General features: G+C 57.4%; 53 protein-coding genes and 3 pseudogenes. 17 read left to right on the forward strand and 39 right to left on the reverse strand.

What is annotated here, in order from left to right:
* The 5 genes and pseudogenes from AO240_RS05345 to treP all read right to left on the reverse strand — a co-directional run.
* A pseudogene (locus tag AO240_RS05345) lies at window positions 1–180 on the reverse strand (PTS transporter subunit EIIB); the annotation flags it as partial.
* A 2-nt stretch (window positions 181–182) separates the two neighbouring features.
* The gene (ptsP, locus tag AO240_RS05350; RefSeq protein ID WP_099235452.1) at window positions 183–2,714 is read right to left on the reverse strand and encodes a phosphoenolpyruvate--protein phosphotransferase; all 2,532 of its coding nucleotides are present in this window, start codon (window positions 2,712–2,714) and stop codon (window positions 183–185) included.
* 82 nt (window positions 2,715–2,796) lie between these two features.
* Complete coding sequence (locus AO240_RS05355) at window positions 2,797–4,017, reverse strand: carbohydrate porin (protein WP_099235453.1); 1,221 nt, start codon at window positions 4,015–4,017, stop codon at window positions 2,797–2,799.
* A 72-nt stretch (window positions 4,018–4,089) separates the two neighbouring features.
* Entirely contained in the window at window positions 4,090–5,736 is a 1,647-nt protein-coding gene (gene treC, locus AO240_RS05360) for an alpha,alpha-phosphotrehalase (RefSeq protein ID WP_099235454.1), read from the reverse strand.
* Window positions 5,737–5,799: 63 nt separating this feature from the next.
* On the reverse strand, window positions 5,800–7,242 hold the full coding sequence (gene treP, locus AO240_RS05365) for a PTS system trehalose-specific EIIBC component (protein WP_099235455.1): 1,443 nt from the start codon (window positions 7,240–7,242) through the stop codon (window positions 5,800–5,802).
* Between the two features lie 251 nt (window positions 7,243–7,493).
* On the opposite strand from treP, the gene treR reads away from it, so the two are divergent.
* On the forward strand, window positions 7,494–8,198 hold the full coding sequence (gene treR, locus AO240_RS05370) for a trehalose operon repressor (RefSeq protein ID WP_099235456.1): 705 nt from the start codon (window positions 7,494–7,496) through the stop codon (window positions 8,196–8,198).
* A gap of 4 nt (window positions 8,199–8,202) precedes the next feature.
* Here the strand turns inward: treR and AO240_RS05375 are convergent, their stop codons facing one another.
* A complete protein-coding gene (locus tag AO240_RS05375) occupies window positions 8,203–8,793 on the reverse strand; it encodes a TetR family transcriptional regulator (RefSeq protein WP_099235457.1) in 591 nt (196 codons plus the stop codon).
* Between the two features lie 125 nt (window positions 8,794–8,918).
* Between AO240_RS05375 and AO240_RS05380 the strand changes: the two are divergent.
* The 5 genes and pseudogenes from AO240_RS05380 to AO240_RS05400 all read left to right on the forward strand — a co-directional run.
* Window positions 8,919–9,068: pseudogene (locus tag AO240_RS05380) on the forward strand (alkene reductase); the annotation flags it as partial.
* Window positions 9,069–9,085: 17 nt separating this feature from the next.
* Window positions 9,086–9,874, forward strand: a complete 789-nt coding sequence (locus AO240_RS05385; protein ID WP_099235458.1) for an SDR family oxidoreductase — start codon at window positions 9,086–9,088, stop codon at window positions 9,872–9,874.
* 29 nt (window positions 9,875–9,903) lie between these two features.
* A complete protein-coding gene (locus AO240_RS05390) occupies window positions 9,904–10,764 on the forward strand; it encodes an alpha/beta fold hydrolase (RefSeq protein ID WP_099235459.1) in 861 nt (286 codons plus the stop codon).
* 65 nt (window positions 10,765–10,829) lie between these two features.
* On the forward strand, window positions 10,830–11,831 hold the full coding sequence (locus tag AO240_RS05395; protein ID WP_099235460.1) for an NADP-dependent oxidoreductase: 1,002 nt from the start codon (window positions 10,830–10,832) through the stop codon (window positions 11,829–11,831).
* 268 nt (window positions 11,832–12,099) lie between these two features.
* On the forward strand, window positions 12,100–14,172 hold the full coding sequence (locus AO240_RS05400) for a TerD family protein (RefSeq protein WP_099235461.1): 2,073 nt from the start codon (window positions 12,100–12,102) through the stop codon (window positions 14,170–14,172).
* Between the two features lie 219 nt (window positions 14,173–14,391).
* Here the strand turns inward: AO240_RS05400 and AO240_RS28595 are convergent, their stop codons facing one another.
* From AO240_RS28595 to AO240_RS05415, 4 genes are all read right to left on the reverse strand, one after another.
* Window positions 14,392–14,565, reverse strand: coding sequence for a hypothetical protein (locus tag AO240_RS28595; protein WP_177445781.1), 174 nt, complete (start codon window positions 14,563–14,565; stop codon window positions 14,392–14,394).
* A 325-nt stretch (window positions 14,566–14,890) separates the two neighbouring features.
* A complete protein-coding gene (locus tag AO240_RS05405) occupies window positions 14,891–15,649 on the reverse strand; it encodes a DUF2971 domain-containing protein (RefSeq protein WP_099235462.1) in 759 nt (252 codons plus the stop codon).
* 11 nt (window positions 15,650–15,660) lie between these two features.
* Entirely contained in the window at window positions 15,661–16,101 is a 441-nt protein-coding gene (locus AO240_RS05410) for a hypothetical protein (protein WP_099235463.1), read from the reverse strand.
* 96 nt (window positions 16,102–16,197) lie between these two features.
* Window positions 16,198–16,674: a GNAT family N-acetyltransferase gene (locus AO240_RS05415; RefSeq protein WP_099235464.1), complete on the reverse strand. Its 477-nt coding sequence runs from the start codon at window positions 16,672–16,674 to the stop codon at window positions 16,198–16,200.
* Window positions 16,675–17,761: 1,087 nt separating this feature from the next.
* Here AO240_RS05415 and AO240_RS05420 point away from each other — a divergent pair.
* The 4 genes from AO240_RS05420 (at window position 17,762) to AO240_RS28285 (ending at window position 21,478) form a co-directional block, all read left to right on the forward strand.
* On the forward strand, window positions 17,762–18,961 hold the full coding sequence (locus tag AO240_RS05420) for an SIR2 family protein (protein ID WP_099235465.1): 1,200 nt from the start codon (window positions 17,762–17,764) through the stop codon (window positions 18,959–18,961).
* Window positions 18,951–20,711 (forward strand): ATP-binding protein, encoded by a 1,761-nt coding sequence (locus AO240_RS05425; RefSeq protein ID WP_099235466.1) that lies wholly within the window; start codon window positions 18,951–18,953, stop codon window positions 20,709–20,711. Before AO240_RS05420 ends, AO240_RS05425 begins: the two co-directional genes overlap by 11 nt.
* Before the next feature lie 12 nt (window positions 20,712–20,723).
* Window positions 20,724–20,936, forward strand: coding sequence for a KTSC domain-containing protein (locus AO240_RS05430; RefSeq protein WP_099235467.1), 213 nt, complete (start codon window positions 20,724–20,726; stop codon window positions 20,934–20,936).
* A gap of 80 nt (window positions 20,937–21,016) precedes the next feature.
* Window positions 21,017–21,478, forward strand: a complete 462-nt coding sequence (locus AO240_RS28285; RefSeq protein WP_143505319.1) for an SLATT domain-containing protein — start codon at window positions 21,017–21,019, stop codon at window positions 21,476–21,478.
* Between the two features lie 396 nt (window positions 21,479–21,874).
* Here the strand turns inward: AO240_RS28285 and AO240_RS05435 are convergent.
* Window positions 21,875–22,211: pseudogene (locus AO240_RS05435) on the reverse strand (CopG family transcriptional regulator).
* A gap of 692 nt (window positions 22,212–22,903) precedes the next feature.
* On the opposite strand from AO240_RS05435, the gene AO240_RS05445 reads away from it, so the two are divergent.
* The 3 genes from AO240_RS05445 (at window position 22,904) to AO240_RS29210 (ending at window position 24,064) form a co-directional block, all read left to right on the forward strand.
* Window positions 22,904–23,113 (forward strand): TraC family protein, encoded by a 210-nt coding sequence (locus AO240_RS05445; RefSeq protein WP_099235468.1) that lies wholly within the window; start codon window positions 22,904–22,906, stop codon window positions 23,111–23,113.
* A 2-nt stretch (window positions 23,114–23,115) separates the two neighbouring features.
* Window positions 23,116–23,340 (forward strand): hypothetical protein, encoded by a 225-nt coding sequence (locus AO240_RS05450; protein WP_099235469.1) that lies wholly within the window; start codon window positions 23,116–23,118, stop codon window positions 23,338–23,340.
* 424 nt (window positions 23,341–23,764) lie between these two features.
* Window positions 23,765–24,064, forward strand: coding sequence for a P-type conjugative transfer protein TrbJ (locus tag AO240_RS29210; RefSeq protein ID WP_371918594.1), 300 nt, complete (start codon window positions 23,765–23,767; stop codon window positions 24,062–24,064).
* A 319-nt stretch (window positions 24,065–24,383) separates the two neighbouring features.
* Here AO240_RS29210 and guaA read toward each other — a convergent pair whose 3' ends face one another.
* The 4 genes from guaA to AO240_RS05475 all read right to left on the reverse strand — a co-directional run bounded on the left by guaA (window position 24,384) and on the right by AO240_RS05475 (window position 29,085).
* Window positions 24,384–25,961, reverse strand: coding sequence for a glutamine-hydrolyzing GMP synthase (gene guaA, locus AO240_RS05460; protein ID WP_058414841.1), 1,578 nt, complete (start codon window positions 25,959–25,961; stop codon window positions 24,384–24,386).
* Window positions 25,962–26,087: 126 nt separating this feature from the next.
* Window positions 26,088–27,557 (reverse strand): IMP dehydrogenase, encoded by a 1,470-nt coding sequence (gene guaB / locus AO240_RS05465; RefSeq protein ID WP_099235471.1) that lies wholly within the window; start codon window positions 27,555–27,557, stop codon window positions 26,088–26,090.
* A 105-nt stretch (window positions 27,558–27,662) separates the two neighbouring features.
* On the reverse strand, window positions 27,663–28,211 hold the full coding sequence (locus tag AO240_RS05470; RefSeq protein WP_099235472.1) for a sugar ABC transporter ATPase: 549 nt from the start codon (window positions 28,209–28,211) through the stop codon (window positions 27,663–27,665).
* A gap of 106 nt (window positions 28,212–28,317) precedes the next feature.
* On the reverse strand, window positions 28,318–29,085 hold the full coding sequence (locus tag AO240_RS05475; protein ID WP_099235473.1) for a sulfite exporter TauE/SafE family protein: 768 nt from the start codon (window positions 29,083–29,085) through the stop codon (window positions 28,318–28,320).
* A gap of 127 nt (window positions 29,086–29,212) precedes the next feature.
* On the opposite strand from AO240_RS05475, the gene xseA reads away from it, so the two are divergent.
* The 3 genes from xseA (at window position 29,213) to leuA (ending at window position 33,433) form a co-directional block, all read left to right on the forward strand.
* The gene (xseA, locus tag AO240_RS05480; protein WP_099235474.1) at window positions 29,213–30,592 is read left to right on the forward strand and encodes an exodeoxyribonuclease VII large subunit; all 1,380 of its coding nucleotides are present in this window, start codon (window positions 29,213–29,215) and stop codon (window positions 30,590–30,592) included.
* 3 nt (window positions 30,593–30,595) lie between these two features.
* Window positions 30,596–31,417 carry a M23 family metallopeptidase gene (locus AO240_RS05485; protein WP_099235475.1) on the forward strand — a complete coding sequence of 274 codons (822 nt, stop codon included), beginning with the start codon at window positions 30,596–30,598 and terminating at the stop codon, window positions 31,415–31,417.
* 336 nt (window positions 31,418–31,753) lie between these two features.
* On the forward strand, window positions 31,754–33,433 hold the full coding sequence (gene leuA / locus AO240_RS05495; protein ID WP_058414847.1) for a 2-isopropylmalate synthase: 1,680 nt from the start codon (window positions 31,754–31,756) through the stop codon (window positions 33,431–33,433).
* A gap of 209 nt (window positions 33,434–33,642) precedes the next feature.
* On the opposite strand, the gene AO240_RS05500 is transcribed toward leuA, so the two are convergent.
* The 21 genes from AO240_RS05500 to trmJ all read right to left on the reverse strand — a co-directional run bounded on the left by AO240_RS05500 (window position 33,643) and on the right by trmJ (window position 52,518).
* On the reverse strand, window positions 33,643–34,434 hold the full coding sequence (locus AO240_RS05500) for an amidohydrolase (RefSeq protein WP_099235476.1): 792 nt from the start codon (window positions 34,432–34,434) through the stop codon (window positions 33,643–33,645).
* Window positions 34,422–35,570 carry a pyridoxal phosphate-dependent aminotransferase gene (locus AO240_RS05505; protein WP_099235477.1) on the reverse strand — a complete coding sequence of 383 codons (1,149 nt, stop codon included), beginning with the start codon at window positions 35,568–35,570 and terminating at the stop codon, window positions 34,422–34,424. The genes AO240_RS05500 and AO240_RS05505 overlap by 13 nt, the downstream gene beginning before the upstream one ends.
* A 180-nt stretch (window positions 35,571–35,750) precedes the next feature.
* A complete protein-coding gene (gene der, locus AO240_RS05510) occupies window positions 35,751–37,220 on the reverse strand; it encodes a ribosome biogenesis GTPase Der (RefSeq protein ID WP_099235478.1) in 1,470 nt (489 codons plus the stop codon).
* Window positions 37,221–37,355: 135 nt separating this feature from the next.
* Window positions 37,356–38,507, reverse strand: a complete 1,152-nt coding sequence (bamB, locus tag AO240_RS05515) for an outer membrane protein assembly factor BamB (protein ID WP_099235479.1) — start codon at window positions 38,505–38,507, stop codon at window positions 37,356–37,358.
* A complete protein-coding gene (locus AO240_RS05520) occupies window positions 38,500–39,141 on the reverse strand; it encodes a tetratricopeptide repeat protein (RefSeq protein ID WP_058414853.1) in 642 nt (213 codons plus the stop codon). The genes bamB and AO240_RS05520 overlap by 8 nt, the downstream gene beginning before the upstream one ends.
* A 41-nt stretch (window positions 39,142–39,182) precedes the next feature.
* Window positions 39,183–40,472 carry a histidine--tRNA ligase gene (gene hisS, locus AO240_RS05525; protein ID WP_099235480.1) on the reverse strand — a complete coding sequence of 430 codons (1,290 nt, stop codon included), beginning with the start codon at window positions 40,470–40,472 and terminating at the stop codon, window positions 39,183–39,185.
* Between the two features lie 23 nt (window positions 40,473–40,495).
* Entirely contained in the window at window positions 40,496–41,605 is a 1,110-nt protein-coding gene (gene ispG, locus AO240_RS05530) for a flavodoxin-dependent (E)-4-hydroxy-3-methylbut-2-enyl-diphosphate synthase (RefSeq protein ID WP_099235481.1), read from the reverse strand.
* A 2-nt stretch (window positions 41,606–41,607) separates the two neighbouring features.
* Window positions 41,608–42,594, reverse strand: coding sequence for a RodZ family helix-turn-helix domain-containing protein (locus AO240_RS05535; RefSeq protein WP_099235482.1), 987 nt, complete (start codon window positions 42,592–42,594; stop codon window positions 41,608–41,610).
* The gene (gene pilW / locus AO240_RS05540; RefSeq protein ID WP_099235483.1) at window positions 42,594–43,352 is read right to left on the reverse strand and encodes a type IV pilus biogenesis/stability protein PilW; all 759 of its coding nucleotides are present in this window, start codon (window positions 43,350–43,352) and stop codon (window positions 42,594–42,596) included. Before pilW ends, AO240_RS05535 begins: the two co-directional genes overlap by 1 nt.
* Before the next feature lie 12 nt (window positions 43,353–43,364).
* Window positions 43,365–44,513: a 23S rRNA (adenine(2503)-C(2))-methyltransferase RlmN gene (gene rlmN / locus AO240_RS05545; protein ID WP_058414858.1), complete on the reverse strand. Its 1,149-nt coding sequence runs from the start codon at window positions 44,511–44,513 to the stop codon at window positions 43,365–43,367.
* A gap of 29 nt (window positions 44,514–44,542) precedes the next feature.
* Entirely contained in the window at window positions 44,543–44,968 is a 426-nt protein-coding gene (ndk, locus tag AO240_RS05550) for a nucleoside-diphosphate kinase (RefSeq protein ID WP_003175956.1), read from the reverse strand.
* 92 nt (window positions 44,969–45,060) lie between these two features.
* A complete protein-coding gene (iscX, locus tag AO240_RS05555; RefSeq protein WP_032879605.1) occupies window positions 45,061–45,261 on the reverse strand; it encodes a Fe-S cluster assembly protein IscX in 201 nt (66 codons plus the stop codon).
* Between the two features lie 14 nt (window positions 45,262–45,275).
* Window positions 45,276–45,617: an ISC system 2Fe-2S type ferredoxin gene (fdx, locus tag AO240_RS05560; protein ID WP_032890689.1), complete on the reverse strand. Its 342-nt coding sequence runs from the start codon at window positions 45,615–45,617 to the stop codon at window positions 45,276–45,278.
* Window positions 45,618–45,620: 3 nt separating this feature from the next.
* The gene (gene hscA, locus AO240_RS05565; RefSeq protein WP_099235484.1) at window positions 45,621–47,483 is read right to left on the reverse strand and encodes a Fe-S protein assembly chaperone HscA; all 1,863 of its coding nucleotides are present in this window, start codon (window positions 47,481–47,483) and stop codon (window positions 45,621–45,623) included.
* A 51-nt stretch (window positions 47,484–47,534) separates the two neighbouring features.
* Window positions 47,535–48,056 carry a co-chaperone HscB gene (gene hscB, locus AO240_RS05570; RefSeq protein ID WP_058414860.1) on the reverse strand — a complete coding sequence of 174 codons (522 nt, stop codon included), beginning with the start codon at window positions 48,054–48,056 and terminating at the stop codon, window positions 47,535–47,537.
* 8 nt (window positions 48,057–48,064) lie between these two features.
* Window positions 48,065–48,388 (reverse strand): iron-sulfur cluster assembly protein IscA, encoded by a 324-nt coding sequence (iscA, locus tag AO240_RS05575; protein ID WP_099235485.1) that lies wholly within the window; start codon window positions 48,386–48,388, stop codon window positions 48,065–48,067.
* A 28-nt stretch (window positions 48,389–48,416) separates the two neighbouring features.
* Window positions 48,417–48,803, reverse strand: coding sequence for a Fe-S cluster assembly scaffold IscU (gene iscU / locus AO240_RS05580; RefSeq protein ID WP_058414861.1), 387 nt, complete (start codon window positions 48,801–48,803; stop codon window positions 48,417–48,419).
* 98 nt (window positions 48,804–48,901) lie between these two features.
* The gene (locus AO240_RS05585) at window positions 48,902–50,116 is read right to left on the reverse strand and encodes an IscS subfamily cysteine desulfurase (protein ID WP_099235486.1); all 1,215 of its coding nucleotides are present in this window, start codon (window positions 50,114–50,116) and stop codon (window positions 48,902–48,904) included.
* A 49-nt stretch (window positions 50,117–50,165) separates the two neighbouring features.
* On the reverse strand, window positions 50,166–50,657 hold the full coding sequence (gene iscR / locus AO240_RS05590) for a Fe-S cluster assembly transcriptional regulator IscR (protein WP_058414863.1): 492 nt from the start codon (window positions 50,655–50,657) through the stop codon (window positions 50,166–50,168).
* 302 nt (window positions 50,658–50,959) lie between these two features.
* Entirely contained in the window at window positions 50,960–51,745 is a 786-nt protein-coding gene (cysE, locus tag AO240_RS05595; protein ID WP_099235487.1) for a serine O-acetyltransferase, read from the reverse strand.
* A gap of 2 nt (window positions 51,746–51,747) precedes the next feature.
* Window positions 51,748–52,518: a tRNA (cytosine(32)/uridine(32)-2'-O)-methyltransferase TrmJ gene (gene trmJ, locus AO240_RS05600; protein ID WP_099235488.1), complete on the reverse strand. Its 771-nt coding sequence runs from the start codon at window positions 52,516–52,518 to the stop codon at window positions 51,748–51,750.
* 145 nt (window positions 52,519–52,663) lie between these two features.
* On the opposite strand from trmJ, the gene suhB reads away from it, so the two are divergent.
* The gene (gene suhB, locus AO240_RS05605) at window positions 52,664–53,479 is read left to right on the forward strand and encodes an inositol-phosphate phosphatase (RefSeq protein WP_003175971.1); all 816 of its coding nucleotides are present in this window, start codon (window positions 52,664–52,666) and stop codon (window positions 53,477–53,479) included.
* Window positions 53,480–53,666: 187 nt separating this feature from the next.
* Here suhB and AO240_RS05610 read toward each other — a convergent pair whose 3' ends face one another.
* From AO240_RS05610 to secD, 3 genes are all read right to left on the reverse strand, one after another.
* Window positions 53,667–54,212: a glycine zipper 2TM domain-containing protein gene (locus tag AO240_RS05610; RefSeq protein WP_058414866.1), complete on the reverse strand. Its 546-nt coding sequence runs from the start codon at window positions 54,210–54,212 to the stop codon at window positions 53,667–53,669.
* A 123-nt stretch (window positions 54,213–54,335) separates the two neighbouring features.
* Window positions 54,336–55,250, reverse strand: a complete 915-nt coding sequence (gene secF, locus AO240_RS05615) for a protein translocase subunit SecF (protein ID WP_099235489.1) — start codon at window positions 55,248–55,250, stop codon at window positions 54,336–54,338.
* A gap of 9 nt (window positions 55,251–55,259) precedes the next feature.
* Entirely contained in the window at window positions 55,260–57,128 is a 1,869-nt protein-coding gene (gene secD / locus AO240_RS05620) for a protein translocase subunit SecD (RefSeq protein WP_099235490.1), read from the reverse strand.
* Between the last annotated feature and the right edge of the window lie 29 nt (window positions 57,129–57,157).

Raw genomic sequence — 57,157 nt, forward strand, 5'->3', positions numbered from 1 at the left:
CAGCAACTGCACACGCACCCGCGTCAGGGCCACGCGCTGTTGCGACTTGAGGTTACCCGCCCCGCCCAACGCACTCAGCACATCGGCCGACAACACACCCGGTGTCGCCACCGTCACCGTCTCCGCAATCAAATCCGGCGTCAGGGCCTTCCAGAATGCCTGCTGTAATTTTTCAAACATGCTCAGCCCTCCAATGCAGGTGAAGTTTCAACGATAGCCGCGTGATAAACGCGCAACACCTCGCGCACTTGCGCGGCCTCTTCCAGGCCCAGCACTTGGCGGGCGATGCGCTGGCAGTCGGCCAAGTCCACACCGCGCACGGTAGCTTTAATGGTCGGAATCAACGGCACACTCACCGACAACTCATCCACGCCCAGCCCGACCAGTACCGGCACCGCCAGCGCTTCGGACGCGAGCGCACCGCACACACCGACCCACTTGCCATGCGCATGTGCAACCTTGACGGTGGTAGCGATCAAACGCAGCACCGCTGGGTGAAAGCTATCCGCCTGGCTGGCCAGGCGCGGGTGGTCACGGTCCATGGCCAAGGTGTATTGGGTCAGGTCATTGGTGCCGATGGAAAAGAAATCCACATGCGGCGCAAAAACATCCGCCATCAACGCAGCGGACGGCACCTCGATCATGATGCCCAGCTTCGGCAGCTCGGTGAGCCCCAGCGCCAGCGCTTCCTGCTGCAGAAGCTTGCGCGCCAGGTGCAGCTCCGAGAGCAGGCTGACCATCGGCAACATGATATGCAGCCGCGCCAAACCGGCGCTCGAAAGGATCGCGCGGAACTGCTCGCGCAACAGTTCAGGGCGCTCCAGGCACAGGCGAATACCGCGCAAACCGAGGAAAGGGTTGGTCTCGCTTGCCATCGGCACATAAGCCAACGGCTTGTCGCCACCCACATCCAGCGTACGCACCACCAGGTTGCGCTGGGTGCCCAGGGCACGCGCGATTGCGCAGTAGGTGCCAGCCTGTTCTTCCGGGCTGGGCGCGCGATTGCGGTCAAGGTAAAGAAACTCCGAACGCAGCAAACCGACGCCCTCGGCACCCAACGTCAGCGACTGTTCTACCTCGTGTAAAGAGGCAACATTGGCCGTGACCTCAACCTGATGGCCGTCGCGGGTGGTGGCCGGCAACGCAGCCTGCGCCACTTCACGCTGTCGCCTCTGCCGTTGCTGCTGGCGGGCGGCCTGCAGTTGGGCGATTTCGGCGAGGTCGGGTGCCAGGTGCAGCTCGCCTTTGTCGGCATCGAGCAGCACTTGTTTGCCGTTGGCCAATGCCAGCACGTCAACCGGCACGCCGCACAACGCCGGCAGGCCGAGCGCACGCGCGAGGATCGCCACGTGGCTGGTCGCGCCGCCGCCGACGGTGACAAAACCGAGGACCTTGCGCGTATCCAGGCTGGCGGTTTGCGACGGGGTCAGTTGCTCGGCGATCAGGATGGCTTGCTCGGGCAGGTCCCACGTGCTGTCTTGAATACCCAGGATCAGTTTCAGCACGCGCTGGCCAACATCGGTCAAATCGGCCGCACGTTCGGCGAGCAGCGCATTGCCCAGGCCCTGGAACAATGTGGCGGTTGCCAGCGTGGCGCGGCTCCAGGCAAAGGCGGCGCTTTTGCCGTTGGCCAGCAGGGCATGCGCTTGCTCAAGCAGGGTCGGGTCTTCGAGCAATTCCTGATGGGCACGGAATATCTGTGCCTGGGCGCTGCCGGCCGACGTGGCTTGCAGGGCGCGCAGCGCCTCACTCGCCGCCAGCAGGCCACGCTGCAATGCGGCACGTTCGCCAGCCTCGCCTGCGCCCTGTTCGGTGATCTTAAGTTCAGGCTCAGCCACTTGAACCACTTGGCCAAACGCCGACCCCGGTGACGCGCACACACCCAGCAGCACGGTTGCCGACGCTGCCGACGCAACCGGTTCAACCACCTTGGCCGTTGCTGCAACCGTCTCACCGCAGCCTTCGGCCAACAAAGCGGTGAGTGCCTTGATGGCCTCGTCGGCATCCTCGCCCGCCGCACTCACCTGCAAGGTGTCGCCGTGCACCGTTTGCAACGCCATGATCGCCACCAGCGATTTGGCGTTGGCACGCTGGGTGTACTTGTGCAGGTAAATACTTGCGTTGAAACCCTTCGCCGCGCGGGCAAGCACCGCCGCAGGGCGTGCGTGCAAACCGTTGGCGTTGGGCAAGGTCAGCGGCTCGGAGAACAACGCTTCGCTGCCCTCTTGATCCACGGTTTGCACTGCATCGCCCGGCGATACGCGCAGCAGCGGCTGGCCCACCTCCACCACACCGCCCCCCGGCATCAGCAGCACAAACGGCTCGCCGCTGACCACCAGCATCAGGGTCAACAGGCTGCGCGCGTTAAGTGCCACGTAGTCAGCATCGAATTCAATCAGCGGTTCGCCAACCGCGACTCGCTGGCCTTCCTGCACCAGAGCAGTGAACCCCTGACCTGCCAGGTTCACGCTATCCAGGCCGATGTGCAGCAACACCTGCACACCGTTGTCGTCGGTAACGCTGACCGCATGCCCACTGTTCTGGATATTGCTGATCACCCCGGCCAACGGCGCGCAAAGGGTCTGCGAGGTGGGATCGATGCACAGGCCGTCGCCGATCATGCGACTGGCGAACACCGGGTCGGGCACTTGATCCAGCGCCAGCAACACGCCGGACAGGGGCGCCAGCAGTTGCAAGGGTTGAGTTGTGGTCATGACTTCACCTGTTGTTGTGTACTGTAAAAATCATTGGGTGGATGCACAGATCCCACATAAAGCCCATCCACCTGAGTGCAGGTTATTTCCACCAGTATTCGACCTGCACACCCACGTTCGAGCCATGCCGTGCCGTGCCGTAGGCGCCGGTGTCGGACAACGCCGAGCCCGCCGCCAGTTCATTCGCCGCGCGTTTGGCCGCTTGGTTCCAGGTGGCGTAGGTGTAGTACAAACGCACTTCCGGCCGCGCCCAGAAATCCGCGCCGTTGGGTGACCAGGTCGGGGCGAAGGTAAACTTGCTCAGTTTGCGCGTACCGCCGGCCGCCTCGACTTGATCATGCCCAAATTCGCTGACCAGCTTGAACTGCTCGCTGATTGCATACGCCGGGCGCACACCGATGGACATCCAGTTCTGATCGCGGCGGCCTGCGCGAACGTCCTTTTGGTACACCGCCTCGATTTGCCCGCCAAAACGCGGCGTCACCTGCCAGTCAAAAAACTCCACGGCGCGGTAGCTTTTGCTGCTCTTGTCCAGAGTGGTGTCGCCGGTATAACCCAGCCCGGTGCCGGGGCCTTCGCCGTACTGCAAGGCGAATTTGTTTTTGCCGCCGAGGAACGGTTGCTGCACGTGCTGCGCCGTGAGCGCCCAGCCGCTGTTGGCGTCACGCCCACCGGCCTTGTCGATGTAGCTCAAACCCAATTCCAGCTCACCGCCGGGGTTGGTCTTGAAGCCCGCCACGTTAAAGTCGTGACGGGTGACGTATTGCTTCTGGTACAGGTTGTCCTTGCGCGAAAGCGCATAGCTGTACTTGAGGCCGCCGATCAGCACGTCCTCGACACCGCCGCCGGTGGCGCTCTGGTTCCAGTAGTAAAAATCGGAAATATGGATGTCATTACGTTTGTAGTAACGCCGGCCGGCCCACAGCGAACCGCCATTCAGGCTGGGCAGGTTGGACCATTGCGCGTACATCTGCGGCATGCGCGCTGTACCGTTGTCTTCACCCTGAAACTTCAGGGCGCGGTCGTACTGGTTGTACAGCGACGCCATGGCATCGACGCTGAGCACCGAGCCGTCATCGAAGGTCAGCAGGTCCTGACGCAATTCAAATTCGGCGTACTGCTCGCATTCGTTACCCAAACGGTATTTGGTTTGCGCCCCCGGCAATTGGAAACATTGTTGCTTGCCACTGCCGGTTGAAGTACCCGCGCCGCTGCGCAAGTAACCGGCGAATTCCAACGCCTCAGCGGCAAATGGAGCAGTGAAACAAGTCGCAAGCAGGCCCAGCTTTAGGGTGGTTTTCATAAAGCACTCCGGTATTTTTATTATGGTTTGGCGAAGCGCCCCTGCACGCTCACGCAGGGGTTGGAGCGGGTCTCAGTCCTTGAGGTGCAGCACAAACGATTCGTAAGCGCGCAACGCCACCGTTCGCGTGCGCAGCGGGCTGTCGGGGTAGTTGCTGATCAGCAGGCGTTGCTCGGTGGCCGCGTTGATCACGTGGTCGGGCAGTTGGAGTTCGCAGGGTTGGGCGTAAAAGTTATTCAGCACCAGCAAGCGCTCGCCAGCGCCTTCACGCAGGTACGCCCAAACCTGGCGGTGGTCTTGCAGCAGTGGGCGGTAAATGCCCGTCTGGATCAGCGGCTCGTGGCGGCGCAACGCAATCAGCGCGCGGTAGTGATGCAGCACCGAAGCCGGGTCATCCAACTGAGCTTCGACATTGATCTGCGCCGCGTTGGCCGCCACGCCGATCCACGGTTTGCCAAGGCTGAAACCGGCATTCGCCTCAGTGTTCCACTGCATCGGCGTGCGGCCGTTGTCGCGCGACTTTTGCATGATCGCCGCCATGCTCGAGGCCTCGGTTTCGCCGGCATCGCGCTTGAGGCGGAAGATGTTCAAGGTCTCGACATCCCGGTACTGCTCGATCGTGTCGAAACCCGGGTTGGTCATGCCTATTTCTTCGCCCTGGTACACATACGGCGTGCCCTGAAGGAAGTGCAATGCAGTGGCGAGCATCTTGGCCGAGACCACGCGGTGCTCGCCGTCGTCACCGAACCGCGAGACCACCCGCGGCTGATCATGGTTACACCAGAACAACGCGTTCCAGCCGCCACCGGCCTGCATGCCCATCTGCCAGTCGGAAAGAATTTGCTTGAGTTGCAAGAAATCAAAATCCGCCTTCACCCACTTCTGCAGGTTCGGGTAATCGACTTTCAAGTGATGAAAGTTGAAGGTCATCGACAGCTCTTTCGACGCCGGGTTTGAATAACGAATGCAGTGGTCCAGGCGGGTCGATGACATTTCGCCGACATTGATCAGGTCATGCCCTGCGAAGACTTCGCGGTGCATTTCCTGCAGGTATTCGTGCACGTTCGGGCCGTCGGTGTAGAAGCGGCGGCCGTCGCTGTTGTCTTCGGGGAAATCGGCGGGTTTGGAGATCAGGTTGATCACGTCCAGGCGGAAACCGCCCACGCCTTTGTCGCGCCAGAAGCGCATCAACTTGAATACCTCGGCGCGCACCTTGGGGTTATCCCAATTCAGGTCGGCCTGGGTGTGGTCGAACAGGTGCAGGTAGTACTGGCCGGTTTGCGCTTCATATTCCCAGGCCGAACCACCGAACTTGGATTGCCAGTTGTTCGGCTGGTCGCGCCAGATATAAAAGTCGCGGTACGGGTTGTCGAGGCTGCTGCGCGCTTGCTGAAACCACTCATGCTCGATGGAGGTGTGGTTGACCACAATGTCGAGCATCAGCTTGATGCCGCGCGTGGCCGCCGCGCTGATCAGCCGGTCGCAATCGGCCATGCTGCCGTAGCTGGGGTCGATGGCGTAGTAGTCGCTGATGTCGTAGCCGTTGTCGCGTTGCGGCGAGCGCAGGAACGGCGTGATCCACAGGTAATCCACGCCGAGCCATTTCAGGTAGTCGAGTTTGTCGACGATGCCCAGCAGGTCACCGGTGGCGTTACCCGCGTGGCTGTGGAAGCTTTTTGGGTAGATCTGGTAGATCACCGAGTGCTGCCAGTTGTGCATGGAGACTCCTTCAGCTTGGAATGCAATCAATGTGGGCGCGGGCTTGCCCGCGAAAGCGCTGGATCAGGCGACGCGATACCCAGGCCGAACAATCTTCATGCTCAACACACAGGTCAAAACGAACGGCACGACAATCGCGATGATCATGCCAACCACAAACACCGCGATGGACTGCGGCACGATCGAGATAAACCCAGGCAAGCCGCCGACGCCGATAGCCGAGGCGGTAACCTTGTTCAGCGAGAGGAAAATGCTGCCCAGCGCCGAGCCCATCAAGGCGGCATAAAACGGAAACTTGAAGCGCAGGTTCACCCCGAACATCGCCGGTTCAGTGATGCCGAAATAAGCCGAAATCGCCGAGGTCGAGGCCATGCTTTTGTCGCGCGCATTGCGGGCCATGTAAAACACCGCAAGCGCCGCGCTGCCTTGGGCCAGGTTGGACATCACGATCATCGGCCAGATAAACGTGCCGCCCTGGGTAGCAATAAGCTGCAGGTCGACGGCGAGGAACATGTGGTGCATGCCGGTGATCACCAGCGGCGCGTACAGCAGGCCGAAAATCGCCCCGCCGACCATCGGCGCCAGGTCAAACAGCGTGACCACGCCTTCGGTGATCAGGATGCCGAGGTGGCGGGTGACTGGGCCGATGATCGCCAGCGCCAGCACGCCAGTGACGACGATGGTGGTGATCGGCACAACCAACAGTTGAATCGCATTAGGCACTCGCGCCCGCAGCCACTTCTCGATCACGCTCATTACGTAGGCGGCCATCAGGATCGGCAGGATCTGGCCCTGGTAGCCGACTTTCTCGATCTGGAACACACCTAAAATGTCGAAGTAAGGCAGGCTTTGGCCGTCGAGGCCGGCCACCGCCTTGCCGTAGTTCCAGGCATTCAGCAGGTCCGGGTGCACGAGCATCAGGCCCAGCACGATGCCGAGGATCTCACTGCCGCCAAAACGCTTGGCCGCCGACCAGCCCACCAACGCTGGCAGGAACACGAACGAGGTATTGGCCATCAGGTTGATCAGGCTCCACAGGCCATCCAGGTTCGGATACGCCTCCAGCAGCGTCTGGCCCTCGATGAACATGCCTTTGGCGCCCATCAAGTTGTTCACGCCCATCAGCAGGCCGGCGATGATCAGCGCGGGCAAAATCGGCATGAACACATCGGAAAACACCCGCACCAGGCGCTGCAGGGCGTTGGTCTTGTCGGCGCCCTTTTGCTTGACGTCGGCGATGGTCGCGGCGGCGAGCCCGGTTTGCTCGCGCAACGCGGCGTAGACCTTTTCGACTTCACCGGGGCCGATCACCACCTGGAATAAACCGCCGGTGAAGAACGAACCCTGGACCAGATCGACCTGGTTCAGCGCACTGCCATTGACCAGGTTCGGGTCTTTGAGCGCGAGGCGCAGGCGGGTTACGCAGTGCGCGGCTTGTTCAAGGTTGTCGCGGCCGCCGAGGTTTTCGAGAATCTGGCGGGCAATATTCGGATAGTCGTGGCTCATGCTTGGTATCCACTTTGATTTTTTTATTTAGGGGCAGTCATTGGCAGCACGCCGTGGGCAAAAGTACTCGTCTGTACGAGTTAAAGCAATAACTCGTATAGACGAGTTACGCAAAGTATATTTTCTGAATGTGAAGTCGGACATTTCCGATAGTCCACCGGTGTGCAATGGACAAAGGCCACCTCTGCCACTAAGGTTCCTGCCTTGAACGCGCAGTCCACCTTCATCGAGTCGGGCACAGAGCCATCCCCATGAGTAAATACAACCAGATCTATACCGATCTGCTTGCCAACATCACCACTGAACGCCTGCAGCGCGGCACACGCCTTCCCTCCGAAACCGAACTGATGGACGCCTACCAAGCCAGCCGTGGGACTGTGCGCCGTGCCATCGAGCAGTTGCAGGAACGTGGCTTTGCACAAAAAATCCATGGCAAAGGCACCTTCGTGCTGTCGCCCAACCCGATTGAATTTCAACTGGGCGGCATCGTCAGCTTCCGCGAGACACACGCAGACCTCGGCGACGACGTACACACCGATGTGGTCGAATTCACTCAGTTACCGTTGGAAGGTTCGCTGCTGCACCACATCGAAGCCGAGCCCGGCACGTTGATCACGCGTATCAAACGGGTGCGACGCATCGGCGGCAAACGGGTGATCCTCGACATCAACCATTTCGTCGCCGAGCTGATCCCGGGGCTGGACAGCGTGATCGCCGAACAGTCGATCTACGCGTTTATCGAGCAAACGCTGGAACTGCAGATCAGCTACGCGCAACGCACCATCGAAGCCCTGCCCCGCAGCAAAGATGACCAGGCACACCTGGACCTCGACGGCCAAAGCCACGTGATCGTGGTGAGCAACCAGACGTTTTTGCAGGATGGGCGGCAGTTCGAGTACACCGAGTCGCGGCATACGCTGGACAAGTTTTACTTTTCGGATATTGCGCGGCGTTAAGCCTTCAGGCTTGCGCAGCAGGCTCGGCGGGCAGCAGTGCGGCGAGGATCGCGTCGCGACTGGCCGTCAGAATTTCATCGGCCAATGACGAGTCGTCGGGGCAAGCCCGCGACATCACAATCGCGCCGAGCGCCTGCGCCATAGCGGCAAGCCGCGTGGCGCGAGCCTGGGCGCCCTCTTCGCCTTCGGCCGTCACAGCGTCAGCACACAGCAACCCCAACTGTGCCTCGATACCGGCGGCAAAAGCCGCTCGAACCTCGTCCTCTTTACGCGCGGCGTCCGCGCACAGTGCAGCCATCGTACAGCCGGCCGTGCGGTTGTCACGGTGCTCGCGAGCAAGGTAAACCCGCACAAACTCAGCCGCCGACGCACCCTCCGCCAGCGCGGCAGACTGAGCCATACCGCACGTCGCCGCTTGCGCCATCAAATCCGCCTTGGAGCGGAAATGTTTGTAGAAGCCGCCCTGGGTAAAGCCCGCAGACGCCATTAAATCGGCAATGCCGACGCCATCGAAGCCGCGCTCTCGAAACAGCGCCGACGCCGTTTCAATGATGTGCGCGCGATTTGCCTGCGCCTGTTGCTTAGTGACTTTCATGCTTGACCCAAACGTTGTTCACACAAGCCGCGAGTATACATTGATGTCGATCGACATCAAACCGTTGACATTTTAGAGTTCAGTCGTAATTATTAAAGCCGTTCCCCACACCCGAAGCAGAACCCATGCCTGAGCAAGCACTGTTTGAACCCTACGCTTTGGGCAAGCTGACGCTGACCCATCGCACCCTGATGGCGCCGCTGACACGCAATCGCGCCTCGGCAGGCTTGGTCATTACCGAAGCGACACAAATTTCTGCGCAGGCGCAGGTCTATCCAAAAGGAAACTCTCAATGAACACGCTACCCACTGTGCTTGTCACCGGCGCTTCCAGCGGTATTGGCGCCCTCTATGCCCAACGATTTGCTCAGCGCGGGCATAACCTCGTGCTGGTCGCACGCGACAAAGCGCGACTGGAGGCCTTGGCGGTGCGACTGCGCGAGGAGCACGCGGTTGCTGTGGAGGTGCTGCAAGCCGACTTGACCCACCCTGATGACCTCGCGCGCATCGAAACACGCCTGCGTGACGACGCCGAGATCGGCACCTTGATCAACAATGCCGGCATCGCCCACGCGGGTGCCTTCACTCAGCAAAGCGCTGCGGCCATCACCACGCTGATCACGCTCAATGTGGTTGCGTTGACGCGACTCGCCGCCGCAGTTGCCCCGCGTTTCGCGCAGTCTGGTGCGGGCTCGATCGTCAACATCGGCTCGGTGGTCGGTTTGGCGCCTGAATTTGGCATGACGGTTTACGGCGCCAGCAAAGCCTTCGTGCTGTTCCTGTCGCAAGGCCTGAACCTGGAATTGGCGCCCCAAGGCGTCTACGTACAGGCGGTACTGCCGGCCGCAACCCGCACCGAAATCTGGGAGCGCGCAGGGTTCGACGTCAACACACTCTCCGAGGTGATGGGCGTTGAGGAATTGGTCGACGCCGCACTGGTCGGTTTCGACCGCCGCGAGTTGGTGACCATTCCGCCGCTGCACGTTGCAGACCGTTGGAATGCACTGGATGGCGCGCGCCAAGGGCTGCTGTCGGACATTCGGCAAGCGCATGTCGCCGAGCGCTACCAACCACAAGCCTGAGCGTTGCCCTTCACACCAAGGTAGTCATGATGAGTCGCTCAACCCCCGACCCGCTCGCCGCGCGGTCTTACATCAACGCACCGAACAAGCTAGCCATGGTCGCCGGTACGGCCTTCGCCTATCGCGAGTTGGGTGTGCAGAGCGGCGTACCGCTGATCCTGCTCAACCATTGGACCGCCGTGCTGGATGACTTTGATCCGCGCGTCGTCGATGGCCTTGCACGCCATCATCGGGTGATCGCTATCGACTACCGTGGAGTCGGGTTATCGAGTGGCAGCGCGCCGCTCACGGTAGACGAGATGGCCCAGGACACGCTCGAGTTGATCCGCACAATGGGCTTTGCGCAGGTCGATGTGTTGGGGTTTTCGCTGGGTGGTTTTGTCGCACAAGCGTTAGCGCTGAGGGCACCGGGTGTTGTGCGCAAGCTCATTTTGGCCGGGACTGGCCCGGCGGGCGGCCCCGGCATTGATCGCGTCGGCGCGTTGTCCTGGCCGCTGATGCTCAAGGGCGCGCTGACCTTGCGCGATGCCAAATTTTATCTGTTTTTCACCTCCACACGCAGTGGCAGACAAGCAGCACGCGCCTTTCTAAAAAGGCTAAAGGAACGCGTTGTCGACCGCGACAAAGGGCTGACACCTCGCGCTTTTTTACGCCAACTGCACGCTATAAAAGCCTGGGGGCGCCAGGCGCCGCAAGACTTGGCCCGCCTGCAAATGCCCGTGCTCATCGCCAATGGCGACAACGACATCATGGTACCGACAGCGTTGAGTCGCGATATGGCCCAACGCATCCCCCACGCGCAACTGGTGATCTACCCGGATGCGGGCCATGGCGGCGTGTTTCAGCACCACGCTGACTTTGTGCCCAGAGCGTTGGCGTTCCTGGCCTGACATCGCCTCAGGTTCACGCAGCCCATCCGGCTTTCCAAGACGCATAACATCGGAATCACAACACCATGAAAGCAGTCACCTTCAAGCGCTATGGCAAGTCGCCTGACATCGGGTTAGCGCAAGTTTCCCGCCCGACCATCAAGCCGAACGAACTGCTGGTCGAAGTTCACGCGGCCGGGTTGAACCCCATCGACAACATGATTCCTACGGGCCTCTTCAAAGCGGTGTTGAAGTTTCAACTGCCGGCTATTTTGGGCAGCGACCTGTCCGGCGTGGTACTAGAGATCGGCAGCGCTGTTACGCGGTTTAAAGTCGGTGATGCAATTTTTGCCAGCCTGTTTGACCTCGGCACCGGCTCCCTCGCCGACTACGCCGCCGTACCGGAAAGCGTCGCCACGCTGAAACCGGCGAACCTCGATTTTGTGCAAGCGGCTTCCCTGCCGATGGTAGGGCTTACGGCGTGGCAAGCGCTGAAAGAGCGCGCCAATCTGCAACCGGGCCAGAAAGTATTCATACCGGCGGGTTCTGGGGGCATAGGCACTTTTGCCATCCAACTGGCGAAACATCTGGGCGCCACAGTGGCCACAACCACCAGCACCGCGAACGTCGAATGGGTGCGCAGCTTGGGCGCAGACGAGGTGATTGATTATAAAACCCAGGAATTTGAGCAGGTGCTGCGCGGCTACGACGTGGTGCTCGGCACAACAAAAGGCGACGCTATTGAAAAATCCGTCGGCATCCTGCGGCCTGGAGGCAAGATTATTTCCCTCGTTGGGCCACTGGATAAAGCCTTTGCCCGCGCTCGGCGGTTAAATGGCTTGCTTGGGTTTGTATTCGGGCTGATGAGCCGCAAGATTATTCGGCTTTCGAAAAAGCACGGTGTTTCGTACGGGTTTCTTTTTGTGCGCCCTGACGGTGGGCAACTGAATGAAATGGGTGGGCTCGTTGATGCGGGGATTATCCGCCCGGTGATCGACAGGGTTTTTCCGATGGAACAGGCGGTGGAGGCGCTGAAGTATCTGGCGCAGGGTCGTGCCAAGGGGAAGGTTGTGGTGAAGGTTAGGTAAGCCTGGTCGCTGTACAAGCGACTTGTCGCTCATCAGCCACCAATCTTCTGGCGAAGCAGCTTGTTACCGTTGAGATACGAAGCGACCTGACAAACACCTAGCTGCTTGCGTAGGATGCCTGCGTGGCTATGGAACACCTTCCTTCTAACCTCCTATGACCTAGGGGTTTCGCTCTCCACACTGCGCCTGCTACTTGCAGGCGTTTTTACATCAGCTGCAGCACGATGCTGCAGCTCACCCACAACGGCGGCCAAGGAAAAAATCAAGCATGAATCAGCAACTGTTCCTGCGTCGCCGTAGCAAAGTTCACGTCCCGATGGGCACTGGCGGTGCCACGCGCGCTCAGGTCGCGTCGGCTGTGCGGGAAGTCGCAGCATTCCGATACGTGTTGTCAGAGCCTTTGATTGAGCAAATCGGCAGGTTGTCCGCGACAGAACTCAAGCACTGGCTGGGCGAAATTATGGGGGTCCTTCGGCGGGAAACCGGCGCTCACGTACACCACAGGCCGTTTTATCCTGACTTTCCAGAGCAGGTTCTCACGGCCTCAGAGGCGGAGTTGTACCTTAACGCCGTGATCCATTACTTCACGCTTCTGCGTTTACCACCGACTGAACACTCTCGACCTGCGATGCTTGAAGGCGACTACATATCCCGCGTTATCGAGCCGGGAAGCATCTCCGAGTTCGAGTCGTTGCTCGAGCCGCTGGTTTCATCGCGCACATCGCTCTCCGAGGCTGACACCGCCGATGTCGTCTGGTTTATTGGAACGTACAAAAGCGATGTGTTCGGCCTGCTGCCTGAGGCCATCCCATTCCGCGAGATCCGCGCACAGGTTGGCGGCGCACTTATTTTGCATGTGGCCGGCGATGCGAGGGTGGATGAATTTCTGGAGCGAAATGTCGAAACCGCAACTGACATTCTACGACTTGCGGTCGCGCTGAGTGGAGGAGACGTATCACTGACGACCGCGTCGACACGTTTCAAAGCGATGAAGCGCTCAACGCGCCGCCTGCTGTTGCGTCTGCTCGACTCCATACCCAACGCTGCAGAAGATGTGATGCGGCACGCTGAGCGATGGAAACGCCTGGCTGAAGTACTGCATCCGGGCGACTACGCCGATAAGTACTCACGAGCACTGGCCGCCATCACGGCAGCACGTCGCAACGAAGCACCAGACTCATTTGGATCACGCGTCGAAACATTGCTTGCCCAGCGTCACATTGCCACGCTCACGCCCCTGCTACAAAGCCGTCCTGGTGAGTTCGCACGACGGCTGGACGTGACCCTGCGGCGCGCGACGGAACCAGAGTCGGTTCTCGACGCGTTCGAGGCGGTTGCAACACAAGTGTCCTCACCTGTCTTGCTGCAATTGCTGGCCCACGTCCGTGCGCCGCGCCCCCTCCCCCTGCGGGCCTTCACACCGAAGGGTGCATTTGCCAAAATCTATGGCATCAAGGATCGACGCGAACCTCTCGCTCCTCACGTGTTGGCTCGTGCAGCGCGAATTTGCGAAGACGCTCTCGTAACGCGTTTTGCGTCGCTACCGCCACTAGGTCGTTGTTTCATCGATCCGGCATTACGCGACTACAAGGTGCCGCTGGCGCAACGTGCCTCATCGAAGTCGCTACGTACGCTGGTGCGAGGCAGTCAGTTGCCTATGCCTGACACACGTTTTATTCGCCTGTTCCTGTGGTGGAAAAACGGCCGTGGACGCACCGACATCGACTTGTCCGCAGCGTTTTTCGACGTCAACTTCGTGTTCAAACAAACGGTCGCGTACTACAACTTGACGGGTTTTGGCGGCTACCACAGTGGCGACATCGTCGACGCCCCCGAAGGCGCTTCGGAGTTCATCGACCTCGACCTTGATGTGCTCGTCAAGAAGGGTATCCGCTATGTCGTCACGTCTATCAACTCATTTACCGAGCAGCCGTACTGCGATCTTCCAGAATGCTTCGCTGGCTGGATGGCCCGCGCCGACACGGCGTCGGGTGAAGTATTCGAGCCACGCTCCGTGTTCGACCGTATCGACATCGCATCCGACACAGTTATCTGTCTGCCATTCGTGATGGACTTGCAGGAACGACGCGTGATCTGGGCGGATCTGGGGCTCACTTCGTCCCCATGGTGGAACAACGTGCAGAACAATCTCAGCGGGGTATCGTTGATGCTACGAGCTTTGGTGCATACACCAAGGCCGGAGTTGGAGACTTTGTTCGATTTACATGTTCGGGCACGGGGAGAACGAGTGGCTTCACCGCAGGAGGCAGAGGTGGTGTTTGCGCCTGAGCAAGGCATAACACCGTTCGAAACGGATTTGATTCGGTCACAATTTCTTTAAAGCCTACGCCAGCCTTAGCGCTTCGTTGAAAACAAAAATGCCAGTCAGCATAACTGACTGGCATTGGTGAAACCCCCTACTGCGCTACTTCGAATCCAGCGCTAGATTCCCCATCACTCCCACTCTATTATCAATTAACAAAAAAAATCATTATAAAACAGAGAATTAATAAATATGAAAATCAAAAAACCATGAAAAATACCATAACAAGTAAAACGTTCAAGAAGCCGGATTAGCCTCTGTCGTGGCAACGATTGCCGATAGCTGCCGCCCTAGGATGACTAACTCTTCCGCATCACCATCACGAACAACCTCGGCCAGCAGCTCAGCCGCGTACGCCGGATCAGCCTGGAAAAGCTCTGCCATTGCATCATCGTGACTACGGTCCTTCATCAATCGCCCCTGTTTTGTAGATGCCCTGAGCCTCAAGAATAGCCTGCTCAGGCCAAAGCAAATCCATCCGCTTCTGGCCGGCACTGCTTGTCAGGGCTGACAGAGATCGGTCATAACCGGTCACAGACACCTCTACCTGATTGGGGGCATTCAGAACGATGCGACAGATTAGAACTAGCCAATCAGTTCAGTAGCCTATTGACGCTGATGCCGAGTTGATCCAGTTGCCGAGATTTCACTGACCCAGTTTGACTCCTCGTGAATCATTATTTGTGCTGGATTTTTGCAGGTTTGGAGATGGGGCAGTCTTGCGGCGGCAATTGGGTCAATCTGGGGTCAGCGTCAATACATCGGGTACAATCTTGAAAGACTGAAATGCAAGTCTGGCTTTAAATACAACGGCGTTTGGAAAATGGCGCTCAACCTTCTGTCTTACCGAATTGATCGTCTCGTCGCATAGGGGGCCTAGGATTACTTCTCTCAGTTGAATACCTCTACGCATAGGCCAGAAATGTAGGGCACCGTCAGCATCCGCAGTTTCCAAGCTAATGAATCGACGGTACTCCTCCTCATAACGCCATCCCGCGGACTTGGTACACAATAACTGTTGTTGTAATTCCTCACTCAACTCGGCCGGTGTTTGCTTTGGGCCAAGTGCGGCCAGAATTCGGTCGTCTTGATAGCTGACCTGCTGCACCTGGCTGCGGCAGACGTCAAACCCTAGGCAAATACCTGCGTGTTTTTCCGCATAATGGCTCCACATTACCGGTTCTGACCAGTCTCCGGCGAAGCACAGTAGGCCCATCCGAGAATGGTTTTTATCCTTCCAATCCCTTACAACCTGACGCGTTTTGTGTTCTTTGAAGTTTGCGGCAAGCAGCTCGAAAGGGTCATTCAGATCCGCGAAGCGAGATACCTTGAGACGATGATTCTCGATGTTGCTGAGAGCGTGTTCGACGCTGGTGAGGTTGTATAGGCGGATCTTAGAGCTGTCCGCTGGTGGGAAGCTCGCAATTGCGCTGCCCATGTCAGATTTGTAGCCCGCTGCGATCCATTCGCGCCTGCGCATTTCGTTCGTGGGCATAGCTACATTTCCTATTTTTCTAAGTCATGAACAGGTGGGTCTTCAAGCGTTTTTACTTCAACGCCCCCATCATGGGTGCTGCGAATTATTTGGCGCTCGCCTAGATAAACCGCTGGATTCTTACTGAAGAAAATAATGTCTCCGGGCTGAAGGCTTAAGCCATTACGCCTAAGCGACTCAGACTGTTTTTTTGATAATTTTACAGGTGAGGAATCATTCAAAAGCTCTGTAGCCCATGACCGTAACTCGGGTGAGGTCTCTTTTTCGCCCTCTTTTTTAGGCAAAAGCAGTGATACCGCCAAGCTTACGTAATCACGTTTTATTTGTTGCTCTTGCAAACTGCGCTGCACCCAAAAACCTATCAATGCCAGCACTACAGGGATGGCCAAAATCGAAAAGATCTGACTGAGCACAAGTAAACGCGACAGCTTTTGGTCAACGGATGAGGTCATAGTATTCCCTCGTTCCTTCCTGGCCTCCGGCCTTTCCGGCGCCTCTACTGGCTTAGCCCGCAACTGGGCGGGCTTATTGGTATAGCGACTTTCCCCTCAACAATCTACAAGTCTGGTGAAGGCCAGAGCCGGTTCACCCGAAACGCTATCGACAATCGAGTCAGGGGTGCTAGACAGTAACCGTGTTGCAACTCCAACGGATGCCAAATTGGAAGTGCTAACTACGGCCTGAACGTAAAAGTGTGTAACCCCATGCCGTGCGAGGCCTTTGCTGAGCTCTTCCAGTCCCTGTTGCAGTATCTCTGTTGCCCAGCCTCTCCCTCGGTACGACTCGGGAACGGCATAGCCGACTTGAAAACATCCAATACCATTGATCTTCTCCATGCTCACAAACATTGCCATTGCTTTCACGCGACCATGCTCTATACGAGCATAGGTGTATCTGGCACGTCCGTTTTTTTCATCAAAAACAAGACGGACCGAAGGATATTTTTCGGTCGGATGGGTGAGCATTCCTTTGCGTATCTCAGCTTGAAGGCTAACGAGTGCTTTAAATGGGTCAGTCATAGACATACTGGGTTCCCTGCTCAGTCCAGAGAGCACGAAGGTGCTCCTCTCCTACGGGCTTATGTGACTTAATGAGTATGCAGTGGTGTGTAACTCGGAAAAAAGGGGCGCGATAGGAATCGGTAGTTACTTGCCTGCCCCGCATGTGCGAGGCTTGGTGGGTAACTAGTGCGACTTTTCAGGGGGTCATAAACAGAGACTCCGAGTAGGGATTGTCGTTGCTGACACACGGTCGTCCCCGCGAAGGCGTAACGCCCACCTCATAAAATCTTGCTCAGCAGTGTCACCGATTTCATCAGCGCATCGTTGTCCGAGTGCCACACCAGCGATTCTGCGTTCAGATGGATAGAACGGCACGCTCAGTCTCTTTCCGCTCCCGATATGCTTTTTTAGGAAAAACCGGAGAGGCGATAACTATCCTGACACAGGGGCGCCAGCACAAGCACTAGCCAACTGAGCGTCAGACGCTCTGCAGTTGTGTCGTCCCCTGCCGTAGAAAAAGCTAGGGCAATGAGTAATTATCAGATCTTCTGCTAATCTATGGCTTTCTGCCATCGCAGATTACGCGGATTACGGACGCAGCTTCACAAGGACGAATACATGAGGATGTTCGTATCTAACCCATTGATTCTGGGTAATGTCTTGTACGCAAAGGGATTTCTGCTACGTCGGAGACGCGCTTCATATAATCCGGCTACGTATTCATTGCCCAATCTAACCGCCCTTGAACCTCAATCGCGCCCATCTTTTTCAATATTAAATAGCGCCAAAGTCGCCCATCTCTCTCGTCTCCTCGGATGTGTGCACGCTTGGCGCGCTTCAAATATCCGAAGACAGCAGCCAAGAAACATCGCGAGGTGGCGCAGCGTAAATCTAGGCAAGCATGAAATTCATGTTGTCATGTACAGATATTGCATACCAACAGCAAGGCAATCACTCCGATGCTGCTTGACAATCATTACTATGAAAAATGCGAAGTACCTGAACATCCGAAGTACGATATTCAGACATCACTCGCGCACCTATAAAAAAGCACCCTCCAATAAACACTTTGAAAATCCAAGCACATCAACCCACTATTCCGAGAAATAAAATGGAAGAAATCAGTGTAACAAAAGAAATTTCGGAACTAAAAAGCCAGCTTTCGTACACTAAAAATATCGGCTTTTTTATGGGTGCTGGAACATCGTGCGCACTAGGACTACCCAATATATCTCAATTAACCGAGCAGGTAGAACTACTACTAAAACCGGAATTAATAGCGCACTTTAATATTATAAAGAATGACTTAAAGTCGAAAAACCCCGACATAACAACTAGCATTGAAGACATACTCAATCAGTTCCGTAGAATCCGGGAAATCACAGGTGAGCGTGCAGATAGCAACTTTCTTGGCGTAGATGGATTAAGTGCAAAAAATATAGATATTGAAATATGTAAGCACATTTACAACCTAATAAATGATAAAGAATCAGCCGCATCGTTAAAAACGCCAAAAAAATTCTTTGCATGGTTCAACATGCAGAACAGGGATTACTCTAAAGAAATATTCACAACCAATTACGATTTAATTATAGAAAAATCTTTAGAATCAATAAGAGCGCCGTACTTTGATGGATTCGTTGGTTCATACGAACCGTTTTTCTGGCAAGAGAGTGTAGAGCGACACATCAAAAAAAATGACCTCACTCAAAACTGGATAAGACTCTGGAAGATACACGGTTCTCTTAGCTGGTTTTGGAAAGGAAACGCAAACACGAAGTCACATAAAGTAATCAGGCTTGGAAGAGTAGAAAAAATTGAGGAAGAGAGAAATGAAATTGTCATTTATCCATCTAAAGAAAAATATGATTCATCCCGTCGCCAGCCTTTCCTAGTTTACTTTGATCGTCTTAAAGATTATTTACTGAGCGGAGAGCTACTTTTTATATTTAGCGGATACTCATTCCTCGATCAACATATAAACGAAATTATATTTAACTGTTTACGACAAAACAACAGACTGAGCGTCGTAGTTTTTTTCTATAGCGATGAGGAAGTGGAGAGATTAGAGCCACTATCTGCAGGATATTTAAATCTAACAGTGTTCGGCCCGAAAAAAGCAATTGTAAACGGCATTTTTGGCGTTTGGAAATTTGAACAATTCGAGCTGAACATGAAGGCGAGTAATAACAGATTCTGGTGTGAAACAACAAACGCACTTCTACTTGGTGATTTTAACTATCTTGTTGATTTTTTGGTTGCTAACTCCGGTCGCCAACACGAAATTGAGATCACAACAAATGAAGAGTGACTCTACTTATTTAGGTCAAGTGATTCGAGTAGACTCGAACGCAGTGGAGGTAGAGGTTTCTGCTGAAATCCCGTCTGCAGCACCAATAATTAATGGTCGACTTTATAAAATAGGCCAAATTGGCACTTTCGTCAAAATGCCCATGGGCAATATAACTATCTATGCAATCGTTTCCGCTGTAAGCGACCGCCCATTTGGCACAGATGATGACGGAGAGACAAGATCGAGCTCTAAGTTTTTGTCGATACAGCTAATTGGCGAAAAAATCGGTGACGGTGAGTTTGAAAAGGGCATTGGAACTTATCCAACTATAGGTGATGAGGTTCATCTTGTTATAGAGAAGGATCTCTTTGAAATTTATGGAGAACAAGACTCAGGATCTATAGAGCTTGGTAAGCATTCTTCGTCCGAGAACCTTAGCGTCCATGTAGACACTCACAATCTAATTCTTCGCCATTGCGGCATAATGGGATCTACCGGCAGTGGAAAATCAAATACAACAGTTACTCTCCTCAAATCGATATTAGGCAGCTACGCAGGTTCAAGAGTAATACTTATCGACCCCCACGGCGAATATGCATCAGCGTTTCCGGAAGCCAAAGTATTAAGAATTGGAGATACGCAAGCCCCCCTATATATACCTTTTTGGTTGATGACATTCGAAGAGCTTGCTTTTTTCTTAGTCGGGGCAGATCAACGTGACGAACAGAAAATGGAGTATAGACAACTTCGAGACCTAGTCACTGTAATGAAGAAAAAGAATTTCAATTTAAAGTCGGGAATAGTAAACCAAGACTTAATTACCGCCGATTCCCCCATCCCGTTTAGCGCACGAGATCTCTGGTACGAGATGAATTGGCTACTGAATGCTTCGTTTTCGACAACTCTTAAAGATGATCAAACCAAAGCTAATGCCTGTGAAATTTCAGTAGGTGCTCCCGAAAAATTAAGCCCAGCTATCTTTCGCCCTTATGCTATGGGTACCAGTGCGCCATTCAAGTCAAAACACACAGAGTATTTTTCATACGAGAAGAAAATACTATCCCGACTTAAAGATTCGCGTTATGACTTTCTCTTCAATCCAGGAGACTACAAAACAGCAGACTCCCCCAAAGACTTGCACAATCTACTTGCCGAATGGATCGGAAACTCTCAGAAGCTAACCATATTAGATTTGAGCGGAGTGCCTTTCGAGGTTCTTGATATAACTGTAGGCCTAATAACTCGCTTTGTCTACGACAGTATGTTCTGGGGAAGAAAGGAAGCATATACTGGAAAACAGCGACCTCTCCTGCTTGCCTTTGAAGAAGCCCATACTTATCTTGGAAAAAATGATAAGAGCAGTTACTCAAAAACTGCTGTAGAGCGAGTATTCAAGGAGGGAAGAAAATTTGGGATAGGTGCTCTCGTAATATCTCAACGCCCCTCCGAAATATCAGAAACTATACTGTCTCAAATCGGCACGCTAATAGCCTTAAGACTTACAAACTCCGCTGACAAATCTATAATTAAATCATCAGCCCCCGACAACATGAATAGCTTAATTGATTTATTGCCATCGCTACGAATAGGAGAGGCAATAGTCACCGGAGAAGCGATAAAAATCCCTTCTCGCATTCGATTAAAACTTAACTACCCACGCCCTACGAGTGATGACCCTAAGCTCGTTGAGTGCTGGAAAAAAGAGCATGTGCATGAAGAGGAAAACTACAAACTGGTCGTAACTAAAATACGCGAACAAAAAATCTAAAAGGAATAAAGCATGGACCGTAAAAACATATCCTCCACTATGATAAGAAGTATTGGCTATGACGTGGATACGTCAACACTAGAAATAGAATTTAACACGGGAGCTGTCTGGCAATACTATGACCTCCCTGAGTCAGACTGGCATCAATTCGATGGCTCAGCCTCGCAGGGTAAGTACTTCCACGCATCAATAAAGGGGCACTTTAGAGAAGCCCAAGTAGGTTAAACACAGTTATAACGCTTCTATGTATAGAGGATTTAGTAAATCTCTATACATAGATTCTCCATAAACCTGAGATTCCTAAAATGATTGATACTATAAACGACTGGAATAAAAGATTAACCATTGCTCAGACAGGGCATTACATCACATCCGAGAGATACATACTAATAAATAGGTTCGTTGGTATCCCCCTGGTAATATCTTCAACATTCGTAAGTGCATTTTTATTTTTCGATAGCGCTGGCCTTTCAGATAGCATTTCAATAGTTATGAAGCTACTCAGCATTTTAGTTGCACTTCTTGCATCCCTACAAACATTAATGCGCCCCACAGAAAAAGCTGAAGCCCATAGATCGTGCGCTGCACGATATGGAAATTTGAAGCGAAAGATAGAACAATTCTCAGCAGCGGGCAGTGCAATAGATGACTGGAAAAACTTTTCTAAAGAAATAACAATTGAATGGGCAGGAATTTCGGAGAATGCTCCTACCACCCCCCAAAGAATCAGAAAAAAAGCCAATTACATAATTAACAATAAGGCTTAGTAATCCAGTATAACAACTTCGAGACGGCGCGGCTCACCGAGCCCTAAGCTTCTTTAACACGTAGGCTTACTCCAAAAGCGATTCGTATCTGCCTTAACACAACAACCAGCTCTGCGGTGCTTCCGTCTCGTGCCACTGCGGTCAATAACTCTATGCAATAAGCCGGGTTTTCGCGCAAGTGCTCGGCCATTGCTTCACTATGTAGTTTATCTTTCATCGGTGCATTTTCACTTAGTGAGACAACAAGCTAAGCGTCGACTCTAGCCCGTTTTTAGCTGAAGATCCGTTGGAATGAAGGGCAAAGCTAATCGAATAAGAATTTATCTGGATCGCACAACCAAAACTTACTCTCCTCGAAATGCGTCACTTTTGATTTTTCACAATCAGCCCATCTTCTCACCCCAAATCTACTTGCAGCTTTCGAAATTCGACCACGATATTTTTAACGTCGATAGCATTAGCCTCTTCTCATGCTTTTCTGCTAGCCAGAGTTTCAATAGACCAGCCACCTGCCCGAGATCGCCATTAACCTTTGCCAAATCTGCCACGACGGTCAGATCGACGACCGACCGAATTGGCGCGCTCAAGCCAAGGGCGCGACGGTAGGCCAAGCGTGACATGCCAGCTTCTTCGGCCTTATCAATGATCACCGCCTTTCCTCGTCAGTAACCCCAACTTCGATTGGCTTGCCGCGTCGGCGAGCCTTTGTTTTCTCTTTGGTGCCGCCTGCCACGAGCGCTCCTGTTGTTGCCGTGTTTTTGCGCTTAGACGCCGCAGCGGCTGTGCGCCTCGCAGAGCAAGATCCGTTGAGCCGAAGGCGAATAAGGGGCAGTGTTGTACGGGTACGGGCTTGCCCGTACCCGTACAACACATATCTTGCCGTCTTAATCTGTGCGTGTTCGTGCGTTCGAATCGATCACTATCCATCGGAGCCCCTAAACAGAGGGCTAAACGCATAAGGACGCATTGAAGCGCATACCAGCGCACTTTGTGTGTCGCAAAAAAGCTAATAGGCGCATAGAAACGCACCCAGACGCGTAACAGCGCAGTTTTTTACTAGGGCGGATTCCATGACGGCCTACTTGCTCAATGCGCAAAACAGATACAGAGGGCGCGCATGATATGAACCAAGTAAAAGACGATGGGCACCAAAGGAAAGGCTCTGGGCAATTCACATCGCAAAGCCTCTCACCAGCCCCGACAGGAGTAGTAAGAGTACAGCCGGAGCACAGCGCCACACCGCCTCCCAAACCCGGCTCAAAACGTGCGGGATTCGACCACAACCCAAATAGTGGAAACACTCGGGACGACCTGATCTGACGCTCCACGAAACAGCGAGGCCGTGTAACCCCTTTAATTTGGGCGAGAAAATGAGGTAGAACTTTTCAGTCTGTCTAAATTTACCTCATTAAAAACGGTGAACCCATGGCTCGAAAAATTCTCGCAGAACGCCGTTCTGACGCCCTTTCAGAGCTGGAAACAGCTAAAGCAAGATTGGCGAAATTGGATAATGAGGCGGCTGAGAGAATTGGAAGAATTGCAATCAAATCAGGATTAGTTAATCTTGAAATTACAGACGATCAGATTCGGGAAGAATTCGACAATATTGTAGAAAGGATCAGAAAGGGGGATTGATCATGAAAACCGCCCACCGCATCAGCGCATTGGCCAACCAACTCAACGAACTGCAAGCCTACCTCGGTCAAGCCAGCGGGCGACCTAGTCAAGCCGTTAGAGAAGCCCAACGCATTGCGGCAGAGTTGGCTTCCTCGCTCGAAAACTGGCACTTAGAAACACTACACATCCTTGAAACGGAGCGTGGTCACTATCGCACCCAGAACCCCTATTACTCAGCCCACTAATGCGCTACGCCATTTCATCAAAAGTCCACCTCGGTGGGCTTTTTTTTTGGCCGTAAAAACACATCACGCTGGAAAGACAGACAGGTCCATGCGTAAAGAAAATGCCAGCAAAATCAGGTTGCTGCGTTTCAACCTCACCCAGGCAACGCCCGCAAGCCGTTGATTTCTATGCGGATAGATACTTATCCGCATATTTAAAACCACACCATATCAGTCAATAATCAAAGCTCGAACCATGACAAACTGAGGTGTTCGGCATGAATACGGAATTGCTGAAATCGCCGATTTCATCGGCTCGGAAATCGAGAATACGTACTGCCCTTGTTTTAGCAATGAAAAGCACAAGCTTTAGCGTGGGTCTCTACCTGACCCCTCCCCTGCATATGCCATCTACTGCTCAAACTGCTCGACGTTCTATCAACAGATGTTTGAGTACGCCGAGGCGGTCAACACGGCGCTGAACACTGCAGAGCAGCTACAGACGCAGATTCAGCAGTATCAGAACATGATCACCCAGGGCACGGGCTTGCCAAGCACCATGTTTGGCGGCATCGCGGCCGATCTTAAAAACGTGGCCAACATTTACATCCGTTCGCAGTCCCTAGGACGCCAGATCCAGAATATGGACTCTCAATTCAACACCGCTTTCCCAGGCTTCGAGTCCTACCTGAATCAAGCAGCGAACTCAGCAGGAGTTCCTGCGCGGGATCGATATCAGAAGTAGTCGGAACAAGGCAGCGACAACATAAAGACGGCACTTGAGGCGGCAAACCTCAATACCAGCACGTTCGAGTCTGAAGACGTCCAGCTTGATCGCATGGTGGCCCGTTCGCAGTCAGCCGTAGGCCGCATGCAAGCTATGTATCGAGCATCAAGCATGGCATTTGGCTCAGTCAATCCCCCGTACCATGCCACATAAACACGGTGCTTGGCGATGCACAAAGCTGCCAGCATTTGCCAGACCCAAAAAGCCAAAAGCCCGCAATTACGCGGGCTCCAGGGCATTTCTTGCTAGTTGGTGCCGGACAATGCCGGACGTCCAATCATTCCCACTCAATCGTCGCAGGCGGCTTGCTCGACACATCATAAGTAACGCGCGAAATACCTTCGATCTCATTGATGATACGCCCGCTGACCGTCTCCAGCAGTTCGTACGGCAGGTGCGCCCAGCGCGCGGTCATGAAGTCGATGGTTTCCACTGCACGCAGCGCCACGACCCAGGCGTAACGACGGCCATCGCCGACCACGCCAACCGATTTCACCGGCTGGAACACCACGAAAGCCTGGCTGACTTTGTGGTACCAGTCGGCTTTGCGCAGTTCTTCGATGAAGATGTGGTCGGCGCGACGCAGCAGGTCGGCGTATTCCTTTTTCACTTCACCGAGGATGCGCACGCCCAGGCCTGGGCCCGGGAATGGGTGGCGGTAAACCATGTCGTACGGCAGGCCGAGTTCCAGGCCGAGGCGGCGCACTTCGTCTTTGAACAGTTCGCGCAGCGGTTCTACCAGCTTGAGGTTCATTTCCTCTGGCAGGCCACCGACGTTGTGGTGGGACTTGATCACGTGGGCCTTGCCGCTTTTGGCGCCGGCCGACTCGATCACGTCAGGGTAGATGGTGCCTTGGGCCAGGTACTTGATGTTGTCCAGGCTGGTGGCTTGAGCATCGAAGACGTCGATGAAGGTGCGGCCAATAATTTTGCGCTTCTTCTCTGGGTCGGACTCGCCGGCCAGGTTGTTGAGGAACTGTTCCTCGGCGTTGGCGCGGATCACTTTGACGCCCATGTTTTCGGCGAACATGGCCATTACTTGCTCGCCTTCGTGCAGGCGCAGCAGGCCGTTGTCGACGAATACGCAGGTCAGTTGGTCGCCGATGGCTTTGTGCAGCAGCGCGGCAACTACCGAGGAGTCAACGCCGCCGGACAGGCCGAGCAGCACGTTGTCGGTGCCGACTTGGGCGCGCACGTTGGCGATGGCGTCTTCAGCGATTTTCGACGGGGTCCACAGCGCTTCGCACTGGCAGATGTCGAGGATGAAGCGCGACAGGATGCGCCCGCCTTGCTTGGTGTGGGTGACTTCCGGGTGGAACTGCACGCCGTAGTAGCCGCGCTCGTCGTTGAACATGCCGGCGATCGGGCAGCTCGGGGTGCTGGCCAGGATGTGGAAGTCTTGCGGCAGCTTGGTGACCTTGTCACCGTGGCTCATCCACACGTCGAGGCCGAACAGGCCGTCGGTGTCGACGTGGTCTTCGATGCCGTCCAGCAGGCGGCTTTTGCCGACCACGTCGACACGCGCATAACCGAATTCACGCAGCTCGGAGCCTTCAACCTTGCCGCCCAGTTGCTCGGCCATGGTTTGCATGCCGTAGCAGATACCGAACACCGGCACGCCGAGGTCAAACACCGCTTGCGGGCAGCGCGGGCTGTTGGCTTCGTGCACGGACTCGGGGCCACCGGCGAGGATGACGCCTTTAGGTGCAAATGCGCGGATCGCTTCGTCATCCATGTCGAACGGGTGCAGTTCGCAGTACACGCCGATTTCACGCACGCGGCGGGCGATCAGTTGGGTGTACTGGGAACCGAAGTCGAGGATCAGGATGCGGTGGGCGTGAATGTCGAGGGCCATGGGAGAAAACTCTAAAAGCAGTTGCACGCTTCAAGCTGCAAGCTGCAAGTAATCGGGGGCTGCGCGGAAGCTGCATCAACGCAGCCCCGCTTGCAGCTTATAACTTGTGGCTTCTGGCTGGAGGCTTTAGCCGACTCGATAGTTCGGCGCTTCCTTGGTGATCTGAACGTCGTGGACATGCGATTCAGCCATGCCGGCGCCGGTGATCCGCACGAACTCGGGCTTGGTGCGCATTTCTTCGATGTTGGCACTGCCGGTGTAGCCCATCGAGGAACGCAGGCCGCCCATCAGTTGATGGATGATCGCGCTGAGGGTGCCTTTGTACGGCACACGGCCTTCGATGCCTTCCGGTACGAGCTTTTCGGCGCCTGCCGAAGAGTCCTGGAAGTAACGGTCGGAGGAGCCTTGCGCCTGGGACATGGCGCCCAGCGAACCCATGCCACGGTAAGCCTTGTACGAACGGCCCTGGAACAGTTCGATCTCGCCCGGCGCTTCTTCAGTACCGGCAAACATCGAGCCCATCATCACGCAGGAAGCACCGGCAACGATGGCCTTGGACAGGTCACCGGAGAAACGGATGCCGCCGTCGGCAATCAACGGTACGCCGGTGCCTTCAAGGGCTGCGGCGACGTTGGCGATGGCGCTGATTTGCGGCACGCCCACACCGGCGACGATGCGCGTGGTGCAGATCGAGCCTGGGCCGATACCGACCTTGACGGCGTCGGCGCCGGCTTCGGCCAACGCCTTGGCGGCTGCGCCGGTGGCGATGTTGCCGCCGATAACTTGTACGTCAGGGAAATTCTGCTTAACCCAGCGAACGCGGTCGATCACGCCTTTGGAGTGGCCATGGGCAGTGTCGACCACCACCACGTCAACGCCGGCTGCCACCAACGCTGCAACGCGGTCGCCGGTGTCTTTACCGGTGCCGACCGCAGCGCCAACGCGCAGACGACCTTGGTCATCTTTGCTGGCCAGCGGGTAAGCCTTGGCTTTTTCGATGTCGTTGACGGTCATCATGCCTTTAAGGGCGAATTTGTCGTCGACGATCAATACGCGTTCGATGCGGTGTTTGTGCAGCAGTTCGCGAGCCTCGTCCTTGTCGACACCTTCGCGCACAGTGACCAGACGCTCTTTGGGCGTCATCACTTCGCGGACGGTAACCTCAAGGCGGTTTTCGAAGCGCACGTCACGCGACGTGACGATGCCGACCAGGTCGCCATCATGCAGCACCGGAACACCGGAGATGTTGTGCATACGCGTGAGTTCGAACAGGTCACGCACGGTGGCGTCAGCCTCGATGGTGATCGGGTCTTTGACCACACCGGCTTCGTAACGCTTGACCTTGCGCACTTCGGCAGCTTGCTGCTCGATGGTCATGTTCTTGTGGATGATGCCAATGCCGCCTTCCTGAGCCATGGCGATTGCCAAACGGGCTTCGGTGACGGTGTCCATGGCAGCAGAAACCAGGGGAATATTCAGCTCGATGCCACGGGTTAGGCGGGTCTTGAGACTGACTTCGTTAGGAAGCACCTCGGAATAACCGGGCACTAAGAGAATGTCGTCGAATGTCAGAGCTTCTTGGCTGATACGCAGCATCGCGGGGGCTCCCGAGCGGGAAAATGGAAGCGCGTCATTATACTCAGACACCCCCTCGGGCTCAATGTAAAACTCTGACATATTTGGGATTACAGGTGAGGCTGATTAAAGCTCGACTTTGACCCAGCTCATCTTTTGGTCCAGCCAATCGGCGAATTCGTCGATGAAGCTCTGCTTGAACCCCGCTTCCGCCCAATTATTAAAGATGAAGCCCAGGTTGGAAAACCCGCACTCTTGCAGGAATAAAAACCCGTTGATGTCATCTTCATGCCCACACAGCGGGCAGGTAAAGTTGTCGGTGTGGCCGGGCATCCAGTCTTCCAGGCTGTCAAACAGCGCTTCGCCGACTTCCTTGAGGCATTCCGGGCAGCCGGCTTCTTCCAGAAAGCCCTTGGCTGGCGTGTAAATGCAGCGCTTGTAGATGATTTCGAGGCCATTGATCGGCTCGTTGAACGGCAGCGCGGCCGGGTGCAGCACCACCGCGCGGGCACCGTCGGCCAGCGCATAGGCCATGCGGTTGCCGGTGCGCCCGCAGGTGGTCAGTTCTTCCTTGATGATGTTCTTGCGCACCAGCCAGCGCACGATTGCCCGGGCGCGGGGTTCGTGGACGGGCAAGGTGGAGATTTTTGGGACAAGGATGCTTTGGGAGTTCATTGGAGTCCTGCGGTGTGGCTACATTTAACTGCGCGTCACCTGTGGGAACGGGCTTGCTCGCGATGAGGCCCTGAAGGCTGGCAGCTTAAGCCCTGAATAAATCCGGTCAAGTGCTCAAGTACCGCCCGATCAATGCAAGGCCACTGGCCAACACCAGCCACGTCACGCACCTGACAAAAGCCTCGCGGGACATGCGCATCGTCAGCCTGCGCCCACACCACAGCCCCACAGCCATCGCCGGCAACAGGCACACCGCCAATAACAACAGCGGCCCATCGGCATACACCCCGGCGATCAGGAACAAACCGAGGCGCACCACCGTGCTGCAACTGATCAACGCACTTTGGGTGGCGCGTGCAGCGTCCTTGGGCAAACGGCTGTTCAGGTAGAGCGCATATAAAAAGCCGCCGCTGCCAAACAACGCGCCAAACAGACCGCCGACAGTGCCCATGGGAATCGACCAACCCGCCGCCAGTTGAGTCGGTCGGGCTTTTACTGCCAGGTTGTAAATCGCATAGGCGCTGATGAACAACCCCATCAACAGCAGCAACAGATCCGAATGCAGGTTGAGCAAAAAAATCACGCCGAACGTGCAACCGATTGCCATGCACGGCAGCAATCGCAGCAGTTCCAGCTTGTTGACCTCGCGTCGCGATTGCAGCAGGTTGCCGAACGCCGCGACAAAATCCAGCAGCACCAGCAGCGGGATGATTTTCGACAGTGGCATAAACATGATCAGGATCGGCCCGGCGACCAGCGCCGTACCGAAGCCTGCGATGCCAAACACGATATAAGCCAGCACCACACACAGGCCGATCACCAGCCAATCAACACCGCCAAACGACCACTGGCTCATCAGCTCAACCGCACTCATCGTCACGTCCTTGAAAAAGATGGCAACACTTTAGTCGCCCTTGAGAGCAGCGGCCAGGCAGCGTAGCACTGCGCGCCGGTAGCGCAATTCTGCCAAACCCTGCGCGAATGCCTATAAACTGCCGCTCATGATTAAAGATCCCTTTGCCCGCTTGGGCCTGGACCGCGAAGTCCTGACTGTCAGCCAGCTCAACGGCCGCGCGCGGGTGTTGCTGGAAGACGTGTTCACCAATATCTGGGTGGAAGGCGAAATTTCCAACCTCGCCCGCCCCGCCTCCGGCCATGTGTATTTCACCTTGAAGGACAGCGGCGCCCAAGTGCGTTGCGCGCTGTTCCGCAATAATGCCGCGCGGGTGCGCCAGGCATTAAAGGATGGCCTGGCGGTCAAGGTACGCGGCAAGGTCTCGCTGTTCGAAGGCCGTGGCGACTACCAGTTGATACTCGACACGGTAGAGCCCGCCGGCGATGGCGCGCTGCGCCTGGCGTTTGATGCGTTGAAGGAAAAGCTCAGCGCCGAAGGCCTGTTCAGTGCCGAGCGCAAGGTGCCGCTACCGGCGCACCCGCAGCGCATCGGCATTATCAGCTCGCCCACTGGCGCGGTGATTCGCGACATCATCAGCGTGTTCCGCCGCCGTGCGCCGCAGGTGCAACTGACGTTGATACCGACTGCCGTGCAAGGCCGCGAAGCGATTGCGCAGATTGTGCGCGCGCTGAAACTGGCCGACGCGCGCGGCTTCGACGCGTTGATCCTGGCGCGAGGCGGCGGCTCGCTGGAAGACTTGTGGTGCTTCAACGAAGAAGCTGTGGCGCGCGCAGTGGATGCCTGCGTCACGCCGATCGTCAGCGCCGTGGGCCATGAAACCGATGTGTCGATCACTGACTTTGTAGCCGACGTGCGCGCGCCTACGCCGTCTGCCGCCGCTGAATTACTCGCGCCGGACGCGAGTAACCTGGTGCGCCAGGTTGAAAGCCTGCACCGCCGACTGGTGATGCTGATGCGCAATCGGCTGACGCATGACCGCCTGCGCCTTGAGGGCATGGCCCGCCGCTTGCGCCACCCCGGCGAGCGTCTGCGCCAGCAAGCGCAGCGCCTGGATGACTTGGACATGCGCCTGCGCCGCGCCTTCGAGCGCAGCCTCAATACCCGTCGCGAGCGCTTGATACGCCTGGAAACCCGCCTCGCCGGCCAGCACCCCGGCCGTCAATTGGCGCTGTTGCGCCAACGCCTCGACAGCCTCGCCGAACGCCTGCCGCGTGCCATGCGCGAAGGCCTCAAGGCACGTCGCCTGCAACTGCAAAGCCAGGTGCAGACGTTGCAGGTAGTCAGCCCGCTGGCCACCTTGGGCCGTGGCTACAGCATTTTGCTCGACGAGCGCGGCCACGCGATTCGAAACGCTGCGCAAACCCACACCGGCCAACGCCTGACCGCGCGCCTCGGTGAAGGCCAATTGCAGGTGCGGGTGGAAGATAACCACCTGACACCCGTCACCCTTTCGTTATTGGATTGATTGATGCCCCGTCTATTTAGCCTGCTGTTGCTGTTATGCCTGACCTTCAACGCCCACGCCGACAGCTACATCACGCGGTTGCTGAACAAACCGGTACCGGGTGGCGTCGCGGTGGTCGACCTCGGCAGTTCGGCGACCGCGCCTAAAGCCACCTACCAGAACCGACCGGTATTGGTGGTCAAGGAACAGAACAATTGGCTGGCGATTGTGGGCATCCCGCTGACGGTCAAACCCGGCACCCAACGCCTCACCAGTGGCACGCAAAACCTGCCGTTTATCGTCGGTTTCAAAAAATACCCCGAGCAACACATCACCCTGAAGAACAAGAGCCAGGTGAACCCGGACCCTGCACAACTCAAACGCATCGAGGCCGAGTTGGCGGTGCAGCTCAAGGCTTATCGCAGTTTCAGCCCCAATACGCCGAGCAACTTGCTGCTGGACAAGCCGGTCAATGGCCCGCTGTCGAGCAAGTTTGGCGTACGCCGGTTCTTTAATGGCGAGGAGCGCAACCCGCATTCGGGCCTGGACTTCGCGGTAGGCGCGGGCACGCCGATCAAAACCCCGGCGGCAGGCAAAGTGATTCTGACCGGCAACTACTTCTTCAACGGCAACACCGTGTTCGTCGACCATGGGCAGGGCTTTATCAGCATGTTCTGCCACATGTCAAAGATCGACGTGAAGGTCGGCGACCCACTGCAACGTGGTGCGGTGGTGGGCAAGGTCGGCTCGACGGGCCGGGCGACCGGGCCGCATATGCACTGGAACATCAGCCTCAACGATGCACGCGTAGACCCGGCGATCTTTATCGGCGCGTTCCAACCCTGAATGACTCGATTGCGCGGGCAATAAAGGCCGCGCAATTAAATCCACAAGCAGGCCTGCTTACAGCCATAAAATCTCGCCCCAACCGCAAATAGCAAAACTTATATCAATTTTTATCAGCTGCTTGCCATCTTTCACCCCTGCGGTTAGGGTTGAGCTTATGAAAACCTCTCACACCCTCATTCAGCTCCGCCAGCACCGCAGCCTGTGCCTCGTCAGCGCACGACTGCCAGGCTGAATCGATCTGCCTCGCCTATGCTTCACCCCAATAAAAAGCATCCCAATAACAGTTTCACGGCAGGCCGCCTTTTTTCGGCCCCTACAACCAAGGATTTCCCGATGAGCATGCTCAAAGACCCGTCTTCGAAGTACCGCGCGTTCCCGACCATCGACATCCCGGACCGCACCTGGCCGTCGAAAACCATCACCACCGCGCCTATCTGGTGCAGCTCCGACCTGCGTGATGGCAACCAGTCGCTGATCGAGCCAATGGACGCGGTGAAAAAGCTGCGCTTCTGGAAAACTCTGGTTGCGGTGGGCGTGAAGGAAATCGAAGCCTCGTTCCCGGCCGCTTCGCAAACCGATTTCGACTTCGTGCGTACCCTGATCGAAGACAATCACATCCCCGAGGACACCACCATTCAGGTGCTGACCCAGGGCCGTGAAGACTTGATCGCGCGTACCTTCGAATCGCTGCGCGGCGCCAAAAAAGCCATCGTGCATTTGTACAACGCCACCTCGCCGTCGTTTCGTCGCATCGTGTTTAACCAGGACAAGGATGGCATCAAGGCCATCGCGGTCAACGCCGCCAAGCTGTTCGTCAAATACGCCGCCCAGCAGCCGGAAACCCAATGGACCTTCGAATACTCGCCAGAGACCTTCAGCGCCACTGAGCTGGAGTTCGCCAAAGAAGTGTGCGACGCGGTAATCGAGGTGTGGAACCCGACGCCTGAGCACAAGATGATCCTCAACCTGCCGGCCACGGTTGAATGCGCCACGCCGAACATCTATGCCGACCAGATCGAGTGGTTCGGTCGCCACATCAACCGTCGTGACAGCGTGATCATCAGCCTGCACACCCACAACGACCGTGGCACCGGCGTGGCCGCCACCGAGCTGGGCCTGATGGCCGGCGCCGACCGTGTTGAAGGCTGCCTGTTCGGCAACGGCGAGCGCACCGGTAACGTCGACCTGGTGACGGTGGCACTGAACATGTACACCCAGGGCCTCGACCCGCAGTTGGATTTCTCCGACATCGACGGCGTGCGCAAAGTCGTCGAAGAGTGCAACCAGATCCAGGTGCACCCGCGCCACCCGTACGTTGGCGACCTGGTGCACACCGCGTTCTCCGGCTCCCACCAGGACGCAATCCGCAAAGGCTTTACTCAGCAAAAAGCCGACGCGCTGTGGGAAGTGCCGTACTTGCCGATCGACCCGGCCGACATCGGCCGCAGCTACGAGGCGGTGATTCGTGTAAACAGCCAGTCGGGCAAAGGCGGTATCGCCTACCTGCTGGAGCAGGAATACGACATCAGCCTGCCGCGTCGCATGCAAATCGAATTCAGCCAAGTGGTACAGGCCGAGACCGACCGCGTGGGCCTGGAGATGACCGCGCCACAGATTTACGCATTGCTGCAGCGTGAATACCTGCAAGCGAACACGCCGTATGCGCTGGTCAGCCATCGCCTGCAGGAAGAGAACGGCAACAGCTTTGTCGAAGTGGAAGTGTCAGGCAAAGGCCAGGGCGAAACCAACCTGCACTGGAAAGGCAAAGGCAACGGCGCACTCGAAGCGCTGGTGGCTGGCCTGCCGATTGGCGTGGAGATCATGGACTACAACGAACATGCCATCGGCGCCGGCACCAATGCCAAGGCGGCGGCGTATATCGAGCTGCGTGTGAACGGCGAGCGTCCGGTACACGGCGTGGGCATTGATGAAAACATCACCACGGCCAGCTTCAAGGCCTTGTTCAGCGCGCTGAATCGCTCGTTGAGCCAGCAGGAAGCAAAAGCCGCGTAACTGGCGGCTGACATGCGAAAGGCCCTTGGGTGAGAATCCAGGGGCCTTTTTTTGTGGTGTTTGTGAGGGCCTCATCGTGAGCAAGCCCACTCCCACATTTTGAATGTGTTCACCAATCAGTGCCCTGCCCCCACATTTACCAGTGTTCACCTATCTAACTGTGGGAGCGGGCTAACTGTGGGAGCGGGCTTGCTCGCGATAGCGGTCTGTCAGGCCAACTGAAAACTATCAGCATCCAGATTCGCCGGGAACCGGGTTCGGTATGCCGCCAGTTCCGCCGCCTCCAGGCACACCTGAAACACACCGTCCGCCTCCCCCGCACTCAGCAAGGTCTCGCCCTGAAAGTCCAGCACCTGGCTGTCGCCGGTGTAGGCAAAGCCTTTGCCATCCGTGCCCACCCGATTCACCGCCGCCACGTAGCACAGGTTTTCAATCGCCCGCGCCGGCAACAGGCGGTTCCAATGCAAACGACGTGCGCCGGGCCAGTTGGCGGTGTACAGCAGCAAGTCGGTGTCTTGAGCATCCCGGCTCCACACCGGGAAGCGCAGGTCGTAGCAAATCAGCGGCCGAATGCGCCAGCCCTTCAATTCGAACTGCACCTGACGCTCGCCGGGGGTGTAGTGATCATGCTCGCCGGCCATGCGGAACAAGTGGCGCTTGTCGTAATGCAACACCTCGCCATCCGAGCGCGCCCATAGCAGGCGGTTGCGGTGGCTGCCGTCGGCGGCCTGGATGATCACGCTGCCGGTGATCACCGCGTTGTATTTCGCCGCCTGGGCCTGAAGCCAGCGATGGGTGGGGCCATTCTCGCGTTCGGCGAGCGTGGCCGACTCCATCGAGAACCCGGTGGTGAACATCTCCGGCAGCACAATCAGGTCGGCGCCCCTGGCCTGCTCAAGCAGCAGTTCAAAGTGTTCGAGGTTGGCCTGGCGGTCATGCCACACCAGGCTGGTCTGGACCAAGGCAATATTCAGGTCGGGCAATACACTCAGATCACGCATAGTTTTTGCGCTGCGTGTCGCAGCGTCTCCTCGCGTTTGGCAAAGCACAGGCGCACCAGGCGCTGGCCTTGCGGTGGGCTCTGATAGAACACCGAGACCGGGATGGTCGCCACGCCGTGTTCGCGGGTCATCCACAGCGACATGGCGACGTCATCCAGGTCCGGGCGAATCTGCGAGTAATCCACCAGTTGAAAATAGGTGCCGGCCACCCGCGTAAAGCTGAAGCGCGACGGCGCCAGCAGGTCGCAAAACACGTCGCGCTTGGCTTGATAGAACGCCGGCAATTCCTCGACGTGTTCCGGGTGTTCAGCCATAAAGTCGGCCAACGCATGCTGCAACGGGGTGACACCGCAGAAGCTGACATATTGATGCACCTTGCGCAGCTCGGCGGTGAGCGCCGGCGGTGCAACCACATAGCCGGTTTTCCAGCCGGTGACGTGGTAGGTCTTGCCAAAAGAGCTGACCACGAAAGCACGCTGATACAGCTCTTCATGCGCCAATACGCTGACGTGCCCGATGCCATCGAACACCAAGTGTTCATAAACCTCATCACTGACCAGGTAAATATCCCGGTCGCGGATCAGTTCGGCCAACTGGTCCAGCTCGGCACGGCTGATCAACGCGCCTGTGGGGTTGTGCGGGGTGTTGAGAATGATCATGCGCGTGCGTGGCGACAGCGCGGCCTTGATCCGCTCAAAATCCAGCGCAAAACCTTGCAAGCTCAGTTGCACATGCACGCAGCGACCGCCCGCCAGTTCGACCGAAGGCTCATAACTGTCGTAACAAGGGTCGAACACAATGACTTCATCGCCATTGCGAATCACCGCCTGAATCGCGCAAAAGATCGCCGCAGTCGCGCCGGGGGTGATGGTCACTTCGCTGTCAGGGTTAATCGTGGCGCCATAGCTGCGCGCAATCTTGGCCACCACTTGCTGACGCAGCGCCGGCAAGCCGGTCATCGGGGCGTATTGGTTATGCCCGCTGGCGACATGTTTGCCCACGGCATCGAGCAAACCCTGTGGGCCGTTGAAGTCGGGAAAACCCTGGGACAGGTTCAGCGCGCCAGTCTCTGCGGCGAGTTGCGACATGCTGGTAAAAATCGTCGTGCCGACATTTGGCAGCTTGCTGGTGATCATGAGAGCCCCCTTCGGGTGAGCTGCAAGTTTTAAGCTGCAAGCGGCAAGCAGGTCAAGGGCAAACCTGCGCGCACAAAAAAGGGCTCAGTCTGAGCCCTCCTTTTTGCGTCGCATTTGAGCTGCGAGCCGCACGTCAAAACGAGACCGCTTTCACTTGCAGCTGGTAGCTTGCAGCTGCTTCTACCGTTTGTCGCGACGCTTTTTATCGGCTTTTTTGTGGTGCGTCATCATCCGGCGCTTCTTGTTGACCTGGCGGTCGGTGAGGCTGTTTTTGTTACCTTCGTACGGGTTCTCGCCGCCCTTGAACTCGATACGGATCGGCGTACCGACCAGCTTCAAGACACGGCGATAGGTGTTTTCGAGGTAACGCACATAAGACTTCGGCACCTTCTCGATCTGGTTACCGTGAATCACGATAATCGGCGGGTTGGCACCACCCAAGTGGGCGTAACGCAGTTTGATCCGGCGGTTGTTGACCATCGGCGGCGCGTGGTCGCCCACTGCGTCTTCGAGGATCTGGGTCAGACGGTTGGTTGGCCAGCGGGTGACCGCAGACTTGAACGAGTTCTGTACCGACGCGTAGAGGTTGCCCACGCCGGTGCCGTGCAGAGCCGAGATAAAGTGAATATCGGCGAACTCGACGAAAAACAGGCGGCGCTGCAGCTCGATCTTGACGAAATCGCGCTCGCTCGGCGTCATGCCGTCCCACTTGTTGATCGCGATGACCAGTGCCCGACCGGCTTCAAGGGCGAAGCCCAGCAGGTTAAGGTCGTGGTCTACCACGCCTTCGCGGGCGTCCATCACAAAGATCACCACGTTGGCGTCTTTGATCGCTTGCAGGGTTTTCACCACCGAGAATTTTTCAACTTCCTCGTGGATCTTGCCGCGCTTGCGCACACCAGCGGTGTCGATCAGCGTGTACTTTTCTTCGTTACGTTCGAACGGAATGTAGATGCTGTCACGCGTGGTGCCAGGCTCGTCATAGACGATTACCCGGTCTTCACCGAGCATGCGGTTAACCAGGGTCGACTTGCCGACGTTCGGGCGGCCGATGATCGCGATCTTGATACCGTCTTTTTCGCTCGGGCCAGGAATGCGCTTGGCTTCCTCACCTTCGGCGACGATTTCTTCTTCGCCTTCTTCAGACTCGTCTTCATCTTTCGGGAAATCGCTGAGGGCGATTTCGAGCATCTGCGTGATACCACGGCCGTGAGCACCGGCGATTGGAATCGCGTGCCCCATGCCCAACGGGGCAAATTCGGCGCGGGCCATTTCCGGGTCGATGTTATCGACCTTGTTGGCGACCACGTACGAGCGCTTGTTACGCTTGCGCAAGTGCTCCGCGATCATCTGGTCAGCCGCAGTAAAACCGGCTTTGGCGTCTACCAGAAACAGAACAACATCGGCTTCTTCAATGGCCAGCAGCGACTGCTCGGCCATTTTTTCGTCCATGCCATGTTCGTCACCGGAAATACCACCGGTGTCGACCAGAATGTAGGAGCGCCCCTGCCACTTAGCCTCACCGTATTGGCGATCACGGGTCAGACCGGACAAGTCGCCGACGATGGCGTCGCGAGTCCTGGTCAGGCGGTTGAACAAGGTGGACTTGCCGACGTTAGGTCGGCCCACCAGGGCAATTACGGGAACCATGCGGCTCTCCACTTCGTTATTTCAGAAAATACAAAAGCCGCTGCAAGGCAGCGGCTGGTGCTCGGGGCAGCATATTCAAATGCCGCATGCCCCGCCGTAGCGGGGCCGCCTGGGTTTTACCCCAAGCATGATTCTTTACTTGATGGTCAGGGCTTCGAGCTTGCCGCTGTTGCCAAACACGTAAAGCATGTTACCCACAACCAGCGGACGCACACGCACGCCGTCGCTGTCGATGCGTTCGCGGCCAACAAAACGGCCGTCCACCTGGCTCAGCAGATGCAGGTAACCTTCAAAGTCACCTACCGCTACGTAGCTTGAGAACACTTGCGGTGCCGACAGTTGACGGCGGGCCAGCGAATCGTTGCTCCACAGCGCAGTGGTGGAACGCTCGTCGACACTTTCTACAGTGCCGGAAGCCAGGCTTACGTAGACGCTGCCAAACCCTTGGGCGACACCGGCGTAGCTGGAAGCATCACGCTGCCAGTTGATGCGCCCGCTTTGCAGGTCCAGCGCAGCAACGCGGCCCTGGTAGGTGGCGACATAAAGGGTTTCGCCCGACAGCAGCAAGCCACCGTCGATGTCGACAACGCGGTCCAGCTCGGAGCGACCTTGCGGGATTGCCACACGGGTTTCCCAGGCCGGTACGCCGTTCTGGGTATCCAGGGCGACTACTTTACCGGTCGACAGGCCTGCCACCGCCAGATTGTTGGTCACAATCGGACCACTGGTACCGCGCAGGGTCAATACCGCAGGGGTGCTGTCGTACAACCAGCGCTGGTTGCCGGTGGCGGCATCCAGACCGATAACACGGTCATCCTGGGTTTGCACCACGACGATATCGCCGTTGGTGGCCGGTGCGGAGAGCACTTCACTGGTCACGCGAGCGCGCCATTTCTCTTCACCGGTGGCGGAGTCCAGGGCGACCACGTCGCCTTTCAGCGTACCGACCAGCACCATGCCGTAGCCAACACCCACACCGCCAGACACCGGCAGTTCAAGGTCTTTCTTCCACTTGACGTCGCCATTCATGCGATCCATGGCAATGATCACGCCGGTGGAATCAGTGGCCACGATGTTGTCGCCGTCAATCGCCGGCTCCAACAGGTTGTACAGGTCACCCTGGCCGTCACCGACCGAGCGGCTCCACTGCTTTTGCAAGACCACTTCTTCCTTGAAGCTGGTCAGCTCGGCAGGAGGCAGTTCTTTTTTACTGTTGCTGCTGCAACCCGCGGCCAGAACGGCCAGAGCCAGCAATGCTGCATGTTTCCAACGGATCACGTCACGCATCCCCTTTGGCCAAGTCGTCGAGCTTGATTTGTAAGCCACCGACCGCCGCTTCATCAGACAGCGCCGCCTTGGCTTTTTGGTACGCAGCATGGGCTTCGTCGGTACGACCCAATTGGACCAAGAGGTCGCCCTTGAGCTCTTCACGAGTGGCCACGAATGCTTTGTCAGCATCGCCGTCGAGCAGTTTGAGTGCTTCGTCAGCCTTGTTCTGTGCCGCCAATACCTGCGCCAGGCGCTGACGTGCGATTTCACCCAGCGTTGGGTTGGCCGGCTTGTCGGCGATAGCCTTCAGTTCAGTGGCGGCGTCATCCAGCTTGCCGGTATCGACCGCGACTTTCGCGACGAACAGGCTACCGTATTGCGCGTACGTGCTGCCGCCGAATTCGCTTTTCAGCTTGCCGGCCAAATCCGCCACTTGGGCAGGGTCAGGCTTACCGTTCGGCGTCAGCGTGGTTTCCAGCAATTGCTGATAGAGGATCGAGGCACCTTGAGACTGGTTGGCCTGATACTTGTGCCAGGCTTGCCAGCCGAACACCACCACTAAAGCCAGCAGACCGCCAGTCACCAAAGGCTTGCCGTTGCGCTGCCACCAGTCCTTTAACTCGACCAGTTGATCGTCATCAGTACTCGACACCCCAATACTCCTTAATCGCTAAATTCGGCTGTTCGACAGCTTCAACCCTGCACGGCGCAGGTGGCCAGGTGCGCGGCGAGCGCATCAAAGGCAATGTTCTGTTGCTCACCCTGGCCACGCAGGGGTTTGAAACCTATCACTTGCTGGGCCAACTCATCATCGCCAAGGATCAGTGCGTACAGCGCACCGCTCTTGTCGGCTTTTTTGAACTGGCTCTTGAAGCTGCCGGCGCCGGCATTGACTTGCAGGCGCAGGTTCGGCAACTGGTCGCGCACTTTTTCGCTCAAGGCCAACGCCGCCAATTCGGCAGCCTCGCCAAAGGCACAGAGGTACACGTCCACCTGCCGGGAAATTTCTTCGGGTACTTGCTCCAGGGTTTCCAGCAGCAGGATCAGCCGCTCGATGCCCATGGCAAAACCCACGCCGGTAGTCGGCTTGCCGCCCATCTGCTCAACCAGACCGTCGTAGCGACCACCGGCACACACGGTGCCCTGGGCGCCGAGTTTGTCAGTGACCCACTCGAACACGGTCTTGCTGTAGTAATCGAGGCCACGCACCAGCTTCGGGTTGATCACGTACGGAATACCGGCCGCGTCCAAGCGAGCCTTGAGGCCCTCAAAGTGCGTACGCGATTCGTCGTCGAGGTAGTCGGCCATTTTCGGCGCATCGACCAGTACGGCTTGGGTGTCGGCGTTCTTGGTATCCAGCACGCGCAACGGGTTGGTTTTCAGACGGCGCTGGCTGTCTTCGTCCAGCTTGTCGAGGTGCGCAGACAGGTATTCGACCAGCGCCACGCGGTAGCGGCCGCGGGATTCACTGGTGCCCAGGCTGTTGAGTTCCAGTTTGACCGCATCGCGGATGCCCAACTGGCCCCACAGACGCCAGGTCATCACGATCAGCTCGGCGTCGATGTCCGGGCCGTCGAGGTTGAACACTTCCAGGCCAATCTGGTGGAACTGGCGATAACGGCCTTTTTGTGGGCGCTCGTGGCGGAACATCGGGCCGATGTACCAGAGCTTCTGCGGCTGGCCGGCACCGGTGAGGCCATGCTCAAGCACGGCGCGCACGCACGCGGCAGTTCCTTCCGGACGCAGGGTCAGGGAGTCGCCGTTGCGGTCTTCAAAGGTGTACATCTCTTTTTCGACGATGTCGGTAACTTCACCGATGGAGCGCTTGAACAGCTCGGTGAACTCGACGATTGGCATGCGGATCTGCTTGTAACCGTAGTTATCCAGCAGGCGCGCGACAGTGCTCTCGAAGTAGCGCCACAGTGGCGTCTGCTCCGGCAGGATGTCGTTCATGCCACGAATGGCTTGCAGAGACTTGCTCACATCAAATCCTTAAATTCGTTCAATCAGCCGCGCGCGATCAGCGCTGCGTCAGCTGCAACCTTTTCGGCTGCTTTCTGGCGGATCAGCCTTTCGAGCTCATCCACCAGATTCTCGTTCGTCAACTTCTGCGACGGCTTGCCGTCGATGTAAATCAGGTTTGGCGTTCCGCCGGTCAGGCCTACGTGCGCTTCTTTAGCTTCGCCGGGGCCATTGACCACGCAACCGATCACCGCAACATCCAACGGCACCAGCAGGTCTTCAAGGCGCAATTCCAGGTCGTTCATGGTTTTCACCACGTCGAAGTTCTGCCGCGAACAGCTCGGGCAGGCAATGAAATTGATGCCACGCGAACGCAGACGCAGCGATTTGAGAATGTCGTAACCGACCTTCACTTCCTCGACCGGGTCTGCCGCCAGAGAGATGCGGATAGTATCGCCAATGCCTTCGGCGAGCAGCATACCGAGACCCACCGCAGATTTCACTGTGCCTGAGCGCAAACCGCCAGCTTCGGTGATACCCAAGTGCAATGGCTGGACGATTTCCTTGGCCAGCAGGCGGTAGGCTTCTACCGCCATGAACACGTCGGAGGCCTTTACGCTGACCTTGAAGTCCTGAAAATTCAGGCGTTCGAGGTGCTCAACGTGGCGCAGCGCCGATTCAACCAGCGCCGCCGGGGTTGGCTCGCCGTATTTCTTTTGCAGGTCTTTTTCCAGCGAGCCGGCGTTAACGCCGATACGGATTGGAATGCCGCGATCACGCGCCGCATCCACCACCGCGCGCACGCGGTCTTCACGACCGATGTTGCCAGGGTTGATGCGCAGGCAATCGACGCCCAGCTCGGCTACGCGCAATGCGATTTTGTAGTCGAAGTGAATGTCGGCAACCAGCGGTACTTTGACCAATTGCTTGATGCGGCCGAAGGCTTCGGCAGCGTCCATGTCCGGCACGGACACCCGAACGATGTCCACGCCGGCGGCTTCCAGACGGTTGATCTGCGCCACGGTGGCGGCCACATCATTGGTGTCACTGTTGGTCATGCTTTGCACTGCGATGGGAGCGTCGCCGCCCACCGGCACCGAGCCGACCCAGATCTTGCGCGATACGCGACGTTTGATTGGAGATTCGCCGTGCATGACTATTGTCCCAACTTGAGGCGAGCGGTCTCGCCACTGGTGAACGGCGCCACGTCCACAGGCTGGCCGTTGTAGGCCACTTGCGCGCCACGGGCATAGCCCAGACGCAGCGTCAAAGGAGGCTTGCCGCCCTGGTCAAGCGTATCTCCCTTACGCTTCAGACCGCTGAACAGCACTTTGCCATTGCCATCGGTGACTTTCGTCCAGCAGTCACCGATGAAGGTAATCTGGAGGTGCCCATCACCGGCGATCAACGCAGGGCTGGTGGGTGGCGACATCGCTGGCGCGGCCGGGGCAACGGCAGCGGTGGCCGCAGCAGCCGGTGCCTGAACCGGGGCCGCCGGGGTGGCTGGCGCTGCAGGCACGACCGGCGCGGGCATGGCGGCGGTCGCAGCAGGTGCAGTGTCCGCTTGCGCGGCAGGTTGCTCGGCGGTGGCCGGCGCTTCTGGCGCGGCCTGCCCTTCGACAACGGCCTGGTCTTCCGGCTCGTCCAGCGGATGAATTTGAGTGGTGCCGTCGGCGCTTTCGACTTCGACGTGCTCCATGGCGTTGCTGGTCAAGTCTTTGCTGCGCTGGGAGGTCTGGTCTTGCCACCAGACGAAGCCACCACCGATCACGGCAATCAGCAGCAACAGGCTGACAATGCGCAGGATCGTGTGCGAGACCCGCACCGGTTCTTCGATACGGCCCAAGCCGTGGACGTTGCTGCCTTGGGAGTCGGTGCCGGTAAACAGGTCGAATTGCTGAACCAGCCCAGCCTGGTCGATGCCCAGCAATTTGGCGTAGGCACGGATGTAGCCGCGGGCAAAGGTATGCCCTGGCAGCTTATCGAACGCGCCGGTTTCCAGATTGCCCAGCGACGTCGTGGTCAAATTGAGCTTGAGGGCCACTTCGGCCAGCGACCAACCATTGCTTTCGCGGGCCTGACGCAAGGTCTCGCCTGGGTTTACGCGATTAGCTGCTACAACTTCCGGGTGCGCCGCTTTCATCATTGCTCCGACAGGTATTGCTGATATTCCGGCGTACCGGGATAGAGTCGTTCGAGTTGCTGGCCAAACCGTGCGGCCGTGTCGCGTTCTTCATGAACCGTCGCCAGGCGCACACCGAGCAATAGACTACGTGCATTTTGCCCGCTGAGCAGGCTAAAACGCTCGTAATAGTCACGTGCCGGCACATAATGCCTGTCTTCGTAAGACATCTCAGCCATTTCGAGCAATGCGCGTGGCTGGCGAGCGTTCAGGTGCAGGGCTTTTTCAAGGTGCTGGCGCGCGCTGTCGCGCTGACCGAGGCGCATCGAGGTCACCCCAAGGTTCTCGAACACCCGTGAGCGTTGAGGGTAGAGCGTATCGGCGGAAGCTTGCTGGAAATAACCGGACGCCTGGTCATAACGTTTCTGCTCGAACAGGAAGCTGCCATAGTTGTTCAGCAACCGAGGGTCGGCAGGACGTACGGCCAGGGCCTTGTGGAAATATTGATCGGCCAGCGCCGGCTCGGCCTGTGCCTGGAACACCAGGGCCAGTGCGGCATTCGCGTCGGCATCGTCGCCGCCCAGCTCAAGCGCTTTTTTCAGCGGCACCTTGGCCTGCTCGGTCATGCCTTTGTGCAGGTAGCCCAGCCCCAGTTGCACATACGCAACTCGCGCCTCATCACGGCCTTTACCGGTATGCAGCGGGCTGTCATAGCCCGATGAAACACAACCTGCCGTCAGGCCGGTAACAAGCAAAAGCAGCGCAAGGCGCAATGGCATAGAGATCCTCTCTCAGATTCGATTCACAGCAATTTGCGGTAAATCGTCGGCGGCGTTCAGTTCGCGCCCGGCGATATAACGCTCGCTGCGACGGGTGCGATCCAGCACCTGTCCTACCAATTGGCCACAGGCCGCGTCGATGTCTTCACCACGGGTGGTGCGTACGGTGACGTTGTAACCAGCCTGGTGCAGTTGATCCTGGAAACGGCGAATGGCGTTGTTGCTCGGCCGCTCGTAGCCAGAATGGGGAAACGGGTTAAACGGAATCAGGTTGATCTTGCACGGGGTGTTCTTGAGCAGCTCGATCATCTCGATGGCGTGCTCAACCTTGTCGTTGATGTCCTTGAGCATCGTGTACTCAATGGTCAGCACACGCTTTTCGCCCAAGGTCGCCATGTAACGCTGGCACGATTCGAGCAGCATCTTAAGCGGATACTTCTTGTTGATCGGCACCAATTGGTTACGCAATGCGTCATTGGGCGCGTGCAGCGACAACGCCAGCGAGACGTCGATGTGCTTGGCCAGCTCATCGATCATCGGCACCACGCCGGAGGTCGACAAGGTCACACGGCGCTTGGAGATGCCGTAGCCCAGGTCGTCCATCATCAAATGCATGGCCGCAATCACGTTGTCGAAGTTCAGCAGCGGCTCACCCATGCCCATCATCACCACGTTGGTGATGGCACGGTCGACGGTTGCCGGGACGCTGCCAAAGGATTTGTTGGCAATCCACACCTGGCCGATGACTTCGGCGGCGGTGAGGTTGCTGTTGAAGCCTTGCTTGCCGGTGGAGCAGAAACTGCAGTCCAGGGCACAGCCTGCCTGGGACGAAACGCACAACGTGCCGCGTTTGCCCTGGGGAATGTAAACAGTCTCGACGCAGCTGCCGGACGCCACGCGCACCACCCACTTACGGGTGCCATCGGTGGAGATGTCCTCGCTGACAACTTCCGGACCACGCACCTCGGCAATGGCCTTGAGCTTGTCGCGCAGGGCCTTGCTGACGTTCGTCATGGCGTCGAAATCGTCGACGCCAAAGTGGTGAATCCACTTCATTACCTGACCGGCACGGAAACGCTTCTCCCCGATTGAGTCGAAGAATTTCTCCATTTCCGGCTGAGTCAGACCCAGCAGGTTGGTTTTAACAGTCGATGTAGTCATGGATTCACCCTCACTCTTTAAGCCGATGCTTAGCGAGCGGTTACTTCAGTAGCAGCGAAAAAGTACGAGATTTCGCGAGCAGCAGCAGCTTCGGAGTCCGAACCGTGTACAGCGTTGGCGTCGATGGACTCAGCGAAATCAGCACGGATGGTGCCGGCAGCCGCTTCTTTAGGGTTGGTAGCGCCCATCAGCTCACGGTTCAGAGCGATAGCGTTTTCGCCTTCCAGAACCTGAACAACAACAGGGCCGGAGATCATGAAAGCAACCAGGTCGCCGAAGAAGCCACGTGCGCTGTGCTCAGCGTAGAAGCCTTCAGCTTCAGCTTTGGACAGTTGCTTGAGTTTCGAAGCTACAACCTTCAGGCCGGCTTTTTCGAAACGAGTGGTGATCTCGCCGATGACGTTTTTTGCAACAGCGTCAGGCTTGATGATGGAGAAAGTACGTTGAACAGCCATGGTGTAACTCCAGAAACGGTAATTTACGAAAAATTAAACCCGCGAATTATACGCGGGTTATCAGGTATTGCCTAACTGCGTAAAAAGGCGACTCAGTCTGCTTCTTCGATCCACAGGCCTTGAATCGCCTCCAGAACCTTTTCGCCACCCCGGTCCGGGATGTCGTCGAAGTCTGGCAGCGCCATTACCAGGTTGCGCAGCTTGACGAAGTTGACCGTCAGAGGATTGACCTCCGGGTGAGCTTCAGCAAGTTGTATAGCGATTTCTTGTACATCAACCCATTTCAGGCTCATGACATTTCCTTGAATCAATGCGGCGCTTCGGCCGCATGGTTGAGCGAATATTTCGGAATTTCGACGGTAATGTCTTCAGTTCCTACCTTTGCCTGACAGCTTAGGCGCGATTGCGCTTCAAGGCCCCACGCACGGTCAAGAAAGTCTTCTTCCAGCTCATCGGCTTCTTCAAGGGAGTTGAAACCCTCGCGAATGATGCAGTGGCAGGTGGTGCAGGCGCAGACACCGCCGCACGCACTCTCTATCTCGATGTGGTTGTCGTGAGCAACTTCGAGGATGGACTTGCCGGTCTCAGCCTCCACGACCATACCGTCCGGGCAATGCTCGGCGTGTGGCAGAAAAATGACCTGCGGCATTAATTATTCCTCGAGTTCATTCAGGTTGCGGCCCGCCAGGGCGGCTTTTACCGACTGGTCCATACGGCGGGCGGCAAAGGCATCGGTCACCTGCGACAGACGCTTGGTCTGTTGCTCGATGGCGTAACCATCGGTGCCTTTCATCAGTTCGGTCAGTTCTTGCATTTGCAGGTCGATGACCATGCGCTCTTCGGCGTCCAACAAGCGCTCGCCGTCAACATCCAGGGCGCTCTGCACCGCCTCAAGCAGACGCTGGGCGTCCACCTGCTGCTCACGCACTACGCGGGCAACTTTGTCGTCACCGGCATATTGGAACGAGTCCTTGAGCATTTTGGCGATTTCGCCGTCGGTCAGGCCGTAGGACGGCTTGACCTGAATGCTGGCTTCCACGCCCGAGCCTAGCTCACGTGCAGCCACGCTGAGCAGGCCATCGGCGTCAACCTGGAAGGTCACGCGAATTTTCGCCGCACCCGCCACCATCGCCGGGATGCCACGCAGTTCAAAACGCGCCAGCGAGCGGCAATCACTGATCAGCTCGCGCTCACCTTGCAGCACATGAATCATCATGGCCGTCTGGCCGTCTTTATAGGTGGTGAAATCCTGAGCGCGGGCGACGGGGATGGTGGTGTTGCGCGCAATCACCTTCTCCATCAAGCCACCCATGGTTTCCAGCCCCAAAGACAGCGGGATCACGTCAAGCAGAAGCAGTTCGCCACCGTCACGCTTGTTGCCTGCGAGGGTATCGGCCTGGATCGCAGCACCAATCGCGACCACTTGATCAGGGTCGATTTCGGTCAGCGGCTGGCGCCCAAACGCTTCGGCCACCGCGTCGCGAACGCGCGGCACACGGGTTGAGCCACCGACCATGACCACGGCAGCAACGTCTTCCAGCTCGATACCGGAATCACGCACGGCACGGCGGCAGGCTTTGAGGCTGCGGGCAACCATCGGCTCGATCAACGAATCGAAGGCTTCGCGCGTCAGCTGGGCCGACCAAGTGCCGTAGGAGACTTGAACAACGTTGGTATCAGTCAGCGCTTCTTTGGCAGCGCAGGCAGTTTGTAACAGGTTGCGCTGCGCGCCTGGGTCGAGGTCAGCCGACAAGCCGGCGCTGCTGATGATCCAGCCCGCAATGGCGTGATCGAAGTCGTCGCCACCCAAGGCCGTGTCGCCACCGGTGGACAGCACTTCAAACACGCCGCCGGTCAGGCGCAGGATCGAGATATCAAAGGTACCGCCGCCCAGGTCGTAAATAGCCACCAGGCCTTCGGCGTGTTGATCCAGGCCGTAAGCCACGGCCGCCGCTGTCGGCTCATTGAGCAGGCGCAGCACGTTCAGGCCGGCGAGCTTCGCCGCATCCTTGGTGGCCTGGCGCTGAGCATCATCGAAATACGCCGGAACGGTAATCACCGCGCCGACCAGCTCGCCACCCAAGGTGGTTTCTGCGCGCTGGCGCAGCACCTTGAGAATATCCGCCGACACTTCCACCGGGCTTTTCGGGCCTTGAACGGTGTCGATGAATGGCATGTGCGATTCGCCACCGACAAAGCGGTACGGCAACTGGTCGCCCAACTGCTTGACGTCGGACAGACCACGGCCCATCAAGCGCTTGACCGACAGCACAGTATTCAAGGGGTCGGCAGACGCAGCCAGCTTTGCCGACACGCCTACTTCGGTGCGGTCAGCGTGATAGCGCACGGCAGACGGCAGGATAACCTGGCCATCGGCGTCGGGCAGCGGCTCGGACAGGCCGCTGCGCAACGCAGCGACCAGGGAATTGGTGGTGCCCAGGTCAATCCCCACCGCCAGACGACGCTGGTGCGGTTGAGGGCTTTGGCCGGGTTCGGCGATCTGCAGTAGGGCCATGGTAATCAGGTCTTATCTGTCTATCAGGCGTGCAACACGGGCAGCACTGGGTTAATCGTCGAGGCGCTCTTCTAGCTGGCGCACTTCGTAGGTGAGCTTGTCGAGGAACTGCATGCGCCGCATCAGGCGTTCGGCCTGTTCACGTTGCGCTGCATCATCCCAACAAGCTGCGAAGCTTTCGTTCAGCTCATCCTGGGCCGTTTTCAGACGACGCTTGAAGACCGCGACACCCGCCACATCGGCTTCGTCCTGCAAGTCTTCGAGTTCTTCGCGCCACTGCATCTGCTGCATCAGGAAGTCCGGATCATGCACCGTGACTTCGATCGGCAACTCGCCACCGTTCATCGCAAGCAGGTAGCGTGCGCGTTTGGGCGGGTTTTTCAGCGTCTGATAGGCTTCGTTGAGGCTGGCCGATTGCTCCAGCGCCAAACGTTGCTCACGCTCTGAAGCGTCAGCGAAGCGGTCCGGATGCACTGCACGCGCCAACTCTCGGTAGCGCGTGGCAAGCTGCTCAAGGTCCAGCCGGAAACTCGGCTGAAGCTCGAATAAAGCGAAATGACAAGGAGTACCCACAAATAGCCTCAGATGTTGAAGCTTTCGCCGCAGCCACATTCACCGCGCACGTTGGGGTTGTTGAACTTGAAGCCTTCGTTCAAGCCTTCCTTGACGAAATCGAGCTCGGTGCCGTCCAGGTAGGTCAGGCTTTTAGGGTCGATAATCACTTTTTCGCCGTGACTTTCGAACACCTGGTCTTGCGCAACCACCTCGTCGACAAACTCCAGCACGTAGGCAAGGCCGGAACAGCCCGTGGTGCGAACACCCAGACGAATCCCCTCACCTTTACCGCGCCCATTCAGGGAGCGGCGAATGTGCTGCGCAGCCGCTTCTGTCATGCTGATAGCCATCGTTGACTCCTTACTCGTCGCCAAATGCTTAGATCAAGCCTTTCTTCTGCTTGTAGTCGTGAACAGCCGCCTTGATGGCGTCTTCAGCGAGTACCGAGCAGTGGATTTTCACCGGCGGCAACGCCAGTTCTTCGGCCAGCTGGGTGTTGCTGATAGTCACAGCCTCATCCAGAGTCTTGCCTTTCATCCATTCGGTGGCCAGCGAGCTGGAGGCGATGGCAGAACCGCAGCCGTAGGTCTTGAACTTGGCGTCTTCAATAACGCCAGCTTCGTTGACTTTGATCTGCAGGCGCATCACGTCGCCGCACGCCGGAGCGCCGACCATGCCGGTGCCGACATCAGGGTCTTCCGCGTTCATCTTGCCGACGTTGCGCGGGTTTTCGTAGTGGTCGATGACCTTTTCGCTGTAAGCCATGGTACTGAATCCTCACTCATCAGGGCCGCTCTGGAACCCTGTAAAAACGCCTGCGTTACCGCCACGTTGTTACAGAGCTTGGGTGGCGGCTTCTATAGTTAGTGTGCCGCCCACTCGATCTTGGAGATATCGACACCGTCTTTGAACATGTCCCACAGAGGCGACAGAACGCGCAGCTTGTTAACCGCTTCGCAGACTTTCTGCGCGGCGTAGTCAACTTGCTCTTCCGTGGTGAAACGGCCGAACGTAAAGCGGATGGAGCTGTGTGCCAGTTCGTCGTTGCGGCCCAGGGCGCGCAGCACGTACGAAGGCTCAAGCGAGGCCGAGGTGCAGGCCGAACCGGACGAAACCGCCAGGTCCTTGAGCGCCATGATCAGCGACTCGCCTTCGACATAGTTGAAGCTCAAATTCAGGTTGTGCGGTACACGGGCGGTCATGCTGCCGTTGATGTACAGCTCTTCAAGGTTTTCGACCTGCTTGTAGAAGCGCTCGCTCAGGGCCTTGATGCGCACGTTTTCGGCAGCCATGTCTTCCTTGGCTACTCGGAAAGCTTCGCCCATGCCGACGATCTGGTGGGTCGCCAGGGTGCCCGAACGCATGCCGCGCTCGTGACCGCCGCCGTGCATGCCGGCTTCGATGCGCACGCGAGGCTTGCGGCTCACGTACAGCGCGCCGATGCCTTTAGGGCCGTAGGTCTTGTGGGCGGAGAACGACATCAGGTCGACTTTCAGCGCCGCCAGGTCGATGTCGACCTTGCCGGTGGACTGAGCAGCGTCAACGTGCAGCAACACACCTTTGGAGCGAGTCAGCTCGCCAATGGCCGCGATGTCGTTGATGGTGCCGATTTCGTTGTTCACGTGAATCACCGAAACCAGGATGGTGTCTTCACGCATCGCGGCTTCAATCATCGCCGGGGTGACGATACCGTCGGTGGTTGGCTCAAGGTAGGTAATCTCAAAACCTTCACGCTCCAGTTGGCGCATGGTGTCGAGGACAGCCTTGTGCTCAATCTTGGTGGTGATCAGGTGCTTGCCTTTGGTCGCATAAAAATGCGCCGCGCCCTTGATTGCCAGGTTGTCGGACTCGGTTGCACCGGAGGTCCAGACGATTTCGCGCGGGTCGGCATTAACCAGGTCGGCGACCTGGCGACGAGCGTTCTCGACCGCTTCCTCGGCTTTCCAGCCGAATACGTGGGAGCGCGACGCCGGGTTGCCGAAGTTTCCGTCAACCAGCAGGCATTCGCTCATCTTTTGCGCGACACGCGGATCAACCGGGGTGGTCGCTGAGTAATCAAGGTAAATAGGCAATTTCATGGACTTTCTCCTAATCAGGCTGGCTGGCGTGCCGTTAGCTCTTCGGCTGTCACTCGACGGCGGACGCTTCAATCTTGTCCAGACGCGGCGCCTTGGTGTTGCAACGGCGCTGGTCCTGACGCTGGGCTACTTCTTGCACCTCACGGCGAGTCACAAGATCAGCCAAGCTGATACCACTCAAAAACTCATGGATCTGCAGGCTCAAGTCACACCACAAGTGGTGCGTAAGGCAGGTGTCGCCGGCGTGGCAATCACCTAGGCCCTGGCATTTGGTGGCGTCGACGGATTCATTCACCGCGTCGATCACCTGGGCTACCTGAATGCCCTGCATGTCGCGGGACAGCTGATAGCCACCACCCGGCCCACGTACGCTGGAAACCAGGCTGCTGCGGCGCAATTTGGCGAACAGCTGTTCGAGGTAGGACAGGGAAATGCCTTGGCGCTCGGAGATATCAGCCAGGGACACCGGCCCAGTTTGCGCGTGCAAGGCCAGGTCAAGCATGGCGGTTACCGCGTATCGGCCTTTTGTAGTCAGTCTCATGGACAAGTACCAAGGTGTTTCAGAATGGGAGCAAGTATGCTATTCCCGAGTATTTAAGTCAACTATAAGACCTAGTACTTTAGTCAGGATTACCCGTAAAAAGGGCGCGCGAATCATAGCAGGGTGGCGCGAAACGGAATAGCGGAACGGGGCCATACGAGGACCGATGGGAAAATCGAGATCAAAACGCGGGAGGGGGCTTGCTCCCGATAGCGACGTATCAGTGGGCACACCCAGTGACTGACCCACCGCTGGCGGGATCAAGCCCCCTCACACAGAGGATTTGCGGTAACTGCCAGACCTCAGCCAACCTTGGTGATGGCGGTTTCACTCTTGATTTCGGCAAAGTCCTCTTCGCGCAATTCAGGCAGGTCCTTGGCACAGTAGCCGCTGCCCAGCTCCTTGAGCGCGCCGCACATGCCGTCCAACTTGCCGTCCACCGCCTGCAAGTGATCGAGCAATTGGCCAATAGCGCGCGCCACCGGGTCCGGCATGTCTTCGCTGACGCCGTAGGCATCAAAGCCGATCTTCTCGGCCATCGCCTTGCGCTTGGCTTCCTGCTCCTCACCGACTTCCGGCTTGACGATGATTCGCCCCGGAATACCGACCACGGTGGCGCCAGGCGGCACAGCCTTGGTCACCACGGCATTGGAACCGACCTTGGCGCCAGCGCCGACGGTAAACGGGCCAAGCACCTTGGCGCCCGCGCCCACCACCACACCATCACCCAACGTGGGGTGGCGCTTGCCTTTATTCCAGCTGGTGCCGCCGAGGGTGACGCCTTGATAGAGCGTCACGTCGTCGCCGATTTCAGCGGTCTCGCCGATCACGATACCCATGCCATGGTCGATAAAAAAGCGACGACCGACCTTGGCGCCCGGGTGAATTTCGATCCCGGTCAACCAGCGACCGAAGTTCGACACCAGTCGCGCCAGCCACTTCCAGCCCATACCCCACAAGGCGCCGGACACGCGGTGAATCCAGATGGCGTGCATGCCCGGGTAGCACGTCAGCACCTCAAAGGCGTTGCGCGCCGCCGGGTCACGGTGGAAAACACTCTGGATATCTTCTCGCAAACGCTCGAACATTTTTAATCCTTTCGCTTAAGAAGCTCGCCACGGGCCGCTTTCTGGGTTTCCGTGAGGATGCCACGCAATATATTCATTTCGGCTCGGCTGACCGAGCTACGCCCATATAGCCGACGCAGGCGCGCCATCAAGTGCCGTGGCTTTTCAGGATCAAGGAATTCGATGGCCACCAGGGTTTGCTCAAGGTGCTCATAGAAGCGCTCCAGCTCGTCCATAGTGGCCAACTCGCCACTTTTGGTCGACGCCACTTCGTCCTTTTCCACTTTGCTCGGCTGGCCCGCCGCGGCCAGCCAGGCCATACGTACTTCATAACTCAACACCTGCACCGCCGCCCCCAGGTTCAGCGAACTGAACGCCGGGTCGGAGGGAATGTGCACATGGAAATGACATCGCTGCAGCTCGTCATTGGTCAGGCCGGAGTCTTCACGACCGAACACCAAGGCGATCTCAGCGCCGCTGGCGGCCTCCTCCACGACTTTGGTGCCGCACTCGCGCGGGTCCAGCAGCGGCCAGGGAATGCGACGGTCACGCGCGCTGGTGCCGAGCACCAGATTGCAGCCGACCAAGGCGTCTTCCAGCGTGGCGACGACCTGGGCATTGGCCAGCAGGTCATTGGCGCCGGACGCACGAGCATCGGCCTCGTGGTGCGGGAACACGCGCGGGTCGACCAGCACCAGGCGCGTCAGCCCCATGTTCTTCATGGCTCCCCCCCCCCCGCCGATGTTGCCGGGGTGACTGGTATTGACCAAGACGACACGAATGTTTTGCAGCAAGGGAGGCGCTCTCGGACACAGGAAAGGGGAGCAAATCTTACAGAACAGCCTAAGGTTATGCCATGAAAGCTAACGTCGCCCTTCACCTGAACAAAGTTTCTGCTAGAATGCCCGGCTTTCTTTAACAACCTTAGGTGACACATCCATGCAGCCCATGCTGAATATCGCGCTGCGCGCCGCCCGCAGCGCCAGTGAATTGATCTTCCGCTCCATCGAGCGCCTGGATACCATCAAGGTCGACGAAAAAGACGCCAAGGATTACGTATCCGAGGTGGACCGCGCCGCCGAACAGAAAATCATCGACGCGCTGCGCAAGGCCTACCCTACCCACGGCATCCTCGGTGAAGAAACCGGCCTGCACAAAGGCAGCGGCGAAGGCGAAGATTACTTGTGGATCATCGACCCACTGGACGGCACCACCAACTTCCTGCGCGGCATCCCACACTTTGCGGTCAGCATTGCCTGCAAATACCGTGGCCGCCTGGAACACGCCGTTGTGCTGGACCCGGTCCGCCAGGAAGAATTCACCGCCAGCCGTGGCCGTGGCGCCCAACTGAACGGTCGTCGCCTGCGTGTCAGCGGCCGCACCAGCCTGGACGGCGCCCTGCTGGGCACTGGCTTCCCGTTCCGTGACGACCAGATGGACAACCTCGAAAACTATTTGGGCATGTTCCGCGCCCTGGTCGGCCAGACCGCCGGTATCCGTCGCGCAGGCGCTGCCAGCCTCGACCTGGCTTATGTAGCTGCCGGTCGTTTTGACGCGTTCTGGGAGTCGGGCTTGTCCGAATGGGACATGGCCGCAGGCGCCCTGCTGATTCAAGAAGCAGGCGGCTTGGTGAGCGACTTCACCGGCGGTCACGACTTCCTCGAAAAAGGCCACGTGGTTGCCGGCAACACCAAATGCTTCAAGGCGGTACTGACGGCGATCCAGCCGCACCTGCCGGCTTCGCTGAAACGCTAAGCGAGCGAGCACAAAAAAAGCACCCCAAGGGGTGCTTTTTTTATGCCTGCCATTCGTGCAACGGTACTAACCCAATGTGGGAGAGGGCTTGCTCCCGATGACGGTATGTCAGCTGCCTATAGGTAGGCTGACACACTGCAATCGGGAGCAAGCCCCCTCCCACATTTTGAATTGCACCCGCCGGCAATTACTGCGGCTGGTTTTGGCCCAGGATCAGACGACCTTCTTTGTCGACTGGGATCTGGCCGCCTGGATCACGGTCCATGCGCACCGAACCTTCCTTGCCGTCCAGGTTGTAACGCACGTCGTAACCCACCACCTTGTCGCTGATGTCGTTGACGGTGTTACAGCGCGTTTGCGTGGTGGTGTAGGTATCGCGGTTCTGCATGCCTTCCTGAACCTTGTTACCGGCGTAACCGCCACCGACCGCACCGGCTACAGTCGCCAGCTTCTTGCCATTACCACCACCGACCTGGTTGCCCAACAGGCCACCTGCCAGCGCACCGACCACGGTGCCGACGATCTGATGCTGATCTTCTACCGGCTTCTGCCGGGTTACCGCGACGTCCTTGCAGACTTCGCGAGGGGTTTTGATCTGGGTTTTCACCGGCTGCACTGCCAGCACTTGCGCATACTCAGGGCCGCTTTTTACCAGGCTGTAGGTGGCAACAGCACCCCCGGCAGTCACACCGACAGCACCCAATACCGCACCAACCAGTAACGACTTGTTCACATGAACCTCCTGACCATCACAAGCGGACTGAAACGTCCGCGATATACCCAGCCTTGGAGCAAAAAAAAAGGCACGAGTTCAATACTCGTACCTTTTTTGTAACAGCAGATCAACGAACACCCATCAAGGGCGGTCATCGACCTCCTTGCCGGTAGCGGCAGGAGGGATCAAGTCTTCGCTGTTGAGGTTCAGCCAGATCAGCACCACGTTGGCGATGTAGATCGACGAGTAGGTACCCGCCAGCACGCCGATAAACAGCGACAGCGAGAAGCCCCACAGGTTGTCACCACCGAAGATCATCAGGGCCGCGATCGCCAACAAGGTGGAGATCGAGGTGGCCATGGTGCGCAGCAGGGTCTGCGTGGTGGAGATGTTGATGTTCTCGATCAACGTCGCCTTGCGCAGTACGCGAAAGTTCTCACGAACCCGGTCGAATACCACGATGGTGTCGTTGAGCGAGTAACCAATGATCGCCAATACCGCCGCCAGCACCGTCAGGTCGAAGGTGATCTGGAAGTAGGCCAGGATACCCACGGTCACCACCACGTCGTGGATCAGGGACACGATCGCGCCGACGCCGAACTTCCACTGAAAGCGGAACGCCAGGTAGATCATGATGCCGACCAGCGCCATCAGCATGCCGAGGCCGCCTTGGTCGCGCAGCTCTTCGCCCACTTGCGGGCCGACGAACTCGACGCGCTTGACCGCCGCCGGGTTATCGCCGCCGACCTTCTGCAAGGCCTCCGCCACCTGGTGACCCAGTTGCGGGTCTTCGCCAGGCATACGCACCAGCAGGTCGGTGGTTGCACCGAAGCTCTGCACGATGGCCTCGTGATAACCGGCCTTGACCAGCTCGTTGCGCACCAGGGTAACGTCGGCCGGCTTCTCGTAGGTCAGCTCGATGAGCGTACCGCCGGTGAAGTCCAGACCGTAGTTCAGGCCCTTATGGAACCAGCTGAACAACGCCAGAACGGTAAGGAGCACAGTGACGCCGAACGCAACGTTGCGAACGCCCATGAAGTTGATTGTACGTAACATGGCAGCCCCTTAAATCCACAACTTCTTGAAGTCACGCCCGCCAAAGATCAGGTTGACCATTGCGCGGGTCACCATGATGGCCGTGAACATCGAGGTAAAGATACCGAGGGACATGGTTACCGCAAAACCTTTGACCGGGCCGGTGCCCATGGCAAAGAGAATCCCGCCGACCAGCAAGGTGGTCAAGTTGGAGTCGAGAATCGCGGTAAATGCCCGGCCGAAGCCTTCGTTGATTGCGCGTTGCACGGTCATGCCATTGGCGATCTCTTCACGAATACGCGAGAAGATCAGCACGTTGGCGTCCACCGCCATACCCATGGTGAGTACGATACCGGCGATACCTGGCAGGGTCAGCGTAGCCCCCAGCAACGACATCAGTGCCAGCAGCATCACCATGTTGCCCGCGAGGGCGACGGTGGCGATCACGCCGAAGAAGCGGTAGATGGCGATGATGAACAGCGACACGAACAGCATGCCCCACAAGGCTGCATCAACACCCTTGGTGATGTTGTCGGCACCCAGGCTCGGGCCAATGGTGCGTTCTTCAGCAAAGTACATCGGCGCCGCCAGGCCACCAGCGCGCAACAGCAGCGCCAGTTCGGACGACTCGCCCTGGCCGTTCAGGCCAGTGATACGGAATTGTGCACCCAGCGGCGACTGGATAGTCGCCAGGCTGATGATCTTCTTCTCTTCTTTAAAGGTCTGCACCGGCACGTCTTTTTCAACACCGTTCACCAATTGCTTGGTGTAGGTGGTGACAGGACGCTGCTCGATGAAGATCACCGCCATGCTGCGACCGACGTTGCTGCGCGTGGCGCGGCTCATCAGTTCGCCGCCGTGGCCATCCAGGCGGATGTTCACTTCAGGTGTACCGTGCTCGCCGAAACCAGCCTTGGCGTCCGTCACCTGGTCACCGGTGATGATCAAGCCACGCTCGATCAACGCTGGAGGACGATTGCCTTCGCGGAACTCGAACTCTTCGGAAGTCGCGCGGGACGCACCCGGATCAGCCGCCAGGCGGAATTCCAGGTTGGCGGTTTTACCCAGGATACGCTTGGCTTCAGCCGTGTCCTGCACACCCGGCAGCTCAACCACGATGCGGTTGGCACCTTGGCGCTGAACAATCGGCTCGGCCACACCCAGCTCGTTGACGCGGTTACGTACCGTGGTCAAGTTCTGCTTGATGGAGTATTCGCGGATTTCCGCCAGCTTGGCCGGGGTCATCGCCAGGCGCAGTACCGCCTGACCATTAAGGTCGGCCGGCACGATGTCAAAATCGGTGAAGCTCTTGCGGATCAGCGCACGGGCCTGTTCGCGGGAAGCTTCATCAGCAAAGCCCAGCTGGATAGCGCCGTTGAGCTGCGGCAGGCTGCGATAACGCAACTTCTCTTTGCGCAGCAAGCTCTTCACATCGCCTTCGTAAACTTTCAAGCGTGCGTCGAGGGCTTTGTCCATGTCGACTTCCAACAGGAAGTGCACACCACCGGACAAGTCCAGACCCAGCTTCATCGGGTGCGCGCCAATGCTGCGCAGCCATTTTGGCGTGGTCTGTGCCAGGTTCAGCGCGACAACATAGTCATCACCCATGGCCTTGCGCACAACGTCTTTGGCCGGCAACTGGTCTTCTTGCTTGGCCAGGCGCAACAAACCGCCCTTGCCGTCAGCCGCCAATGTTGCCGCTTTAACCTGGATGCCCGCGTCGGTGAGCGCTTTGCTCGTGCGGTCCAGATCAGCCTGATTGACCTGCAACGCAGTGCTGGCGCCAGTGATCTGGATCGCCGGGTCATCAGGATAGAGATTGGGAGCGGAATAAATAAAGCCGATCGCCAGCACCGCCAGGATCAGTACGTATTTCCACAGAGGGTATTTGTTCAGCATCACGCCGCCCGCTTATAACGCGGGGCGCC

The sequence above is a fragment of the Pseudomonas sp. ICMP 460 genome, from assembly GCF_002723595.1.
Classification (GTDB): domain Bacteria; phylum Pseudomonadota; class Gammaproteobacteria; order Pseudomonadales; family Pseudomonadaceae; genus Aquipseudomonas; species Aquipseudomonas kitaguniensis.

Excerpts from the sequence above, each read along its gene's own strand:
- ptsP (WP_099235452.1), bottom strand. The coding sequence starts at position 2,714 with ATGACCACAACTCAACCCTTGCAACTGCTGGCGCCCCTGTCCGGCGTG.
- AO240_RS05355 (WP_099235453.1), bottom strand. The coding sequence starts at position 4,017 with ATGAAAACCACCCTAAAGCTGGGCCTGCTTGCGACTTGTTTCACTGCT.
- treC (WP_099235454.1), bottom strand. The coding sequence starts at position 5,736 with ATGCACAACTGGCAGCACTCGGTGATCTACCAGATCTACCCAAAAAGC.
- treP (WP_099235455.1), bottom strand. The coding sequence starts at position 7,242 with ATGAGCCACGACTATCCGAATATTGCCCGCCAGATTCTCGAAAACCTC.
- treR (WP_099235456.1), top strand. The coding sequence starts at position 7,494 with ATGAGTAAATACAACCAGATCTATACCGATCTGCTTGCCAACATCACC.
- AO240_RS05375 (WP_099235457.1), bottom strand. The coding sequence starts at position 8,793 with ATGAAAGTCACTAAGCAACAGGCGCAGGCAAATCGCGCGCACATCATT.
- AO240_RS05385 (WP_099235458.1), top strand. The coding sequence starts at position 9,086 with ATGAACACGCTACCCACTGTGCTTGTCACCGGCGCTTCCAGCGGTATT.
- AO240_RS05390 (WP_099235459.1), top strand. The coding sequence starts at position 9,904 with ATGAGTCGCTCAACCCCCGACCCGCTCGCCGCGCGGTCTTACATCAAC.
- AO240_RS05395 (WP_099235460.1), top strand. The coding sequence starts at position 10,830 with ATGAAAGCAGTCACCTTCAAGCGCTATGGCAAGTCGCCTGACATCGGG.
- AO240_RS05400 (WP_099235461.1), top strand. The coding sequence starts at position 12,100 with ATGAATCAGCAACTGTTCCTGCGTCGCCGTAGCAAAGTTCACGTCCCG.
- AO240_RS28595 (WP_177445781.1), bottom strand. The coding sequence starts at position 14,565 with ATGAAGGACCGTAGTCACGATGATGCAATGGCAGAGCTTTTCCAGGCT.
- AO240_RS05405 (WP_099235462.1), bottom strand. The coding sequence starts at position 15,649 with ATGCCCACGAACGAAATGCGCAGGCGCGAATGGATCGCAGCGGGCTAC.
- AO240_RS05410 (WP_099235463.1), bottom strand. The coding sequence starts at position 16,101 with ATGACCTCATCCGTTGACCAAAAGCTGTCGCGTTTACTTGTGCTCAGT.
- AO240_RS05415 (WP_099235464.1), bottom strand. The coding sequence starts at position 16,674 with ATGTCTATGACTGACCCATTTAAAGCACTCGTTAGCCTTCAAGCTGAG.
- AO240_RS05420 (WP_099235465.1), top strand. The coding sequence starts at position 17,762 with ATGGAAGAAATCAGTGTAACAAAAGAAATTTCGGAACTAAAAAGCCAG.
- AO240_RS05425 (WP_099235466.1), top strand. The coding sequence starts at position 18,951 with ATGAAGAGTGACTCTACTTATTTAGGTCAAGTGATTCGAGTAGACTCG.
- AO240_RS05430 (WP_099235467.1), top strand. The coding sequence starts at position 20,724 with ATGGACCGTAAAAACATATCCTCCACTATGATAAGAAGTATTGGCTAT.
- AO240_RS28285 (WP_143505319.1), top strand. The coding sequence starts at position 21,017 with ATGATTGATACTATAAACGACTGGAATAAAAGATTAACCATTGCTCAG.
- AO240_RS05445 (WP_099235468.1), top strand. The coding sequence starts at position 22,904 with ATGGCTCGAAAAATTCTCGCAGAACGCCGTTCTGACGCCCTTTCAGAG.
- AO240_RS05450 (WP_099235469.1), top strand. The coding sequence starts at position 23,116 with ATGAAAACCGCCCACCGCATCAGCGCATTGGCCAACCAACTCAACGAA.
- AO240_RS29210 (WP_371918594.1), top strand. The coding sequence starts at position 23,765 with ATGTTTGAGTACGCCGAGGCGGTCAACACGGCGCTGAACACTGCAGAG.
- guaA (WP_058414841.1), bottom strand. The coding sequence starts at position 25,961 with ATGGCCCTCGACATTCACGCCCACCGCATCCTGATCCTCGACTTCGGT.
- guaB (WP_099235471.1), bottom strand. The coding sequence starts at position 27,557 with ATGCTGCGTATCAGCCAAGAAGCTCTGACATTCGACGACATTCTCTTA.
- AO240_RS05470 (WP_099235472.1), bottom strand. The coding sequence starts at position 28,211 with ATGAACTCCCAAAGCATCCTTGTCCCAAAAATCTCCACCTTGCCCGTC.
- AO240_RS05475 (WP_099235473.1), bottom strand. The coding sequence starts at position 29,085 with ATGAGTGCGGTTGAGCTGATGAGCCAGTGGTCGTTTGGCGGTGTTGAT.
- xseA (WP_099235474.1), top strand. The coding sequence starts at position 29,213 with ATGATTAAAGATCCCTTTGCCCGCTTGGGCCTGGACCGCGAAGTCCTG.
- AO240_RS05485 (WP_099235475.1), top strand. The coding sequence starts at position 30,596 with ATGCCCCGTCTATTTAGCCTGCTGTTGCTGTTATGCCTGACCTTCAAC.
- leuA (WP_058414847.1), top strand. The coding sequence starts at position 31,754 with ATGAGCATGCTCAAAGACCCGTCTTCGAAGTACCGCGCGTTCCCGACC.
- AO240_RS05500 (WP_099235476.1), bottom strand. The coding sequence starts at position 34,434 with ATGCGTGATCTGAGTGTATTGCCCGACCTGAATATTGCCTTGGTCCAG.
- AO240_RS05505 (WP_099235477.1), bottom strand. The coding sequence starts at position 35,570 with ATGATCACCAGCAAGCTGCCAAATGTCGGCACGACGATTTTTACCAGC.
- der (WP_099235478.1), bottom strand. The coding sequence starts at position 37,220 with ATGGTTCCCGTAATTGCCCTGGTGGGCCGACCTAACGTCGGCAAGTCC.
- bamB (WP_099235479.1), bottom strand. The coding sequence starts at position 38,507 with ATGCGTGACGTGATCCGTTGGAAACATGCAGCATTGCTGGCTCTGGCC.
- ispG (WP_099235481.1), bottom strand. The coding sequence starts at position 41,605 with ATGCACGGCGAATCTCCAATCAAACGTCGCGTATCGCGCAAGATCTGG.
- AO240_RS05535 (WP_099235482.1), bottom strand. The coding sequence starts at position 42,594 with ATGAAAGCGGCGCACCCGGAAGTTGTAGCAGCTAATCGCGTAAACCCA.
- pilW (WP_099235483.1), bottom strand. The coding sequence starts at position 43,352 with ATGCCATTGCGCCTTGCGCTGCTTTTGCTTGTTACCGGCCTGACGGCA.
- rlmN (WP_058414858.1), bottom strand. The coding sequence starts at position 44,513 with ATGACTACATCGACTGTTAAAACCAACCTGCTGGGTCTGACTCAGCCG.
- ndk (WP_003175956.1), bottom strand. The coding sequence starts at position 44,968 with ATGGCTGTTCAACGTACTTTCTCCATCATCAAGCCTGACGCTGTTGCA.
- iscX (WP_032879605.1), bottom strand. The coding sequence starts at position 45,261 with ATGAGCCTGAAATGGGTTGATGTACAAGAAATCGCTATACAACTTGCT.
- fdx (WP_032890689.1), bottom strand. The coding sequence starts at position 45,617 with ATGCCGCAGGTCATTTTTCTGCCACACGCCGAGCATTGCCCGGACGGT.
- hscA (WP_099235484.1), bottom strand. The coding sequence starts at position 47,483 with ATGGCCCTACTGCAGATCGCCGAACCCGGCCAAAGCCCTCAACCGCAC.
- iscA (WP_099235485.1), bottom strand. The coding sequence starts at position 48,388 with ATGGCTATCAGCATGACAGAAGCGGCTGCGCAGCACATTCGCCGCTCC.
- iscU (WP_058414861.1), bottom strand. The coding sequence starts at position 48,803 with ATGGCTTACAGCGAAAAGGTCATCGACCACTACGAAAACCCGCGCAAC.
- AO240_RS05585 (WP_099235486.1), bottom strand. The coding sequence starts at position 50,116 with ATGAAATTGCCTATTTACCTTGATTACTCAGCGACCACCCCGGTTGAT.
- iscR (WP_058414863.1), bottom strand. The coding sequence starts at position 50,657 with ATGAGACTGACTACAAAAGGCCGATACGCGGTAACCGCCATGCTTGAC.
- cysE (WP_099235487.1), bottom strand. The coding sequence starts at position 51,745 with ATGTTCGAGCGTTTGCGAGAAGATATCCAGAGTGTTTTCCACCGTGAC.
- suhB (WP_003175971.1), top strand. The coding sequence starts at position 52,664 with ATGCAGCCCATGCTGAATATCGCGCTGCGCGCCGCCCGCAGCGCCAGT.
- secF (WP_099235489.1), bottom strand. The coding sequence starts at position 55,250 with ATGTTACGTACAATCAACTTCATGGGCGTTCGCAACGTTGCGTTCGGC.
- secD (WP_099235490.1), bottom strand. The coding sequence starts at position 57,128 with ATGCTGAACAAATACCCTCTGTGGAAATACGTACTGATCCTGGCGGTG.